Origin of the sequence: Parapedobacter brassicae, from assembly GCF_051400755.1 — a bacterium.
Lineage (GTDB): Bacteria > Bacteroidota > Bacteroidia > Sphingobacteriales > Sphingobacteriaceae > Parapedobacter.
Map to the genome: position 1 here is coordinate 1 of NZ_JBLFFL010000011.1, position 57,671 is coordinate 57,671.

General features: G+C 49.9%; 45 protein-coding genes (1 of these 45 running past the window's edge). 17 read left to right on the plus strand and 28 right to left on the minus strand.

The window, feature by feature from the left end; translation table 11 throughout:
- Positions 1-99 precede the first annotated feature (99 nt).
- The 22 genes from ACMGDE_RS18685 to ACMGDE_RS18790 form a co-directional block, all read right to left on the minus strand.
- Complete coding sequence (locus tag ACMGDE_RS18685; RefSeq protein WP_436834353.1) at positions 100-2,589, minus strand: glycoside hydrolase family 2 protein; 2,490 nt, start codon at positions 2,587-2,589, stop codon at positions 100-102.
- Positions 2,579-4,024: an alpha-L-fucosidase gene (locus ACMGDE_RS18690; protein ID WP_436834354.1), complete on the minus strand. Its 1,446-nt coding sequence runs from the start codon at positions 4,022-4,024 to the stop codon at positions 2,579-2,581. Before ACMGDE_RS18690 ends, ACMGDE_RS18685 begins: the two co-directional genes overlap by 11 nt.
- Before the next feature lie 15 nt (positions 4,025-4,039).
- Positions 4,040-6,625: a glycoside hydrolase family 95 protein gene (locus ACMGDE_RS18695; protein ID WP_436834355.1), complete on the minus strand. Its 2,586-nt coding sequence runs from the start codon at positions 6,623-6,625 to the stop codon at positions 4,040-4,042.
- Positions 6,626-6,637: 12 nt separating this feature from the next.
- Positions 6,638-9,550: a glycosyl hydrolase family 28-related protein gene (locus ACMGDE_RS18700; RefSeq protein ID WP_436834356.1), complete on the minus strand. Its 2,913-nt coding sequence runs from the start codon at positions 9,548-9,550 to the stop codon at positions 6,638-6,640.
- 68 nt (positions 9,551-9,618) lie between these two features.
- Positions 9,619-10,050 (minus strand): c-type cytochrome, encoded by a 432-nt coding sequence (locus ACMGDE_RS18705; RefSeq protein ID WP_436834357.1) that lies wholly within the window; start codon positions 10,048-10,050, stop codon positions 9,619-9,621.
- A gap of 29 nt (positions 10,051-10,079) precedes the next feature.
- Entirely contained in the window at positions 10,080-11,378 is a 1,299-nt protein-coding gene (locus tag ACMGDE_RS18710; protein ID WP_436834358.1) for a PQQ-dependent sugar dehydrogenase, read from the minus strand.
- A 179-nt stretch (positions 11,379-11,557) separates the two neighbouring features.
- The gene (locus tag ACMGDE_RS18715; RefSeq protein WP_436834359.1) at positions 11,558-12,052 is read right to left on the minus strand and encodes a hypothetical protein; all 495 of its coding nucleotides are present in this window, start codon (positions 12,050-12,052) and stop codon (positions 11,558-11,560) included.
- A gap of 8 nt (positions 12,053-12,060) precedes the next feature.
- Positions 12,061-13,644, minus strand: a complete 1,584-nt coding sequence (locus ACMGDE_RS18720; RefSeq protein ID WP_436834360.1) for a glycoside hydrolase family 28 protein — start codon at positions 13,642-13,644, stop codon at positions 12,061-12,063.
- A 6-nt stretch (positions 13,645-13,650) separates the two neighbouring features.
- Entirely contained in the window at positions 13,651-15,072 is a 1,422-nt protein-coding gene (locus ACMGDE_RS18725; protein WP_436834361.1) for a hypothetical protein, read from the minus strand.
- A 216-nt stretch (positions 15,073-15,288) separates the two neighbouring features.
- Positions 15,289-17,226, minus strand: coding sequence for a glycoside hydrolase family 97 protein (locus ACMGDE_RS18730; protein WP_436834362.1), 1,938 nt, complete (start codon positions 17,224-17,226; stop codon positions 15,289-15,291).
- A 17-nt stretch (positions 17,227-17,243) separates the two neighbouring features.
- A complete protein-coding gene (locus ACMGDE_RS18735; protein ID WP_436834363.1) occupies positions 17,244-18,749 on the minus strand; it encodes a RagB/SusD family nutrient uptake outer membrane protein in 1,506 nt (501 codons plus the stop codon).
- 12 nt (positions 18,750-18,761) lie between these two features.
- Positions 18,762-21,908 (minus strand): SusC/RagA family TonB-linked outer membrane protein, encoded by a 3,147-nt coding sequence (locus ACMGDE_RS18740; protein WP_436834364.1) that lies wholly within the window; start codon positions 21,906-21,908, stop codon positions 18,762-18,764.
- A 124-nt stretch (positions 21,909-22,032) separates the two neighbouring features.
- The gene (locus tag ACMGDE_RS18745; protein WP_436834365.1) at positions 22,033-22,830 is read right to left on the minus strand and encodes a heparin lyase I family protein; all 798 of its coding nucleotides are present in this window, start codon (positions 22,828-22,830) and stop codon (positions 22,033-22,035) included.
- A 47-nt stretch (positions 22,831-22,877) separates the two neighbouring features.
- Complete coding sequence (locus ACMGDE_RS18750) at positions 22,878-24,431, minus strand: DUF4998 domain-containing protein (RefSeq protein WP_436834366.1); 1,554 nt, start codon at positions 24,429-24,431, stop codon at positions 22,878-22,880.
- Between the two features lie 19 nt (positions 24,432-24,450).
- Entirely contained in the window at positions 24,451-25,707 is a 1,257-nt protein-coding gene (locus tag ACMGDE_RS18755) for a DUF5000 domain-containing lipoprotein (RefSeq protein WP_436834367.1), read from the minus strand.
- Positions 25,708-25,748: 41 nt separating this feature from the next.
- The gene (locus ACMGDE_RS18760) at positions 25,749-27,668 is read right to left on the minus strand and encodes a RagB/SusD family nutrient uptake outer membrane protein (RefSeq protein WP_436834368.1); all 1,920 of its coding nucleotides are present in this window, start codon (positions 27,666-27,668) and stop codon (positions 25,749-25,751) included.
- 11 nt (positions 27,669-27,679) lie between these two features.
- A complete protein-coding gene (locus tag ACMGDE_RS18765) occupies positions 27,680-30,901 on the minus strand; it encodes a SusC/RagA family TonB-linked outer membrane protein (RefSeq protein ID WP_436834369.1) in 3,222 nt (1,073 codons plus the stop codon).
- A gap of 222 nt (positions 30,902-31,123) precedes the next feature.
- Positions 31,124-32,314 (minus strand): glycoside hydrolase family 88 protein, encoded by a 1,191-nt coding sequence (locus ACMGDE_RS18770; protein WP_436834370.1) that lies wholly within the window; start codon positions 32,312-32,314, stop codon positions 31,124-31,126.
- Between the two features lie 44 nt (positions 32,315-32,358).
- Complete coding sequence (locus ACMGDE_RS18775; protein WP_436834371.1) at positions 32,359-33,489, minus strand: alginate lyase family protein; 1,131 nt, start codon at positions 33,487-33,489, stop codon at positions 32,359-32,361.
- 64 nt (positions 33,490-33,553) lie between these two features.
- On the minus strand, positions 33,554-35,695 hold the full coding sequence (locus ACMGDE_RS18780; RefSeq protein WP_436834372.1) for a glycoside hydrolase family 31 protein: 2,142 nt from the start codon (positions 35,693-35,695) through the stop codon (positions 33,554-33,556).
- A gap of 22 nt (positions 35,696-35,717) precedes the next feature.
- Complete coding sequence (locus ACMGDE_RS18785; RefSeq protein ID WP_436834373.1) at positions 35,718-36,590, minus strand: AraC family transcriptional regulator; 873 nt, start codon at positions 36,588-36,590, stop codon at positions 35,718-35,720.
- A 27-nt stretch (positions 36,591-36,617) separates the two neighbouring features.
- Positions 36,618-36,893 (minus strand): hypothetical protein, encoded by a 276-nt coding sequence (locus ACMGDE_RS18790; RefSeq protein WP_436834374.1) that lies wholly within the window; start codon positions 36,891-36,893, stop codon positions 36,618-36,620.
- Between the two features lie 58 nt (positions 36,894-36,951).
- Between ACMGDE_RS18790 and ACMGDE_RS18795 the strand changes: the two genes are divergently transcribed.
- From ACMGDE_RS18795 to ACMGDE_RS18835, 9 genes are all read left to right on the plus strand, one after another.
- Complete coding sequence (locus ACMGDE_RS18795; protein ID WP_436834375.1) at positions 36,952-41,112, plus strand: hybrid sensor histidine kinase/response regulator transcription factor; 4,161 nt, start codon at positions 36,952-36,954, stop codon at positions 41,110-41,112.
- Between the two features lie 140 nt (positions 41,113-41,252).
- Positions 41,253-41,507, plus strand: a complete 255-nt coding sequence (locus tag ACMGDE_RS18800; RefSeq protein WP_436834376.1) for a hypothetical protein — start codon at positions 41,253-41,255, stop codon at positions 41,505-41,507.
- A 430-nt stretch (positions 41,508-41,937) separates the two neighbouring features.
- Positions 41,938-42,339: a DUF4440 domain-containing protein gene (locus tag ACMGDE_RS18805; protein ID WP_436834377.1), complete on the plus strand. Its 402-nt coding sequence runs from the start codon at positions 41,938-41,940 to the stop codon at positions 42,337-42,339.
- An 86-nt stretch (positions 42,340-42,425) separates the two neighbouring features.
- Positions 42,426-43,148 carry a formylglycine-generating enzyme family protein gene (locus ACMGDE_RS18810; protein WP_436834378.1) on the plus strand — a complete coding sequence of 241 codons (723 nt, stop codon included), beginning with the start codon at positions 42,426-42,428 and terminating at the stop codon, positions 43,146-43,148.
- Positions 43,149-43,253: 105 nt separating this feature from the next.
- Entirely contained in the window at positions 43,254-43,625 is a 372-nt protein-coding gene (locus ACMGDE_RS18815) for a VOC family protein (RefSeq protein ID WP_436834379.1), read from the plus strand.
- Between the two features lie 23 nt (positions 43,626-43,648).
- Positions 43,649-44,815 (plus strand): acetyltransferase domain-containing protein, encoded by a 1,167-nt coding sequence (locus ACMGDE_RS18820; protein ID WP_436834380.1) that lies wholly within the window; start codon positions 43,649-43,651, stop codon positions 44,813-44,815.
- Positions 44,816-44,852: 37 nt separating this feature from the next.
- Positions 44,853-45,833 (plus strand): ankyrin repeat domain-containing protein, encoded by a 981-nt coding sequence (locus tag ACMGDE_RS18825; protein WP_436834381.1) that lies wholly within the window; start codon positions 44,853-44,855, stop codon positions 45,831-45,833.
- Positions 45,834-45,864: 31 nt separating this feature from the next.
- The gene (locus ACMGDE_RS18830) at positions 45,865-46,236 is read left to right on the plus strand and encodes a bleomycin resistance protein (RefSeq protein ID WP_436834382.1); all 372 of its coding nucleotides are present in this window, start codon (positions 45,865-45,867) and stop codon (positions 46,234-46,236) included.
- A 182-nt stretch (positions 46,237-46,418) separates the two neighbouring features.
- Positions 46,419-46,808, plus strand: a complete 390-nt coding sequence (locus tag ACMGDE_RS18835; RefSeq protein ID WP_436834383.1) for a VOC family protein — start codon at positions 46,419-46,421, stop codon at positions 46,806-46,808.
- A gap of 97 nt (positions 46,809-46,905) precedes the next feature.
- Here ACMGDE_RS18835 and ACMGDE_RS18840 read toward each other — a convergent pair whose 3' ends face one another.
- The 5 genes from ACMGDE_RS18840 to ACMGDE_RS18860 form a co-directional block, all read right to left on the minus strand.
- On the minus strand, positions 46,906-47,175 hold the full coding sequence (locus ACMGDE_RS18840; protein ID WP_436834384.1) for a hypothetical protein: 270 nt from the start codon (positions 47,173-47,175) through the stop codon (positions 46,906-46,908).
- A gap of 70 nt (positions 47,176-47,245) precedes the next feature.
- Positions 47,246-48,001 carry a type 1 glutamine amidotransferase domain-containing protein gene (locus ACMGDE_RS18845; protein WP_436834385.1) on the minus strand — a complete coding sequence of 252 codons (756 nt, stop codon included), beginning with the start codon at positions 47,999-48,001 and terminating at the stop codon, positions 47,246-47,248.
- Between the two features lie 284 nt (positions 48,002-48,285).
- Complete coding sequence (locus tag ACMGDE_RS18850) at positions 48,286-48,750, minus strand: VOC family protein (protein WP_436834386.1); 465 nt, start codon at positions 48,748-48,750, stop codon at positions 48,286-48,288.
- A gap of 40 nt (positions 48,751-48,790) precedes the next feature.
- A complete protein-coding gene (locus ACMGDE_RS18855) occupies positions 48,791-49,534 on the minus strand; it encodes an ankyrin repeat domain-containing protein (protein ID WP_436834387.1) in 744 nt (247 codons plus the stop codon).
- A 334-nt stretch (positions 49,535-49,868) separates the two neighbouring features.
- On the minus strand, positions 49,869-50,000 hold the full coding sequence (locus ACMGDE_RS18860) for a hypothetical protein (RefSeq protein WP_436834388.1): 132 nt from the start codon (positions 49,998-50,000) through the stop codon (positions 49,869-49,871).
- Positions 50,001-50,289: 289 nt separating this feature from the next.
- On the opposite strand from ACMGDE_RS18860, the gene ACMGDE_RS18865 reads away from it, so the two are divergent.
- The 3 genes from ACMGDE_RS18865 (at position 50,290) to ACMGDE_RS18875 (ending at position 51,544) form a co-directional block, all read left to right on the plus strand.
- Complete coding sequence (locus ACMGDE_RS18865; protein ID WP_436834389.1) at positions 50,290-50,526, plus strand: hypothetical protein; 237 nt, start codon at positions 50,290-50,292, stop codon at positions 50,524-50,526.
- A 101-nt stretch (positions 50,527-50,627) separates the two neighbouring features.
- Positions 50,628-50,795, plus strand: a complete 168-nt coding sequence (locus tag ACMGDE_RS18870; protein WP_436834390.1) for a hypothetical protein — start codon at positions 50,628-50,630, stop codon at positions 50,793-50,795.
- 131 nt (positions 50,796-50,926) lie between these two features.
- Positions 50,927-51,544 (plus strand): RNA polymerase sigma factor, encoded by a 618-nt coding sequence (locus ACMGDE_RS18875; RefSeq protein ID WP_436834391.1) that lies wholly within the window; start codon positions 50,927-50,929, stop codon positions 51,542-51,544.
- A gap of 19 nt (positions 51,545-51,563) precedes the next feature.
- On the opposite strand, the gene ACMGDE_RS18880 is transcribed toward ACMGDE_RS18875, so the two are convergent.
- Positions 51,564-52,037, minus strand: coding sequence for a hypothetical protein (locus ACMGDE_RS18880; protein WP_436834392.1), 474 nt, complete (start codon positions 52,035-52,037; stop codon positions 51,564-51,566).
- Between ACMGDE_RS18880 and ACMGDE_RS18885 the strand changes: the two genes are divergently transcribed.
- The 5 genes from ACMGDE_RS18885 to ACMGDE_RS18905 all read left to right on the plus strand — a co-directional run.
- A complete protein-coding gene (locus ACMGDE_RS18885; protein WP_436834393.1) occupies positions 51,990-52,562 on the plus strand; it encodes a FecR family protein in 573 nt (190 codons plus the stop codon). The genes ACMGDE_RS18880 and ACMGDE_RS18885 overlap by 48 nt on opposite strands.
- A gap of 219 nt (positions 52,563-52,781) precedes the next feature.
- Positions 52,782-55,988 (plus strand): TonB-dependent receptor, encoded by a 3,207-nt coding sequence (locus ACMGDE_RS18890; RefSeq protein ID WP_436834394.1) that lies wholly within the window; start codon positions 52,782-52,784, stop codon positions 55,986-55,988.
- Positions 55,989-56,000: 12 nt separating this feature from the next.
- Positions 56,001-56,807 carry a hypothetical protein gene (locus tag ACMGDE_RS18895; protein ID WP_436834395.1) on the plus strand — a complete coding sequence of 269 codons (807 nt, stop codon included), beginning with the start codon at positions 56,001-56,003 and terminating at the stop codon, positions 56,805-56,807.
- Positions 56,808-56,817: 10 nt separating this feature from the next.
- Positions 56,818-57,150, plus strand: coding sequence for a hypothetical protein (locus ACMGDE_RS18900; RefSeq protein ID WP_436834396.1), 333 nt, complete (start codon positions 56,818-56,820; stop codon positions 57,148-57,150).
- Between the two features lie 225 nt (positions 57,151-57,375).
- A protein-coding gene (locus ACMGDE_RS18905) for an SLBB domain-containing protein (protein WP_436834397.1) crosses the window boundary here: on the plus strand, positions 57,376-57,671 show its 5' portion. It continues 1,981 nt past the right edge of the window; 296 of the gene's 2,277 nt are visible here — the first part of the coding sequence; it begins with the start codon at positions 57,376-57,378; the stop codon falls past the right edge of the window.

Sequence of the window (57,671 nt, forward strand, 5' to 3'; positions counted from 1 at the left end):
TAACATGTCACTTGGATATTCGAATTTATTATTTTTTATCCGGTTATCCAGTGACACAGTTTAAGTTACACTCTCCACCGCTAGGGTTTTCCGACGAGCTTACCTATGCAGCGTTACAAAAGCCGGCTGGATGTTCTCTCCGGTTACTCCGACCACACTGTTCTGCGACCCTAACGCAATTTTGATGATCGCGCGGCCGTTATAAAGCTGTACTTTACTGGAGCCGTCCGAGGTGCCCAATCTATCCAATAAGTAGCCGTCTCCAGCCAACGAAAACCGTACGTATTCCCTGGCGTCCAAACAACGGACTCCTTTGCTGTCTACGGCTTCGGCCTCTACGGTGGTCACCCCATCTTCATTCGTAATTTCTTTGATCAATAGTTTAGCCGGCTCTCCCCAAGTTGCCGTCTGGTATTGCTGTACCAATGAATCTTTTACCATCACGCCTTCTTTCCATGCAACCACCGTTAACTCGTTGGTTCCTTCCTTGAAATTCACTTCCCAACGAAGTCCTGCTGCGGGAAAATCTTGACTGTTCCTTTTCTTTATGCCTTGGCTTACCCCATTTAGAAACAATTCCGCCTCATTGCAATTGGAGTAAATCTTGACTTGCTTTTTCTCGTCGACGGCCCCCCATCGTATCGGCCAGCTGTGGCCATAAATATGGACCATCGGCTTCTCGGCCCAATATGACTGGAACACGTAATATGCCTCTTTTTTCTCCAGATTGCGTTCGACCACCCCTTTTTGATTCACATAGGGTATCGGATTATCCGGACGTAATGGCGTGGAAAAGTCTTTGAATGGCCAGTAGGCTGTGCCGGTAAGCCAGGGCATGGTTTCCTGTTCTTTCAAATGCCAATCAATCAGGTTGCAAATATAGCTTTCACTCCAATCACCGTCTTTTGATGCCCGTGCCGCTCCACCGAACAATGAGGCGTCTCCAAGTCGTTCGTCCGCACTATTCCCGGAGGCGATGCGCTCCAAACCATTGTCCGGGTTCTCGGCGTGGCGCCGTGCATGGCTATCGCCTCCCCATTCGACATGCAGAAAATGCTTTACTCGCTTAAACTCGGCAAACGATGCTTCCTTGTAGTCAGTATATATTCCCCGATACCAACCCGCCCAGATCGACGGTGAATAGACATCAACAATGTCCTTGCAGAAATCACAACGTCTAATGGCCGTTTTGCGATATGGATCAAGCCGATGTGAGAAGTCATTCAGCTCCCGCATGAACGCGCGTATCGCCTCTTGGTCGAACTCGGGGAAATCACCGGGCCAGTCGTTTTCGTTACCTAATCCCCAGATAATGACAGCAGGATGATTGTAATGCTGCTCGATCATGTTCGTCAACATCCTCCTCGCTTGCTGCTTATACGTGTCCCCCCCTAAACCTCCCCGGCACCAGGGGATTTCTTCCCAAACCAGGATACCGAGGCTGTCACAGGCGTCTAAAACGACCCGTGACTGCTGGTAGTGCCCCAGTCGGATAAAATTGACCCCCATCTCCTTCATCATACTCATCTCTTTCAAAATCAATTCATCAGCCATCGCAGCACCTACTCCTGCGTGATCTTCATGACGATGTGTTCCCCTTAGCAAGAGACGCTTGCCATTCAGCATAAATGGGCCTTGATCGACAAACTGAAAATGCCTGAAGCCTATTTTCTGCCGGTATACATACCTGGTGTTTTCTGTCGTCACACATATGTTTAAGATGTATAATTGAGGATGATCGGGATGCCACAAAAGCGGATTTGATACCGAGAGCTCTCCGAGTTCTTGATCCTGTCCGCTAAGCTGAATAGTGGTCTGCAAGGATGCCGCTTCCCGCCCTGTTGGTTCCAACAACCGTACATCTACTACTGCCTGCCCCAGCTCACCGGGATTATAAAACCTTGTGCTAAGCCTTACTTTACCTTCGCGGCCATGTTCATCAACTGTAACATCCGCAAACGCTTTATCCACGGATAGCTGAGGCACGTAAAGCAGGTTAAGATGACGGTATATTCCACCATACAGGTTAAAATCGGACATATCGGAAGGGATGAGTTCCAAATCTCGGGAATTATCACAGCGAATGACTAATGGAATTTTTCCCTCAAATTGTTCCCTGCAAACTGCTGTCAGCCTGAAGGCATCGACTGCATCGGTTATATCCACTGTCCATTCATCGTATCCCCCGACATGTTCCCCCACTTTGGTTGTATGTATGTATACTTCCGTTTTCTGCCCTGCACCTTCGAAATGGAGTAAGGTTCTCCCGTTTTTATAAGGGTTGTGGAGCGACAGTTGTGTACGGTACCACGCCGGTCCTTGGTAATAGTTTACGTCGGGGTCAACCGCGTCAAGCGCATTGTAGCAATGCGGTAAGGCCACCTTATCCCAAATAGGAACTGATTCGGGGCTACCGGCTACAGCAGGCCTCACGGCCTCCCAGACACCCCCGAGATCATGCTTGACAAACTCCCAACCCCCGCTCAACCGATGTGTTTCTTGTGCAAAGCCCAGCAAAGCAGTCAAAAGAAGCAGTAAACTTATAACGGGCTTCCCAAATTTCGTGCTTATTGTCTTTCTATTCTGCATCCAATGCTCCTGTTTTCATTTTCTTACCCTCGGAGGTGTCGCGTTGGTTGGCTATTTCCCCACGCAATTTCAGTTTAATTACGGAGGCATCGGAATCGGGTGCCTGTTGTGGAACGAAAAGGCGTATACCTTCGTCAGTTTGTTCATAACGGATGGGCCGCCCGTCTGCCAAAAGGACAGCCCCCAGCACCCCATTACTTATCGCTGGCAGGGTCAGTTGCTGCCCGGCGGGCCATTCGAATACATGCAGGTATAGCATGGTATGATCACCCTCTTTTTTCACCGTGCATCGCCCCCAATCCAAGGACTTTATCGGACTCATCTGTGTCCCGTAAATGGCTTCTCCATTCACTTTCATCCATTCACTTATCTGATGAAGCCGCTCTATGCTTTCCTCTGGAAAAGTACCGTCTTCTTTCGGCCCTATGTTCAATAGGTAATTCCCTCCTTTGGAGGCAATGTCAATCAGATTCCGGATGAGGTTTTGGGTTGATTTCCAATTATTATCCCAGCTTTTATATCCCCATGAGCCATTCATGGTCATGCAAGTCTCCCAATCCCTTCCATCCAACTCATCCGCATCAGGTATTTTCTGTTCGGGCGTACCGGTGTCTCCTGGAAAGTTAGGACGTTTCAATCGGTCATTTGTAATGATATGGGGCTGTAGTTTAAGTAATTCCTGATATTCTGCGGCCTGTTCATCAGTAATACTCATTGGCGTATCCCACCAAAGTACCGCAATATCGCCATAGTTGGTTAAGAGTTCTTTCACCTGTGGCAATCCTACCTCATTTACGTATTGGTCAAATGGTTTGGTTTGCTGCAGCGAATCCCAATGCCCTTGATTTGCTTTTGTATATGCATCGATTTTTACGCTGTCAGGATTAGGCCATCCCTCAGCCATGACCTTGCGGGCAGCCGCTCCACCTGGATTATTCCAATCCTGCGACTGCGAATAATAAAACCCAAGTTTCATCCCATATTTCCTGCACGCCGCCGCCAATGGTGCCAGGAGGTCTTTTCCATATGCTGTAGCATCCACTACATTCCACGGACTGGCCTGGGTGTCAAACAAAGCAAATCCATCATGGTGCTTGGCCGTTATAATCAGGTATTTCATACCCGCCTCCTTGGCCAGTTTCACCCAATAATCTGGGTCGTACTTTGTCGGGTTAAAGCTTTTTGCGCGTTCCTGGTATTCAAGCACCGGTATTTTGGATCGGTTCATAATCCATTCGGCACCGCCACGCGCTTGCCTATGCCCGTGGTATACGCCGCCCCATTGGGAATACACGCCCCAATGGATAAACATACCGAAACGGGCTTCCCGCCACCATGCCATGCGCTCATCCTTTGTTAGTTCTTTGGTTTGAGCCCGTGCAGCGGTGCTTCCGAATGCGATTAAGAGTATTAGACCCCCAATTACGCTTTTCATCTTGGTCGCCATCTGTTAAAATCTAAGCGTTACCGTTTCGCCTGTTTTCAATTCAACATCGTATTCCCAAACCGCTGCAAGGGGGAGTTGGGGCAACAATGACTCATCCCGTATCACAACGTTTATCGGCTGGGCGCCGGCTAAAAAAGAATTGGATTGCTTGTTCTGAACCCCCTTGAATACCGCATCCATGCCATCCACCGGTTGTCTGGTACGGATGCGGCAAGTGGACCCAGCCTCACTGCGTATCTTAGCTTCAATCAGCTTCCCGCTTTCCCATGTCATATCGACCACAAAGCCCCCCCGCGCCTTCAGGCCACTCACACGCCCATCCGCCCACGCATCAGGTAAGGCGGGTAATAGGTAAATCGTGCCATCATGGCTTTGGAGCAGCATCTCGGCAATGCCTGCCGTGACACCAAAATTGCCATCGATTTGAAAGGGAGGATGAGCATCCAGTAAATTCAAATAGGATCCGCCCGATTGCTCATCCACGCTGATTCCAGTTTCCGTCGTTAAAAACAGCTGCTTATTCAACATTTCATAGGCATGATTACCGTCTTCCAGCCGCGCCCACCAATTCACTTTCCATGCCTTTGACCAGCCTGTACCGCCGTCGCCGCGCAACAATAGGCTCTTTTTCGCGGCGGCGGCCAGCTTCGGTTGTGTTCGTGTTGCGATAAAACTGGCTGGGTGCAATCCGTACAAGTGCGACAGATGGCGGTGCTTGTCTTCAGGATCATCCCAGTCTTTATACCATTCCTGCAATTGGCCATATTGCCCCACTTGCAACGGATAAAGGTCCTTGAGCACCAGCTGCAATGAATCTACGAATTCATCGTCTCTATCCAATATTTGGGCTGCTCGGATGGTGAAATCGAACAAATCCTGGATAATACTCAAATCCATCGTAGAGGCCACGCTGACAGAACCGACTCGTTTACCGTTGACACGAAACGAATTCTCGGGCGAAGTTGATGGATTGGTCACCCATTTCCCCTGACCGTCCTTTACCAACCAATCCAGCATGAACGTGGCTGCCCCCTTCATCAAGGGATATGCCTTTTCCCTTAAAAACGTGGAATCTCGTGTATACAAATAATGTTCCCAAAGATGGCGGCAGAACCATCCTCCCGCCATCGGCCACATGGCCCACCGGGGTTGGGCCGCGGGATCCCCCCAATCGGCACCGCCGGCCGGGGAACTAATCGCCCAGATATCGGTATTATGATGGGCGGTCCAACCCCCGGCACCATAGTTTACACGGGCTGTTTCTTCGCCATTTTTGGCCAACTTGCCGATAAAATCAAACAGCGGCTCAGCGCATTCTGATAAGTTGGTCACTTCTGCGGGCCAATAATTCATCTCGGTGTTGATATTGGTGGTGTAATTGGAACCCCATGGCGGTTGCATTTTGTCGTTCCAAATCCCCTGCAAGTTCATCGCTGGCCCACCGGGTCTTGATCCGGCGATAAGCAAGTACCTGCCATACTGAAACAACAACGTAGTCAGCTGGGGGTCGCGGTGCCCTCCCGCAGCCGTATACCGTACCAAGCGGGTGTCCGTGGGCAGTGACGTAGATGAATCTGTCCCCAACTCCAGTCGAACGCGGCTGAATAACGTGTTATAATCTTTGACATGTCCGTCGCGCAATTCGTGATACGATTTCCCGTTTACCGCTTGTATATGTTTTTGTGCTTCCTCGGCCGGATTTTTTCCATCCTTTCCCGGATGGCGAAAGGGGCCGTTGTAGCTCGTCCCAACCGATAACAACAAGGTCACCGCTGTGGCATCCTTCACGTCCATTCCTTCCGCGTTCGTTACGACAGTTCCTTCGTTTAATATTGCTTTTACATGCAGTTCATAGTTTATTCCTTGTCCATCCGCATCTTGCGCGTACTCGATTTGCCGTTTGTCAAAGCTTCGATGTGCGACATATTCAGGGCATTTCCCTTTCATGATGAGATAATCCTTGGCCAAAGGCACAACTTGATGAGGCATCGGATTATCAAACCGTGTATTAAATGAGATGGCGTTGGGAGTAGAGGATGTCAAACGGACAACAACCAATTGATCGGGATAGCTGCTAAACACCTCCCTCGTGAAAACGGTTTCTCCCACCTGGAATGATGTGCTGGCAACGGCTGTATTCAGATCGAGCTGGCGGTTATATTTTGCCACCGCCCCGACCTGGACATCGTGGTCGAACAACAAGCTCCCCAATGTCAGGTACCGCGCACAATAGGGACCCAGCATGCTTTTAGCCAGGGAATCGCCGCGCATATACTCGTCATTAAACAGCGCTTGACGAATCTCCGGCAATACTTTTGCAGCTCCGGGGTTGTTGGTTTCCCGAGGGCCGCCGGACCATAGGAACGCCTCATTAAGTTGTAATTCATCCAGTTGTGCACCTCCGTAAACCATGGCCCCAAGCCTTCCATTGCCTATTGGAATTGCTTCATTCCAGTTTCCGGCAGGTTGTTTATACCATAGCCGGAGCAATGAATCACTCCCCTCAACACGATAGGCGACGTTGCCCTCTGAAGAACACCCGCAAATGATAGCCAGAAACAAAGAAGTAATGATTAACCAGTATTTCATAACTATTTGACTTTACTTTTCCGTATTGGCTCTTGTTCCTGTCAATACCATGGGCTTGGGTGATTTTCCCCACAAATCCTTGTAATACCGGCTATCGGTGATCTCGATTGCACTGGATTCCTCTGCTGCGATTGTTTTATCGTTGGCGCCCATTACTACCGTTTCAATGCCGGTTAGCTTCGCGTGGTGCACATTTTCGAAGAATAAAGGATATCTACCATCTTGTTGCTCATAATTAAACGTGCAATCCACCAATTCCAATCCGTTTACATGCCGCGCCCAAAAGCCATAAGCGGGTTGTACCTTCAGGTTGGAGACATTGTATTGGCCCACACCCAATTCAGGCGGGCGTTGGGTCGTATCGGAGAGCGGATTTCCTCCCTTGGCCAGAATATGCACATCGTTAAATGTCACGTTGGTTACGAAACCGGTGTCATAACCATTAGGTAAACGAAATGGCGTTCCATCTACAATAGATTCGGGACGAGGTAAGCGGTAACCCGCTACGATCGGTGCCGCCCTGCGTTGCGAGCCGTCGAACGGTTTCCATCGGATATCGCTATCCCGATAGGAACTGCCGCCATAGATTTCGGTCACATCCACGCCGTTGATCACAATGTTGTCAACCACACCGATATCCACGTTCGTCACCAACAACTCATCCCGCAATGTACCGTTCTCCAAGAATTTCTGCCGGGTCACTTTGGCACCCAGTACGCGGCCCCGGTTGGAGATTGAAAGGAAGAAAGGGGTGGTCGTCCGGCGCATGATCGAACGTGAATGAATGCGGCCTGTCCGGCCACTATTCAGGAAGATATTCCGCACATTGCCACCATCGTTGGTGGAAATGGAGAAGCCGGCTTTATTCGCTCCCAGCACATAAATATTGTCTACATATACGTCCGTTATATCGTCAGCGGTTTCCGACCCGATCTGAAAAAGGTTGCAGTTTGTGTCGCCAATTATATTCCGTACCCAGTAGTTTTTTGCTTTGCGGGTGAAGCCCAGCGAGCAGTCCGAGCCCAGCTTTACGATGTCGTCCGAACTCACTTTGGAATAGATATTGGTAACGGTCACCTCACTGCATCCCATGAAATCATAAATATCGCGGGCATTCCCGGTGTGATGTTTCGCGAAATACGTATCATGTACATGGACGCTGTCTGTGCCGGTGGCCAATAAAACAAAGTGGCCGCCTCGGTCGATATGCAGCATATTGCTTAGGTCCGTCCGTTTAACGCCTTGCTTATTAAAGTAGTAAGGTTCGTCCCGGGCTTCGTCATACCAAAGGTCATCGTCTGTGTATAGGCCTCCGATTTCGATATTCGTACAAAGCTTGAAAGTAAATAGTTTGTCGGCCCGGTTATCCGGTGCATTATTCATGACCCGGTCGCTGGTTACCAGATTACCATCTCCGGTAATCCGTCCATTCCCGATGATCTTTACGTTATCGAGCCGCTCTCCGAAAAATAGCGTATTCCGGAAATAGGTGTGCCCGACGTCCTGCTTGGTTAACCAATTTTCGGGTTCTTCATAAGGTCCTGTGTCGGTGGGGGATAATCCCGAACGATAGGCCCGGTCGCTGAACCACGTTGTCTCCGGAGCATCCGTGCCTTTCAGTGCCTTGATCACCGCCTGGGCGCTTATATACAGGTACACGTTACTTTTCAGGTGTACGGTCCGGATGGGATAAACCCCTTTGCTGAAGAAAATCGTACCGCCGCCCAGCCTGCTTACCGAATCAATGGCGTTGTTTATGTGTTCGGTGTCATCCTTTACCCCATCGCCCGAAACGCCAAAGCGCTTGACGTCCATTTTTCCGGAAAAGAATCGGACATTATTGGAAGGTCCGGCATGCAGACCGCTAGCTACTACCAGCCTGAACGTGTATAAAGTGTCCGGTATCAATCCTGAAATCTTAGCAGAACCCTTGGTCGCATCGATTTTGGCATTGGCTTTCTCCCACGTCTTACCGTTATCCAAAGATTGCATCAGCTGCACGGGTGTGCCTGCCGTTGCTTTCCAGTTGAACCGGGTCGATGTATAGGTGTCGGAGGTTTCTCTATAGGTAGGTTCCCGATTAACGACACGTTCGAAGTTGGTGATGGTATTCGAGACCACCAGCTCTGCGATTTCGCTGCCGATGCCTGGGCTACCCAGGTTATCGGGTTCCGTGACAAAGTACCCGGCCTTAATTTGGTGTTTTCCCAGTTTAGATACGTTTACGTCCGCTATTTTGAGGATGATGTCTGCTCCATTTAAAGGGCGCAGATCGAGATCTCCTACTATAAGTAGCTTTCCCCCATTGGACTTTTTACGGATAAAGGCAATTCCCGGATAATTAGCCGCCTTGAACCGACCCATACCTTCCGGTCTCAAGGACAAATTTCCGATACGGGTCGCAAGTGGAGCCATTAGTTCAGCCAGCGGAACTTCCCCCCGCCCGATGATATTGACGGTCACGTTTTCCACAGTGATATCCAGTTCCGGCGGAAGATGGAAATAGACCGTTGCATTGGGACTGCGCTGGCCTGCCGTAAAGGAAAGTACTACGTCTGCTGCGGTGTTGATGGTAATTTCCGGCTTTGTCAAACTCAGTATACCTCCAACCGCCCTATTTACGGGTTGGATAATAAACGTTTTTTTTAACCGACCGGATGCATCCCATACTTCCAACCGGTCGCCCGCCAGTAATTGGCCGTGTTTTTTTTCCACATTGTCGTTAGCTACTACCCGGTATTGTTGGTGGGATCCATCAGCCGAAACCAGTTGGTAAGGCAATTGCTCTACGGGTAAATCGATGGAAATCAAGCCGTCGCCCGCTTGGGTGTCCACGGTGTACGCATAAGTTCTGCCCGATACGACGAAAATTGTATCGTTGCGGATTTCGGCAATGTGGGTCGCTTGTTTTGCTGGCGCAATCATTTTGTTTGTGTGTTCCGGGAAGTTGGAACTAACGAGAGCGACCATCAATATCAGAGTATTCATCATGGTTAAGGGTTTTTGGGGCTGTTGCTGGTTCTGACTTTCTTCACCTCGGCGGGGGTAACAGCACTGGCCGTATTTCCAAAGCTATTCCGGACGTATGTAAGTACGTCGGCGATTTCCTGATCGGTCAAGATATCCAATTGGGGCATTGGGTTGGCATAATATTCCCCATCAATTTCCACCTCTTCATCCAACCCGTTAACAATTATTTTAATCAGTCTCACTTTATCGTCCAAAACATAAGTAGTCTTTATAAGCGGTGGATTTAGGTTAGGTACGCCACCGCCGTCCGCTTGATGACAAGCCATGCAATATTTGACATAAATGGCTTTGCCCGCGACCATCGTCTGCGGTGCAACGTCCTTCACCACGGTATCAGTCTTTCGCTGCGGTTGTTGGGCGAAGGCGAACATCGCAGCTGCCAGCAATACTGCCATACAACATGTTGATCGTTTCATTGTTGGGATTATTGATAGTTGATGCGATATATCCGTCCCTTTACATCGTCGGTAACATACAGGGATCCATCGGGCCCCTGGGCAAGCCCACATGGCCGGTACTTGGCATCGCGTGGAGACACGACCGCGTCCGTCCCTGCAAAACCATCGGCAAAGACTTCCCACTCACCCGTGGATTTGCCGTCTTTGAAGGGTGCAAAAACCACATAAAATCCCTCCTGGTTGAATGGCGTACGATTCCACGAACCGTGAAATGCAACAAAAGCTCCGTTTCGGTAGCGCTCAGGAAACTGATTACCGGTATAAAACAACAACCCATTGGGCGCCAGATGTCCGGGAAACGCCAATACGGGGTCGATAAATTCCTTGCTGGCCTCCTTTTTCCCATCTCCACCGTATTCAGGTGCTTGGATATTTTTGCCTTGCAGTTGGTCATAGTAAGCAAACGGCCAACCTGCATTATCCCCCTGCCCAATCCTGTACATGCATTCGGCCGGCACGATGGAAGAAGTCTTTTCATCGTACAGATCCGGAAAAAGTCCATGCAGTTGATCCCTGCCGTGCTGCATCACAAACAGCGTGTTGGTTTCCTGATTCCAATCCAGCCCCACCACATTTCGCAAACCGGTCGCGTAGCGTATTCCCTCGGCATAACTTTGGTTCAATTTATCGGTCCTGAACTGCCATATTCCGCCAGCAGAATCCAGTAACGGGCAGCCTTCCCTGCCCATCGAACCAGGAGTACGGTCCTTTTCTTGACAGGAATTTGACGGCGCACCGATGTTGACGTATATATTGCCATCGTTATCCAACACGATGGATTTGGTATCGTGCTGACGTCCCCTCACCAGTCCTGTAACCAATGTAGCAGGTTTTTCAGGGTTTACCACCTCATTCTTTTCATTCAATTGGTAGCTGAACACCTCCTCATTGGATGATGCATATAACGTCTTTTCTTTCAAATATATCCCAGTGCCACCATAATTTCCAAAACCCAGTTGCTCATCCATCCGCCCATCCGCATTGCTGTCTTTCAAATATAAGATGCCCTTTTCATCGACCGGTCTAGCCAACTTTACATAGAGGCTTCCATCTTGGGTTACAACGATATGGCGCGCTTTTCCCAGATTGTCGGCAGCAATCAATGCACCGAAGCCATCCGGCAACTTCAGTCCGGCATTACCATCATCCGGTTCGGGCAAATCCATATGCTGTTCTCCCTCTCGGCTAGTCCCGTTTTTAAATGCATATAACATCAAGAAACTGAGCCCAATGAAGGCAGCGACTAACACCATTTTTCTATTCATAAGGTAACTTATCGATACGGATGAATTTATTCTCATTGGGAAGCTAAACTAGCTGAAATAACCATTGCGTTTATATCATTAATTAGCTCACCTATAAACGATATTGGCAAAACAAACTGTGCCTTTGAGCCTCAATGCGATATCCTCCAACAGCCCGGTAAGGACAACCAGACGATGAATTATTGTCTTTCAAGATATAAGGTAATCACGGTATTGTCCGATATCTTGATTTCACCGGTTTCGGTGTTTTCATACTGGATATTGGAATAATAGGCCTTCCATTCCATCGTCGTGTCTGTAAACGATATTATTTTCCAGACATGCGACTCAAAGATAATGGCATCCAGCAATTCCAAGTAAAGTTCTTCATAATGCCTAATCATGTTGTATTCCGTTTGCAAGGTCTCGCCATTGCGCAATACTAATCTTGACCTCAGCTTAGGCATGAAGCTGACCTCATCCATCAAGTCTTCGGCTTCGATGACATCCTCAAAGTCCTTGGCTTCGCCGTCGAAGTATTCGATTTTGTTGGAAACAAGCACCCACGTGCCTTGGATACGGTCATTAAGCTTTTCGATTTCAGAGGGTTCCTTTTTACAGGCCGTCGCCACAAACAGGATGGCAATCCAGCCCAAGGCCGTGCTTTTCATCGCTTTTCGGATGATCACTGTCATAGCAGGTTTCATAAATCATCTATTTCGTTGGCAATGCCCGGATGTCGATTATCTTGAAGCACGGCATCGCGCCCCGTGTTTCCCTCGGTTTTGACGAATAGCCCAGCACTACCTTTTACTTTATTGCGGGTGATCAATGCCCGCTGCACACCATCCAGGCGGATAACCGCTTCGGCTCCGGATGTTTTCGGAATTAACCAGCCCTGTACCGTCAGGCCCCTGCCGTCTTCGCAAATCAATGCGGGCCGCAGCTCATTTTGTTTTAAATGAAACCGGATGTTGATCAGTTTCAGATCCTCCACGTGCCGTGCCCAAATCCCATATGCAGGGATGGTCGGCCCAAATGTCTTGACCTCCGGATACTGGTCCACAGCTTCGGGAACGGAATGCCGGGCATGTGCGGTCTCTCCGCCACCGGCCAAGGTTATTTCAATATTTTCCAAGGTGAGGTCTTTGATGTAATGACCGGGTACGCCGGTAATGAGAATCCCAGTCGGTGGGGTCAATTGCGCTTGGTCAGCCGCTTTGGCTTTGACATTTCTGATAACTACGTGCTCGAACGTGCCGGTTTCCTGTTGAGTATCCTGGCCTTTTCTGAATACATTGAGCCGCGAACCCAACCGAAAAAGCATGGGCGTTCGTACCTCATCCATCGTAATGTCACTTATTTCGACATTCCTCAGGTGTGCCCCGTCTACGGTTAGCAACTTGATGCCCCCATTCCGTGTGTCATAAATATGGCAATCTGTTATCCGGATATCTTCGAATGGCGCCATGGATTCGGTACCCATTTTTATGCCGGCCTGGTTGCTCTTAAGCCGCATGCCATTGACGCTGATATTTTTACAGGCCATCTTGCTAGACGTCGTCTTGAATACCAGCGCGTCATCGCCGCTTACGATATCGCAATCCCGGATAACCACGTCTTGGCAGCCATCGATACCGATACCATCATTGTGTGCAACACCGACACTGTGGATGTTGACGTTTTCAATATGAAGCTGCTTAGTCTGGAAATAGTGGGAAGTCCACGCTCCTGCGTATTTTAGCGTAATGTCTTTTACATGCACTCCGGTGCAACGCACAATCCGGAGCAAAAAAGGACGCAGTCCCCAACGTTCTCCTTCTGGCCTCGTGTCTGTTTCAATATGCTTCGCTTTCAATGCAGCCCCTTGCCCGTCGATGACGCCTTCTCCTTCGATCCCGATGTTTTTCTGATCGACAGCAACCAGCAAAGCCCAACCGACTTCAATACCTAGGCCTTCTGTAAAGGGATCCACATTTTTATAATCGGACAGGTAAATACTCCCTAACAATGTGCCTCCTGCTGCCACGTGCAGGGTTACGTTGTCTTTTAATACCAACGTGCCGGATAGAAAGTTGCCGACGGGGACAAGCACCTTTCCGCCCCCGGCTTGGTGGCACGCATCAATCGCCCGTTGAATGGCACCGGTGTTCATCTGTTCCCCATCGCCAACGGCTCCGTATTCAGTGATGTCAATTATCGTTTCGCTTCGATAGGGCAATGCACCAAACGCCTCAATGTGCCCCAAGCAGACCAGCCATATTGAAAGACAGATTATGCTCTTCATATTCATTTAATACCCAATATTAACCAACGCTTCCTCCCCCAATCGATCCTTCAATTGTGCCAAATACAGACTTTGAGGCGCAACGTGCGTACCGTGCGCATCGAATATGCCTTCGGGCAACAAGGGTGATTTGCCAAATGGCCGGGCCAGTGGTGTACGCTCACCCTTGCACCCAATCGCCCAGTTCCGCGTGCCGGGGGGCTGCTGCACCACGTAGGTTTTCGCGATGCAATTCCATGCCACCGACCAGCCGGTGCCCCATCCATGTCCCGACCCCATGGATCCCCTGTTCTTGAAATCGATACCGCCATCGGGCAGGTGACAGTTGTCCAATAAAATTCCCGTGGTCCACCGTTGGTGCCCTTCAATATGCCCGTTCCCGTTAAACATGCAGTTCAGCAGGACAATCGGTCCGGAAATCCCTGCCCCGGTAGCGGCAAACCAAACGTTATCCGCATCCACGGAACACCGGTCCAACAACACTTGCCCCGCGTTGGGTGCAAATTCAGCTGGCTTCGAGGACCCCTCGTGGAGCGCCTTGCGCACTATCGAAACCTCACGGAGGGTAATCCGTTGCCCGCCTACACTCACGCTGTTCATGGTTTCCGCTATATGTACCTGTCGCATCCAGCAGTCCTCTCCATTCAATCGTACCGCTGCGTAAAGCTGTTGCGTGTGGTTGACCGCTTGCGCCGGAGACAGGATGTGCAGTTTTTCGATGGCCGACTGGCGAAGGGTTTGTGTGCGGCTAATCTTAACGACCTCGGTACCCGGTGGATTTAAGTACTGGCCGTTATAGGAATCCGTCAGCGGCACGTCCACGGTTATGCGGTTGTTTTCGATGGCTGTAATCCGCCTTTCCGTTACGGTTTGGTTACCCTCACGAATCCATGTTTGCGGCTTCCCGTCCCGCACCAGATCATCCATCTGCATGAATTTGATCCAGGCTTGCGTCACGGGCCGCCTGAGTTGGATGGTGTCGCCAACGGCAAAACCCCGGACATTGTCAACAGTAAATGCACGACCGCCGGAAGGCACATAAGCATCTGCCAATATGGTACGTTCAAGAACTGTCGTGCCCACCCGACTCCGCTCCCTCAGCAAGCCTACGACGATTGCCGTATGCTTGTCCCCTGTCATGAAGATGGTGGTCTTCGGTGCGTTTTTATCCAACCCACTTCCGCTGCCTCGCAATACCACGCCGCTCGCCGTAATCGTCAAGGGTTCGGAACAGATAAAGATACCCGGTGCCAGTAGTACAGCTCCCCGAAATCCCTCGCCATCGGGTTCCATGGCCGAAACCTTGTCAATGGCATCCTGAACCAACCGGGTATCATCCCGTCCGCCGGAAGGTTTCACTGCTATCTTCACCTGGATGTCAGGTATCGCTACGCCACCCCCCTTGTACCCAGCGTGTGAAAAATCCATGATTTTATCGCCCTGAGGCAAGGATTTGTACACTAGCTTGCTTTGTGCGTTGTAGCCAACCCATTCACTACTTGCTGTCGCGGTTTCAGCAGCAGGTTGTGCTACGGCCACCGGGAGGCACAAGTTTAACCAACAGGCGATGGTTGTATAACATATAAAATCGTACATATTACGTCCTTAAGGGTTTTCGCGGGCCAATTGGCGAGTTAACCCGTCTTATTCAATGATGGCGACAAACCCGCCGCCTGGGATCAATTCGACAAACAGCGATTCATTTGCTGCCACGGTAGCCTTATCGATATCCACTCCTTGCTGACCACCGAAAGTCTGGCGCTTGCGTACCAATGATACCGTTGCCGAACCGGGCTTTTCATCACGCAGCAATACAGCTTGATGCTCACCACGACCAAGAAAGGAAAGGTCTATCTTTAGAAAACGGGCTCGTTCTCCATTCATCACCGAGATAAACCACTTGTCACCGCTTCTTCTGGCAAATGCAGATACCTCACCGATTTCGCTGCCCGGCAACACGAGGGTTTCATCCCATACCGATGGAATCTGTTTGATGAGGGCAGCTGCCGGGTGATCGATAAGTTGTTGCGGGTGTGCCGCATAAATCAATAATGGCGCCTGCAAAACGATCGCGCTGGCAACCTGATGCGCTTCGGAAGTCTCTGCACGGCGATCTCCAAAGTGAAGTGGCGTATAGTCGGCATGGCCGGCAAGCATCCGTGTAAACGGAAGAGTGGTGTTGTGTACCGACCAAGGGCCACGCATTTCAAAGCCCAAAACGGCTTCGCGTGCCATTTCATTTGGCCATGTCTTCGATTCGCCCGCAGGCTTGTATGCTCCGTGAAAATCAAGAATGAGTTTATAGGCGGCAGCCTCTTTCAGACAAGCGGCGTACAGGTCAATGATTTCCTTGGCCTCGTGATCAAAAAAATCAATCTTGGCTCCGGCCACGCCTAGTTCGTGAAGGTGCTTGAAAAATTCGTGTCGAGCTTCCGCATCCCTGAGATCCTTAGAATGTTTCCAGAACAGTAGTTTCACTCCGAGTTGATTGGAATAATCGACCAGTTCTTTCCGCTCCGCAACCGTCCACCGCTGCCAATGGCCCTCCACTACATGGTATTCGAAACCAAGCTCACCGGCCAGTCTTGACAATTCTTTCATGCCGGCCAGGGTTCTGGGTTCGTCCGTCAGGTAGCCCCAAACCGCGCGGCCCGGCTTCATCCAGGTTTCGGAAAAACCGTTCGGAAAAACCGCTGGGTCAGGTTCGGGTGCTACATGCTGCACAATATCGTTGTTAAAAAGCACGTTCAGGCCCTGTCCGATCATGATGATCCGCCAGGGTGTTTCAATTGTATCGTGCAACACCGGCGGCGCCGTTAACCGTTGATGGTCGGCCTCTCCATAACGCAGGACGTACGGATAGTTCGCCGGATGCTCATGGCCCAAACTCGCCCTGAACACCCGCCCCCCTGCCGCCTTCAGGGCCATTCCGGGGAAGTTCTCTCCCGACGCCCTGATGATGCCCGACTCGGTAATGGCGGCATAACCCCGACCATCCGGCAACTGTATCGTCATTGGCGGGGCCACCCAGGTTCCCCTCACAACGCCCGAAACATCGCCTTTCCGGTGTTTCTCTTCGTAATGCATATCCGTGATACCATGATGCCACACGGTACTGCCTTCCGGTATGGAAAAGGAAGTTGATTCAGCGGTAAGGTGCCGTTCACCTGCCCCCGGCAGGATGTACCGGAAAGCTACCCCGTCATTGAATACCCGTACATCAAGGAGGTAAGCGGATGCATAAGCGGATTGCCCGCTGACAGCTATGCGCGCTCCGTGATGACTGTCTTTTGCCACCGCGTGTTTACCGCGCATCGGATACGTCCTTTCGCCCGTGTATCGCGTTACGTCTCCTAGACGGACATCCTGTCCCAAATCCGCTCCGTCAACGATCATACCCATCGTTGACGGTTCGATCACTGGCAGCCCTTTATAGTTGACGGCATACGTAAGCTGTCCATTACGGTTCATCACCTGTAGCACCACGGCCGTATCCGGGCTACTGACCGTGACAGGCTGCGCCCTCGCCAGCGTAACGACGGTTGTGGCGATAAGAACGGATATCAATTTTAAATTGCTCATCGGTTTCATTTGGACCATTAGTAGCCATCATTCTGCTCCCACACTCCCTCCATAATATCCATTTGGGATTGAGGGATAGGCCATAGGTAGCCATCGAACACCCGTTTGACATCGGCACCGTTGCCTGGAATGGCAGGAATAATTTCCTCTGCAATTTTCCAGCGTTTCAAATCATTGAAACGCAACCCTTCAAAGGCCAGTTCCACACGCCGCTCATTGCGGATATTGTCCCGCGTCAACACGGCAACCGGAGGCATTTCCACACCGGAACGTGCGCGTATGTCGTTCAGCGCTTTCAATGCCCGGGGATCGGTTCCCTGCCCGCTTTCAAACATGGCTTCGGCATAAGAAAGCAACAGTTCCGCGTAACGCATTTTCACGATGTCATTGTCACTGTCATTGTCACGGGCCTCTATTAGCGCCGGGTTCACCCATTTTTTGAATGCCATATTGGTAAAATTGACATTGCCTTCCGATGTCCGACCGGCGTCTTCACCGAAAGCCGGAAACTTACCCGACGGATGCATAATCCACGGGTCGCCCACTTGGAAAATAGTCATTTTCAGCCGGGGGTCTTTCTCGCCAGTCAATGGATTGGTCTCATAAGCATCGCGCAGCTGTGTTGTCGGGAAAAAAGACATCCGGCTGCCGATATACTGATCCAATTGGTGGGCATCCGACGGTGCCTGGTACTGCACGGAAAACATGATCTCGGGATTATCGTCTTGCTCTCCAAAGAAAATACCGGAATAATTAGGGTGGAGACTGAACGGATTGGCCGGATCGCCGATTAAGCTCCACGCCGCATCGGCAGCTTCCTGCCAGCGCTCGTTATTCATCAGTATCCGTACTTTTAGCATGACCGCACTACCTTTGACCGCGTGGCCATCAGTAAAGGCGATGTTAGGCAAAAGGTCGATGGCCGCATCTATATCTTGTACCAAACGATCAGCAACCTGGCTCTTCGATACCCGGGGCATGTTCTTAAAAACATTGACACTGTCGATTGTCTGCGCACTCAGCAACAGCGGGACATCTCCATACAGCTGGATGAGTTCATTGTAATAATAACAGCGGTTAAATAAAACTTCGCCTTTATACTTGTTATAATTCTCTTCGCTCAGAAAATCTTTGGCCAGATCGATATTGTCAAGAAAATAATTGCAGTTGGCTATTCCCTCGAAGCACAATTCCCAAAAATCGGCGACAGCCCCACCGGTGCCCGCATGAATTCCCCCATGCATGATGCCCTGGATCCCGAAATAACCGGATTCGGAGATCGCATTGTCCGAAAGACATTCGATGACAAACGACACCCCGTTAGACCCCGGAACAGACCCTGCGACGTTAGTCCGGTACGTGGCATAAGTCGCTGCAAGTGCCGCCTGCACATCGCTTTCAGTTTTCCAAAACGTAGCCGTACTCAACTGTGCCAAGGGCTGCCTGTCCAAAAAATCCTCACATCCAACAAACAAAAAACAAACCCCCAAAAATAGGCTGATCAATTTGCTATACTTTTTCATCGCTAAATAAAGTTAAAAGATTGCCCTGACACCGAATGAATACAACGTCGCCTGCGGATAAATAGCCGCCCGGGCGGACCCAGAGGCCGTGCGTTCCGGATCCAGTCCCTGAAAAAACTTCGTGTGCGTATATAAATTGTCGGCCGACGCGTAAACACGGAAATGCTGGAGCTTGACTTGGCTGGTCCATCGCGTCGGAAGCGTATAGCCCAATTGCAGATTCTTGATACGGAGGTAGGATGAATTGCCCAGCCAAAAGGTGGAAACGGGATTGTTGGGTGCCCACCCATCGATAAAGATATGAGGTATCGTATTCGATGTCCCCTCGCCATCCCACGCGTCCCTCCACCAAACCGGCGGAGCGGCAGCCTGTTGAAAAGGAGCCACGCCCCATCCGGTGACATAGGTTTTGCTGCCCCCGACACCTTGGATAAACACCGTCAAATCAAACGACTTATAATCGGCGGTCAAGTTGAAGCCGTAATTGAATTTAGGGAAAACCCCATCCATGGGTACCCGGTCATATTGCAAATCGACCTGACCATCGGGCACGCCGTCAGGCCCACTGATATCACGGAAACGTAGCGAGCCCGGCTTGGGCTCCAGGCTGCCCGCATAGGCAGGAATGGGACCGTTATCAATTTCAGCCTGATTTTGGTAGACCCCGTCATTGATCAGCAAATAATATTGGTTATAGGGCAGGCCTTCCTCCCGCAGGTTCACACCACTGATTTCCCGTGCGCCAAATTTAACGAGCTCATTCCGGTAGGTTTCCAGGTTTGCGCTGATACCATAACCAAAATCACCCACGCGGTCCCGGAAGCCTAAGGTAAACTCCCATCCCATGTTATCCAATATACCATCATTGATGGTAGGAGCCCCAATACCAATATGCTGTGGTACTTGCAGGTCCCTTAAGATATCTTTGGTTCTCTTTTTATACCAGTCTACCGAACCGTTCAGTCTGTTATTCAACAACGAAAAGTCCAGCCCGATATCGGTAACCGTTGTGGTTTCCCAACGGATATTGGAATTGACCAGATCGCGCAACGTGATTCCTTGGACCAGCGTGCCTCCAAAATTATAGCTTGTATTGGATAAGCTGCTTTGGTAAGGATAGTTACCAATATTCTGATTACCGAGCTGCCCCCAGGACCCGCGGAGTTTTAACTCATTGATCCAAGCCGCCTCATCGAGAAATGATTCTTCTGATAGCCGCCATCCTACAGACACGGACGGAAAAAATGCCCATTGGCTGCCTTGAGGAAAGCGTGACGATGCATCATCGCGAAAACTGGCCTCAATGAGATATTTTCCCTTATAATCGTAATTTAACCTTCCGAATACCGAAATTAACGCCCATTCGTATGCGGTGCCCCCATTGTTTTGAACAGCCGGCGGACCGGCGTCAATTTCCCATAACTCCTTTGATAGCAGATTGGTACGGTAGGCATCCAACTGATCATTGCGGTAACTCTCCTGTTGGTAACCCAATAACGCGCTGAAATTATGCGAATCGGCAAATGTTTTCGTGTAGTTCAGCGTACCATACAACGTATACTGATTTTCACGCGTATTGCGCTGAAACAGCGAATTCGAGGGAGCTGTGGTGCCACTCAGGTTATGAGGGGCAAAAAATTCATACGTCTCGGCCACCGCGACAAAAGCCTTACCCATTTCTTCGTCAAAACGAATTGCTCCTTTTATCTCAGCAGATAATTCATCGAGAATCTTGATGTTTAAATAAGGGCTGAACAATAGATACGAACTGACCAGTTCCTTACCGCCGCCGCCGTTGGCGATGGCAATGGGATTTTTGTTGCCGCCTTTATTGTCCAGTACCAGCCCCGTGAAGCGTCCGCTTCCATCGGGCAGTACAGGCGTACTAAGCGGCGGCGCCGCGTAAGCAGCCAACATTTGGTCTTCCGATCCATTTGAGGTAAGCAGCGCCGATGGCGTACTTCCTGTCTGGAAAGCCGTATCGTGCCGTTTATCCCGTGCTACGGAAAGGTTGCTACCAAAGGTGACTCTCCCTCCCAGGTTGGTCTTAAAATTAAACTGGGCATCGTAGCGGGAATAATCTGTACCCAATAGGATACCTGTTTCGTCCAGTATACCCAGACCTGCGTTAAACGTAGTACCGTCTTTCCCCCCGTTTATCGTCAAAAAATGCTTTTGGAGGGGTGCCTCCCGTATGAGCCACTCGGTCCAATCGGCTGTTGGAATGTCGCCCGTACGATAAAGATCCATTTCTTCTTCCGTATAACGCCACTGCGGTTGGAGCCCTGAGTAGTCAATGGCTTTATTGACTAATTGCATGTATTCCAACGGATCGGTAATCCGCTCCGTTTTCACGGAGGGATTCTGCGTGGAAAAGCTATAGTTATATTCAACGGACATACGCCCTTCTTTTCCTTTTTTGGTGGTCACCAGAATAACACCGTTGGCAGCCCTGGATCCGTAGATAGCGGCAGAAGAGGCGTCTTTCAACACCGAAATCTCTTCGATTACATTGGGGTTTAGCATATCGAGACTCCCCTCGATGCCATCGATCAGGATCAGCGGGTTGCTGCCTGCCGAACTAAACGTACCCTGTCCCCTGATCCGTATCTGGTTGCTTTCCGAACCAGGTAAAGCCGAGTTTTGTTTGATTTGAAGCCCCGGTGTGCGGCCCTGAAGCAGCGAAACCGTACTGGGCGCTTGACGGGAGATTACATCAGCTGACGCAATGGTCCCCACCGCTCCGGTCATGGTTGTTTTCTTTTGCGTACCATAACCGACCACCACCACTTCATCCAAAGCCGTCTCGTCCGGCTCCATACTCACCCGCATTGCCGACGTAACCGGTACACGCTTCGTCTTATAACCCACGAAGGTAAAAACCAACACAGCCTTAGCTGGCGCCTTCAATTTAAAGTTGCCGTCCCCATCGGTTACCGTGCCGCCGCCTCGTCCCTCAACCGCCACGCTGACTCCAGCTAAGGGCACCCCCTCATCGGCGGACACCGTCCCCGACACCGCTATTTCATCCTGTGTCAGGCCATTGGTACCCGCCGCCGGATAGGCAGGTATAGCAAATAGCTTAGCGCAGAGCAGTAACCCTGCTAAAAGAACCCCATACTTTCGCCTGAACAAAAAAATCCCATTCCCTTTCTTCATAATTTCGCAGTTTAACTAATGCATGTCAATAACGCCATTTTTTGGATTGATGTAGTTTCTAAAATTGGCCAACTAATAAGCGTTTTGAGCACATGTGCATTTTTTTGTCGCCATGGCATTGGTTTTATTTCTTGCCGATTACAAAATCGGCAAATAGTACCTTTTCATCCCTCAGTCTTTCCCTATTGTTCAGGCTGCGGTAAATCCCCCATTTGGGCCGGATAAAAGTAGCGCCCGAACGCCAGAGATCGATGTCATTGTTTTCATACGACAGCAGCACGGTACCATCACTCACTTTCCTCAGCTCCAGCGCATACCTGCCATGGGTGCCGAATTTCACCTTTTCCACCGCTTCTACCCAAATCCCTTTAAATGCTTCGAGGTTAACCATTCGGGCTTTGTTTAACGAAGTTGCCCTCGTATTACCGGTATGGATGATTTCCAATTTATCCGGATTACCATATCGAGGGGTAATCGTGATTAACGGCGAACCATTATTGGTGCCGTCGCCCGCTTTGATCTGATGAATGTGGGTAAAAGCAGCAGACGGCTGGAAACCGTCCGCGAGCTTAAATTTCCATTTAAAAATCATTTCGTCGCCGTCAAATGCCTTTACATCGTCGGGAGAAGGGCTATACGTCTTTATTTCCGTACGCTGGCGATCGGTGGCACCACACCTGTCGTCGTCGAATACCACATGGGCAAAAAATGCGAAGACGTGCTTATTCAGCTCATCGTTGAACTCTTCGGTGATGTGCCTGCCAAAATCACCGTGACCGCAGTCCGGCGTTTCCACCGGTGATCCCCCCAATACACTTCCTAACAGTTCATAGGTGTTACCCGGCCCATCGGCGTCCAAATGTACCACCGTTGCATAGTCGTCCAGATCCCAAACGGGTGGAAAGTAATTTTCTGGAGACATGCTTATCAGGGCGATTATAACTAATACGTATATCATTTGTGGCCCGCTTAATCTACCAGCCTCAGCTGTATGGATTCCAAGACAATTTGATGAGCGCTTCCGTTTGCTAAAATGGAAAAGAAGAATTGGTTATCTCCTTGCGTTAGATTGATCATATCTATCGTATTAATAGCGAACTTATGACCTGCTGTGGGATCATCGTCAACGATCAGATTCGCTAAATACGGCGGATTGCTCGCAGCGCCCGTAATCAAGGTCTCTCCAATTTTATTTGAAGGGGCAATCGAACCCAAATATATATCCGCATTACCCCTTGTCCCTGTTTTCGAGACGACGTCAACTTTGTAATTGCCCGCTACTGGAACATTTGATGTGATGGCTACCCATTCTCCCGCCGCGGATGCATTATTAGCCGTTTGAAGGTATGCAAATTGGGGTGAACCAGTATAGGCGACATCATTAGACACGGAAGCACCCGAGCTTGCCGAAAAACTCACATTTGCATTAAGCGAGTTGACTCCGGCCTCGCTTCGAGATGCGAATTTAAATGCTGAGTACACCGATGCAGTTACCTCAACCTTATTCTCCTCATCATCGGGATAATAAAATACAATAATATCTCCGTCACGGATTAACGCATCGTCACTACGCGGAACCGCCAAGTCATCCGGCTGATAAACGCTTGAAGCAAATGTATATGCATTACCGCTAACTACCTCATGCTGCAAATCAGCTACGCGGATACCCGGCTCCATAATAAGATGCTCGCGGTTGACCCCATCGACAAGATACAGCTCCTTCGTTTTGATCAGGAGACTTCCCTCCTTAATCACAACGGCAGGAGGAGGTAGCGGAGGAATCGTAATGTCATCGGCAGATATAACCGTATAGTCGGTATAAAACGTGTCAATAGCCGTAACTTCGGGTACATATCCTGTTCGATATTTAAAGGATGTCCCCTCTTTGTAATTCGCTATCGTATCAGAGCCCGCCCAGATCGGCGGTCTGCTCGGATTAATCGGGTTAGGTACCTGGTAAATGATTGTTTCTATTTCTTCACCGTCAACATCCGTACTGATGATTTCCACCACTGCAACCTGTGTATTCGCACCAAACCAGGCAATACCTAGGTTCCCCGTTTCGGGAGTGTATGTTGCGGAATCGAGGGGTCGGTTGAGCAGCGTCTCCGCAAACGTAGGTCCATATACATTACCAATCACTTCGGCTCGTATCGAGGTATTGCCCCGGTCATCATACGAAAAAACTTCAAATGTGTAGGTGCCTTCCGAGAGCCCGTCAATAACGGCCTCAAATTGCTTTCTTCCGTTCAGATCCGCTATTGGCACCTCAACGGAATCCGCTCGATTATTCCAGAATACCCTGCATTTTGTGATTTTAGGGTCCGAAACCAAGTCCCATGATACCTTGATTCGTCCGTTACCAGCGAAGGTCTGAAGCGAGTCCGGTCTACCCGAATAAATTTTTTCTCCATCTTCCAAAAAATCAGCATAAGAAGAATTCTGCTTCTCACAGGAAACCAGCATTCCAGCCAGGCATGCAATTGCCAAGCCGCAACCGATATGTTTTTTCACATTCATCATTTTCAAGACTTTATAGTGTTTATTCCTGTATCTGGCCCCAGATTTTCATTTCAGCCATGTGGAGAAAACCTGTTGCCCCTTCGATGGATGCCCAGCTGTCGATATGCTTCCAAGCAATGTACCTGACAGGCGGTGCATCAATTGAAAACTCATATTCATGGCCGGCTTCGGCAATGGCGAGGTCATCGTTGGACAATTGGCCCAAGGGCAATCCTGATGGCTTTTCCATCACCCGGTGATCCAATCGCTCCCAGCTGTCCACGTCTTCCGGTGTATTGGTTCCCCAGATTTCCCATTCATGCGGATTGCCGTGTGAATAAAGGTAACCCCCATTGCTATTGCGCTGCCAAATCCTATATCGGCTTAATTTTACTTTAACCCGCATATCAATCGGTATCCAAATGGGCACATCCATCCGCTCTGTCGTGTGGAAGCCTGTATTGCCCAGTTCGCCATCCCAAAGCCTTGCCCACGGCCATGAACCCAAATTGCCAGGATGCTTAATCGGCTCGCCGGAAGCCGGCAGCGGTGGAATTTGCGGAATGGGGTATTGCGGGCTACCCGAACGCATATCCCGAAAGGTGGTTCCAATTAATTCTTCTTCATAAATAGGCGTGAGCTCCGTCGAGATGGTATCCGATTGGTTGTCCCATACATCTTTCACATAGAAACCGAACGTCCCTTTTACTGCGTCGAGGCCCCTTACCGAAAAATCCCCTTGCGCCAATCCGGTATAGTGCGCATCAATGTCTTCCCATTCTTTCAATTCATCATTCCAACGAACTACGCCAATGACAATGTTACTAGGAGTTTCCGGTGTGGACGCCTTATTCTCAAATGTCACGCGCATGCCACCAAACGACTCGACGATGTCAAGAGACTCCAATACATCTTCAATCGTCGGCGTGAGGGGTGTAATTCGAATCATCACGGGTGTCGATTCCACTTCCGAACGGCTTACCGCATACAGGGTCACTTCTCTTTCCTGCGTGTCGCCTAAACCTTCTACAAGCACTTGATCGTTGTACAATGACGATTTTGACACCACTTCCTTGCCGCCGCGTTCGTATACCGCCTTCACATACAGCAGGTTTTCATCCGCAGGCAAACCATATCGAATAATGGCGCCTCCGGGAATGGCTTCGGCCACTGGGTCACTGATTGGGCCGGGTGCGGCACTATCATCGTGAAGGATTTCATTCGTCTCTTCCTTGCAGGATTGGATCACGCTTACTACCAACAAGGCAGCCGTGAATATTTTCAATATTATCTTCATCCTTTATAACTATTTCATAATCAGATAAAACATCGTTTCTATTACCATCCAGGATTTTGCACCAGATTTTTGTTGATCTGCATTTCGGAAAGTGGGATGGGCGACAAATATTCGCGCATTGTGAATTTTTGGTTAAACAACAGCACTTCCCGGTAGTAGGATACCGCATCCTTTTGGGTGATATCCCACCCTTTTATCGGGCGATTAAGTTCTATATGTGCCGTTTTCCAGCGTTTTAAATCCCAATACCGATGTCCTTCAAAAGCAAGTTCAATGGCTCGTTCTTGTTGGATAATTTCCCTAAGGCCCTCTTTATTCTGGAATTTGGCTGGGTTAATGGAAAAATTCGTCCATGAATATTCAACCGATGGCAGTCCGGCCCGCGTACGTACCAAATTAATCCAATGCGTGGCTTCCTCGCTGTATCCGCTGATTTCATTCAACGCTTCTGCATAGAGTAGATATAAATCGGCGAGCCGAAATTCAGGCCAGGGGTATGGTGATTGGTTTCCTCCCGTTACGTTGCCATCCGCCGCCGCTACGGTCTCAATATTGACCAATTTCTTAATGCCGTAGCCGGTGATGGAAAAGTTGCTGATTCCTTGCCTTGCGGCGATTTCTCCAGCCCGGATCTGCACAGCGAACAGACTGTTTACATTGTAGTTGTTTACCCAGTTGCCAAACCATATTCCGCGGTCAAACGACACGCTTGCGTAAAACCGGGGTTCGCGGCTAAAATGCAGTTTCACGGTTTGCTCGCCCTCTTTTACGTAAAACCGCTCGTCAGCTGTAGCTGCCCGAAGCCCGTTTTTGTCGCTGTAATCCCAGGTCTTATCTTCCGTGATGGGTACACCGTTTGCAGAATAGTAACGTTCCACAGCCTTCAACGTGGGCGCGAGAATTCCTTTTGGCCCTGATCCGCTAATGCCCGCAGCAATCAGCGGCATCGCCCACCGCTGCATATCCGTGGCACGGCTATTCGTATTGGCCCAGATCACTTCCGTGCTGTTTTCCTTGGTAGTCAGCGCCGTACGGTAATCCAGCTCGACCTGGATCGTGTCGTTAATTACGTACCCCGGGTTGCCGAAGAAGGTATGTAAAGCAAAATTATTGGCGTGGCAAAAATCAATCGCTTCTTTGCATGCTTGTGCCGCCCGCTCCCATTTGCTGGGATCGGGATTGGGATTGAATAATTCGATACCGTCCTTGTTGCGAAAACTAGCATATTCCGAATTGCCATTATAAAGCGGGCTGGCCGCTGTGACCAGTACTTTAGCTTTCAAGGCAAATACCATCGCGCGTGTCACCCTGCCCAATTCTGAATTTTCCGTGCCCAATACCCTATCGGGCAAGTTGACATTCGCGGCCGCCTCATCCAGTAATTCGACAATGTAATCAACGACCTCATCCACGGGCTGCCGTTTTACCTGCACTTCATCCGGTCCCGCAGAAATCGGCAGATTCGCCTTTATCAATGGTATGGGACCATATTCCCTGAATAAAATAAAATGATAATATGCCTTGAGAAATTGTACCTCCGCAATCCAGCGTTGTCGTTCAAACTCCTGCAGTTCTTCTACTTTATGGATGTTGTCGAGAAAGATGTTGCAATCGCGGATAGCGGTGAACATTGGCCTGCCACTTCTTACCCCTGTCCAATAATCGCCGAATGGCGAAGCCTCGTTTTGCAATCCCAAAGCAATACTGTAAAAATCTTGGCTGATATCAATCGATGGATTGGGGTTCCATACCTCATCTGCCGTAAAAAAGCCGGGATTGGTATTGAAATGCCCATTGTCCGGCATATAGGAATAACACGTAAACAAAAACCGCTCGGCGGATGAACGTAAGTTGAATGCGTAGTCGATGGTGGCGATATTATCCGGAACTACGTCAAGATAGCTGTTACAGGAACTTAATATGGCAAAACCAATAAAGAATGCTATTTTAATCTTTTTCATCGTCATTTGCTTTAGAGACCTATCTGTACACCGAAATTAAACACCCGCTGTACCGGGTAACCCAACCCTTCTCCACCCATCTCGATGTCCCACAACTTAAACTTACTCCAGGTATACGCATTGTTTACCGTACCGTAAATACGGAGATTTGACACCCGGATATGCTCCATCAGATGTTGAGGAAATGTGTATCCTAATTCAACCTGTTTTAGGCGGACGAAAGCGCCGTCACGCATGAACCATGTGTTGTTCTGTGCGCTGTTTTCGTTGAGCACCGGACTCAGCCGTGGCCATAGTGCATACAAGTCCCTATTTTCTTCCGACCAATGATTGTCTGCATAAGCTTTTAACAGTTGATTCTGTAGGATGGTGCCCGCTGGAAACGATTCACCGCTGTACGTGTAGGGTACGAATGGCGAGGTCTGCGCTACGTCAATAAAGAATGATGATTGCGCGGACCCCTGGATGAATGCGGAGATGTCCACGCCCTTATAGGTAGCGGTCAACTGTGTGCCCCAAATAAGTTCAGGCCGTGTGGGGTGGCCTATCGGCACCATATCCAATGGCGATATCTGCCCGTCACCATTGACGTCCCTGAATTTGATATCCCCTCCCATGGTGCGGAAGCTTCCGAACGATTGCGTGGGTGAGCTTCTCACCTCTTCGTCATCCACGAACAGGCGTTCAGCAATGTAGCCCCACTCCTGCGCTGTTGGGTGGCCGACCCGGTATAGCCAAGGCTCTTCATACAGTGGTTCTTCATAGGCGTTATAGAAATTCCGAGCATACGTCAGGTTGGCCCTCGCCCCAAGGTATAATCCATTCATGAAGGAATGGCTGTAGTCCATTTGAAGTTCAAATGATTTTGACCGGGCCTTACCTACATTGGCCTTGGGTATATCGCCCTGTAATCCCATGGTTCTCGGAATAGACGCCCTATCCATCAAAATGTTATAGCGATTATCCGTAAAATATTCGGCGATGACATTCAGCTTATTCCACAGGCTAAATTCCAATCCGAACGTACTATTCAGCGAAGTTTCCCACGTAATGCCTAAGTTTTCGTAACGGCTTACCGAAATTCCCGAACGGCTGTATCCTCCGTCGGTTCCAAAGGAGGCTCCATTTTCTTCTTCAAACATGTTTACATTGGATAAATAAAAGAACCGGTCATCCTTATCACCAATCGCGTCTTGGCCCACCAAACCGATGTTGCCCCTGATTTTCAAGTTGGTAATGGTACTTGCCAGCGGTTTGAAGAAAGGTTCATTAGAAATTTGCCAAGCCAGACCTGCCGACGGGAAAAAACCATATCGTTCGGTCCGATAAAAGCGTTCGGAACCATTGTAGCCGAAGTTGGCTTCAAAGAAGTACCGACTGTCATATCCATAAGTGAATCTACCGGATACTCCCAGATTGCGTGATGGCAAGGCGGCTTGTAAATTATCCGCATTCCCGTCCAACCTGGAATTCATAATCAATACCGTCATCGCTCCCACGGTATGTTTTTCGCCGAAAGTCCGATTATAGTTGAGCGCCGACTGAAAATGAAAGACCGATGCGACTTCCTTGTCACCTGGTATGTAATTCAAGAAATCCGTACCCGTATCCGGGTTGATCGGGCTGATCGTCACTGCATCGGCAAGTTTGTCATAGAACCCGATTTGGTAATAAAATGGCACATATGATCGACGAAGGTCAAAGAAGGCCGTGCGGTTGATGTTGGTCATTGCATTCAGTGAAAGGCCGGAAGTCAAAAAAGCCAGGTCCTGTTTCAGTTCAAGCTGCGCAACCATCAGTGACCGTGCAGACTCTTTAAAACCTTGCACCATATCGGCATAAGGGTTGAGGTACCGCCCTTGATCAGCATTACCAAACATGATATGCTTGGAAGTGCCATACTCGGCAGGATAGTATGGCAGGAACATAGCAGGATTAGAACGCATGATTTTACGATACATTCCCTGTCCCTCATCGAGTGGTCCGTTATAATCGTCAAAGTTTCCGTTGAGGAAGACGGTTACCTTGCTCGACTTAGATACATTGAGCTCTACATTTGACCGCAAGTTGTAGCTAATCAGTTTGATGTTGTTATCAAAGTGATTTCGCGAATCTTGCTTCAAAATGCCATTGTCTTGGTTCATGGTTGCCGCTACGTAATAAGTGGCTACCTGCCCACCGCCGCTCAGGTTGAAATTCAGTCTCTGATTGATTGTCGACTTCCTCAACAATTCATCCTGCCAGTTGACGGTTGGAAACGCAACAGGGTTAGTACCCGCTATCGTGTTGTCGATCTTGCTCCTCGAATAAGGGATCGGTGTAAGCGGTTCCCTTGTTACATATGCTTCATTGTGCAGCTGCATGTACGTAATGGGATCCGCAAACTCCAAGTTTTGAGTGGGTGAGGAAATGGAATTTTCGTAACGCACGTTTATTCTTGGCTTACCCGCGACGCCCTTTTTCGTAGTCACCAAGATTACGCCATTTGCCCCTTTTGCGCCGTATAGTGCACTGGAGGCCGCGTCTTTCATGATGGAAAAACTTTCGATGTCGTCCGGCTGTAACCTTGCCAGATCAGTTGTCGTATATTCCATGTTATCGATCAGGATAAGTGGTGATGCTTTGTATCCAAATGTTGTGGCCCCGCGGATGAAAAATTCGGCATTGTCACGGCCCGGTTCGCCACTGCGTTGATAGGCGATGATGCCGGCCAAGCGTCCCGCCAATGCCGTAGTCAGGTTGCTGGAAGGTACCTTGAGTTCTTTGGGATTAATGGTAGTAATCGAACCGATTACCGATTCTTTCTTTTGTGTACCAAAAGCGACAACTACCGCTTCATCCAACTGATTATCAGATACTTTAAGTTCAACGTCGATAATGTCCGTACCCTTTATTGGGATTTCTTGGGTTTCGAAACCGACCATTGAAAACACAAGGATTGCATCTTCGTTCGGTGCCTCCAAAAAGAATTTGCCATTTAAATCGGTTGTGGTTCCGATATTCGGACTGTTCTTCACCGTTACAGAAACGCCGGGCATTGGTCCATCTGCGTCTGTAACTGTGCCCCTGATCTCTTGCTGTAACGGCGGATTGTTGGCCCCAAATCTTACGGTCTGGGCTGGCCTATCGTCGAATCTCTTTGTGCTATCGTGCAGCGAAAAAGAACTATGTCCGCAAAAAACAAGCATACACAGGCCCACACCCATTTTACAATGAAGTGAAAGAATTTTCATAGCAATACCTTAAATTTTTAGATTAAGTTTAATAATTGGTTAAATATAATTGATTCAGGATCTTTCGATCAGGCTAAGTAAATTCATCATTCATAAGCATTCGTTAAGGTTTATTGATCATTATTCCAAATTTCCATTTCACTAAAGTACACGTAATAAACCCCATATTTATATCGCATATTAGCTTGATAGTAAGCTTCCTTGGCAAAATCGCCGACCCTCTCACTCCTTCTCCATTGCTGCGCGGATAATAGCTTCCAAATAATAATAGTCGGCATAGATGATCGGTACATCCACCTCGCTACCGGATGGTTTGGAACCCGTACTATGCCCTAAAATAAAGCCGCTGTTGCTGCCGGGCTTAGAAGCATAGGTAAGCGCAATGTTCATCATGATGGTATCCGCCTTTGCACAGTATTCGTTGCTATTGTCACTGAACGTGCTTAATTCATATAGCGCTGATGCAATGATTGCAGCAGCTGATGCGTCCCTTGGCTCGGCAGGAATGCCGGGCGCATCGAAATCCCAGTAGGGTATCAGGTCGTCGGGCATGTTGGGATGATTGAGCATATATGCCGCTATCTTTTCTGCATGATGCAAGTAGCGCGGATCGCTGGTTTCGCGGTAGCACATGGTAAAACCATATAATGCCCATGCCTGGCCCCTTGTCCACGACGAGTTGTGGGCATATCCCTGATGGGTGTGTCGATGTACAACCGCTCCGGTAGCCGGGTCATAATCGATGACATGCCAACTGCTGAAATCTTCGCGGAAATGGTTTCTCATCGTCGTATTAGCATGTGTTACGGCTATTCTGTAGAATGAGGAGTCGCCCGTAAGTTTCGATGCTTCGAACAGCAACTCCAGATTCATGAGGTTGTCGATAATGACGGGGAAACTCCATTTATCCTGATTGTGATCCCAGGAACGGATGGCGCCCACTTTTGCATTGAAGCGAGTGGACAATGTTTGAGCGGCCTTGATGATGATATCCCGATATTGCGAATTGCCGGTAAGCCGATAAGCATTTCCAAAACTACTATTGATTTTGAAGCCCATATCATGCGTACCTGCGTTGAATTTTTCCTTTTCAATCTCGCTGGTATAAGCTATGGCGTGCTCCCGCCAGGCTTCCTTGTTGGTCAGTTCATATAAATACCAAAGGCAGCCCGCGAAAAAACCACTTGTCCAGTCCCGGGAAGGGACAAGTTTCAATTGACCGTCTTCCATTGTGCGTGGTGCCACTAAATTCGTCTGCGCTTGCTCTTTTTTCATGGCGCTGATCGTTTCCAGCATCAGATTGGTTTGGGACTCCGCTTTGCTGATACGCTCATCCACGGGGAAGTGGGCCGCACAACCGGCAAGGAAATGAAGGACAACAACAGCGGCAAAGGGCAGTTTCGAGTATTTCATAAAACAACGAAGAGAAAATCAGTAATCTATGTATGGTTCTGTATTTAATTTATCCAAATCAACGGGTGCTTAATCGGGAGGTTCCGGATGACTTCATCAACCTCGGGCTGATGTTCAAGCTTCCTCCAGGTCCTGAACCACCTGTCGTTTCCGAAAGCACAAGCTCCAAACAGCAAAAATGGCTGAGCGACTGGCCAATTATCCCAGTACATTACATCCGATGGAAACGGCCACTCCGCTTTATCCCTGATAAAAGGGAACAGGTAAGCAATCCCTTTACCGATGGATTTACCATCTGGCGTTACGTATTTCCATAGATTGTCTTCCGGCGATGCCAATATCTGGCAAATCGCAGCCATTGCATCAAGGTTGAATATGGAATATCCGTAAGGCTTGGTTCGGTTAATTTCCCGTGGGAAACTGCCATCTACTGCCATTTGGTTTGGCAGCAACACGGACTTGAACCGGTCCTTGCAAAAGGACAATAGCTCAGCGTTTCCGGTCAATGTGGCAAAGGAAGCAACCTGCAGAACGAAACATGTGCCGTGATTGTTTTCTGCATTCATCTCTGCTTGGCCATAAGGGTGGGTCATTAGCCAGTCCAAGTAGGCTTCAAACCACTGTTTAATGGAAGCGGATAACGTAGTACCCATAGCAGCTTCCATCACTAAAATCCCCTGTGCCACCTCTATAAGGTGTACGGTGTCGATGATACCGATACCGCGTCCCGTAAACCGCCCTTTGATCGCCTGTGCATACAATAACGAGGGGTTCATGCGGGTATCAGAATCGATAAACCAAGCCATCAAATGCGGAATCGCAGCACGCACATATTTTTCATCTCCTGTCAGTTTATAAGCAGATGCCAATGCTCCGATTATCCCGCTGAGGCGGATCAACGCTAAGCGATGTTCCACAAAATTATCTGGGTTGGTCAGACCATCCCGTTGAATATAGGGCCCTTCGGGATCTTCGGGATTGGGCCACCAATAATCGCCTTCGGAGTAAAAATCATGCTTTCCGCCCGCACTTCTGGAGGAACGGCATGCCGTTATGGTGACAGGTGGTTCCTGAGCGGCTCGCTCGGCCTCGAGCAACACTTGCCTTTTCAGGCGCGCTGCTGCTTTTTCGTAGATATCGGTAGCGTCGCCACCGTCCAAACTACCACGTGCCATACCGCTAGGGAGTATAGCAAGAAGTAACCAGATGATATAAATTTCCGCCTTCATGGATCTCAGCTTATTTCGTCATTGCGATGAATTTGACAGACGCAATCGTGTTGGGTTTGCCTTGCTCGGGTGGTGAAATACTGGCTTTCAATGTGCCATTGTTCTGTTTGGCTATCCGTATTTCACGGAACGTGTACCTTCCTCTTTCGTAGTCATAGGTTTCTCCGTCGTCATCATACAGCCTATAGTTTCCCGGTTTATCTCCATAATACCTGACTTCCAAATCGATTTTTTCGTTCGGCTTGGGTGCGTGCATCAGTGCAGGGCCGAACGGGACGATACCCCCGTCTTTTACATAAACAGGTATCCGGTCTAAGCCTGGGGTCACGGAAATCACTTCGCCATTGCCAACGTATTCACCGGTATAGAAATCAAACCACCGGCCTTTCGGCAAAATCACTGTCCGAGTCGGTTTGCCCGCAAACATGGGTGCTACCAAAAGGTATTGTCCCGCCATGTATTGATCTTTAACTTCTTTGCTCACTGCCTCAGCATAGGGATTTTCCTCCAGATCGGCAGATTTCCGCTCTTCAGCGACCTCCGAATGGAAACCTGGTTCCAGGTTCATGGCCCTGAAAGGAGGTATTCCCTCAAAATGGTATTTCGCAAATTCGCTGTACCAATACGGCATCATGCGCATGCGCAGCAGCGCCATTTCCTTGACCCCGCTTTCCACTTCAGGGTAAGACCAGGGTTTGGTGCTACTTGACCAGGCATTAATCATAGCCATGGGCGAAAACACAACAGACTGCATGCGTCTTAGCCATTCCTCAGCAGATTTTGAAGCGCGCACTTCGGGTGTCCATAGCACTCCTGAGAATCCACTATTGATCAACGCCGTTATAAAATCTTCGTGGTTATAATAGTCGTTATAAATCACATACGGGTAAGACACTCCTCCGGCATTGGATGCCCGGACAAGGCCGAATGTCCGTTGATTGCGTTCCCGGAAGAGCGCTGTGCTATACCGTTGTATCAACAAGCCATAGGTTTGGCGCATTTGTTCAGCACTTTTCCCGGAAGGGAACGCAGCCACATCAGGCCACAGGTAATGGTCATAGCCGTCAACCTCGTCAAACTTGTAGCCACTCACACCGATGGCTATTTGACTTTTCCTCAATTGGTCAAAGAACAGGGTTCTTGCCCCCGCAACGGTAAAATCCGGAACAGCTCCCAGCCATACCGTATGTGACCCGGTAAACGGCAGTATTGACTTATATATGGGCGATTGGGGGGACACGTAGGGATTGGTCCAGAGATTAATCCTGATGCCTCTGTTAAGCATATCGTTAACAAATCGCTCCGGATTAGGGAAACGCCCGGTATCCCATTCGAACGTACATGGATACGCTTTGCTTTGCCAACCCGGTTCAAGTCCTACGAAATCGAGGGGAAATCCCTTGTCAGCAAAGGTCTGTACTTCTTCGGCCACGTCTTCCGCCGTATACAGTGTTCGGACCCGTTGTGTGAAACCCAGGCCCCACCGTGGCGGCAAACAGCCACCACCATTGAATAAATTGAAGCGGCTTACGGCCTCAAGCGGCGAAGGACCCGCGAAAACATAAAATTCTACCCCCGCAGCAGGCACCAGCAATTCCACCGCATCGGAATAGGGCCGCGAAGACCAGCTTTTATCCGTATTTCGATCTTTTACCTCCGGAAAATCATCACTATCCAGCCGAACCGCAGTGCCTGCATACACGGTTATGTAACGTGCTGCGTTGATGAACACCCCATATCCCTTTGATGACACGTAGAATGGAACCGGTGCATGCGTACGGCCATTGTCCTTGCCGCCATAATGATCTACATGCAAGTGCAGTACCTTTCCGCGCTGATGGACACTTTGGAAGTTCAATCCGAAACCATACAGTTGCTCGCCTTTCTCAAGCGGAAGGCGCAGGTAGGTTCTGCCATCCACCACAACTGCGGTTATCTTTTCCCTCGTAATCGGAAACGGGGCATCACCCATCGCATTGATGGCCGCCTCACGCGGCTGTGCATCCGTCGCTGTCTGGAAATTATATGCATCGGGGACCCCAATGCTTCCTTTCCAAATACCGGGCATTACCTCTTCCCAGGTAACCTGAGCGGTTGTTGCCAGGAAGGCTAGTACAAAATATACAAGTAGACTGATTTTTCTAAGCTTCATGAGTTGACAAGTCTTAGGCAGGTTATAACGTGTTCACGTATTGTTTTTGGTAGCTAAGCGGACTCCGGCCAGTGATGTCCTTAAAGCTCTTGTAAAAACTCGTAAAATTATTGAACCCACTGCTGAAACAGACCTGCTTAACATTTAGTCGGTTTTCGATCAGAAGCTTGCAGGCCTGCCCCACTTTAATTTCGGTTAAAAACTGCGAGTAGGTTTTACGTGTACGGGATTTAAAGAACCGGCAGAAGGAATTAGGGCTCACGTTGGCAACCTCGGCGATTTCATCCAAATGGATCTTTTTCCGGAAATTGCGATACGAATATTCATATACGTCCCTTAACCGCTCCTCTTCCGCCCGCTCCACCGTTGACTGGAATCCGACAGACGAAAGCAGCTCAATCTCGCTTTTTCCCGCAATTTCCACCAAGATCTGCGTTAAGATAATCAGCCGTTCTGCCCCATCTGCATTCAGCATTTCCGCCAACAATGACGCTATCGCCGCTTTATTGTTTCCATTGACTTTAATGCCTCTTTTCGATTTTTCCAGCATATCTTTCAGCGACCTGTTTTCCGGAAGGTTTAAAAAACAATTTCCCCATAGGTCTTCCCTGAAGTGAGCTACCCGGACATCCACATGGGCATTGCTGAGTTCCTCAAAATACAGGTCATCAAACCGCCAATGATGCGGAAGGTACGGCCCAACAAGCAAGATGTCACCACGGTCGAACCGCCTCATGCTATCCCCAATGAACTGCATGCCTTCACCTTGGTTGAAATGGATCAGTTCCAACTCCTGATGGTAATGCCACCTATTATTAATAGATGGTTCTGAATCCTGCCTAACACTGAATGATTGTGCGGGTCCAAATGATACTTTCAGTAATTGTGGTTTCATCGTTACCTTATTTAGTTCTAGAATTGGTTATACACGTCGCCAGAAGCCAGTGGCACTTGTACAAAGATGACTGCTGACGATAATGGTTATACTTGGCCGGGCGGAAAAACCGCCCTCTTTCAGGGGGTAAAATTGAAAAAGTTGAACGAGTTGCGAGTGCATTTTTTGACAAAAAAAGGGGTAAAAAATGGCTTTTCTATTTAAAACGCCCGATTGGCGTCGCAGGTAATAAAATAAAACTGTATTTTTATCCTGATTTGTAAACCAATTATATCCACAGCCCATGCTGTTCAGGAACTTCATTTTATGTTGTTTGGTATTATGCGTTTTGGCGTCCGAAACATCGGCCCAGCATCCCCACATGAAGTTTACTCATCTTGATGTGGTCGATGGGTTATCGCAGGGTACCGTATACGCCATTAATCAGGATTACTTAGGGCTGATTTGGGTCGGAACACGGGATGGACTGAACAAATATGACGCAGGGAATTTCACCGTATACCGGAATGCACCTGATGACACCACTTCGCTGAGCGATAATTTTATCCAGGCGATTTTCGAAGACCAATACCAACGGCTGTGGATAGGTACCAGCAATGGCCTAAATCTGTATAATCGTACATACGATAACTTTACCCACATCCCATTGCCCGGATCGCCAGCAGCGACAGACCAGGATGAGCCTTCAGTATACGCCATTATAGGAGACAGGCATGGGCATATCTGGATAGCCAGCAACGGCGGACTTTTCAAAATCGATGAAGGAGCAGTTCCCAGGGCCAAGCTGATTTTAAGCGCTTTCGAGGTAACCATTGGTACTACCAAACATATATTTTCCATTGTAAGAAGCTTATTCGAAGATTCAGAAGGCGTGCTTTGGCTTGGCACCGAAAATGGTCTGCTGAGCGCTATATGCGACGAAGAACTCCCCAATAAATTGATTGTAAAGGAATACTTTGTTAAAGGCGAAACAAATGTTTCGTTGAATGACAATTGGATCAATACCATATCCGAGGTCGAAAAAGGCAAATTATGGATCGGAACCAAAAATGGCGGCATCAATATCCTTGATAAAACAACAAGAACATTCACTTACTACAAACACCTAGCGGGAGATAAACACACGCTTCCTGACAATGATATACGATCCATCCTAGAAGATCGGAGAGGAAATATTTGGTTAGGGACATTCAATGGCCTCAGTCTTTACCAGGATGGCAAGTTTTTTACATACACCGACCAGCATTCCAATGGGCTTAGCAATAATTCCGTCAGACCCATCTTTCAGGATAGCCGGGGATCCATATGGATCGGCACTTACTTTGGCGGGGTCAATATTTTGGATCCGGATATACCTAATTTCCATAATTTCGATCATCGTCCAAACATCAACAGCTTGAGCTATAACGTGGTGAGTTCTTTTGTACATGATGAAGGCGGCAATTTGTGGATCGGTACGGAAGGCGGAGGATTAAATCATTATGATAGAGCAACGGGGAAATTCACCAGTTTCCAGCATCATCCTAAAGACAAAAAGGGACTTAGCCATAATCATGTAAAGACGCTTTTCAAAGATGATGAAGGGACATTGTGGATCGGCACATTTCAAGGCGGTCTTAATGCCCTTGAAAAGGGAAAACAGTCATTCAAACACTATAGGCATGATCCGCGTAATCCGAATTCCCTTTCCGACAATCGCATTTACGCTATCGCCCAAGATAGGCAGGGCGACCTGTATATCGGCACCTATGGCGGTGGTTTGAACATCAAACGCAAAAGCCACGCCAACAGCTTTGAAGCAGTTCGATACCCGCACATCAGTTCAGACCATATCCGGACGATTTTCGAAGATTCAGCGGGAAACCTTTGGGTAGGTACCCGAAATGGACTTAACCTAAAGCGTTTTGGTACTGACCAGTTTAAGGTGTTTAAGTCAGACCCCGCAGACAAAAAAACTATCAGCGGCAATCTCATCATCAGCATTTTTGAAGACAGCAGAAAAAACCTTTGGGTGGGAACTTACAACGATGGGTTGAATCGATATAATCCGCACGATGGTACATTTACCCGATATCATACAGACAATGGTCTACCCGGCAATAACATATTTGGAATATTGGAGGACAACTTAGGCAATCTCTGGTTAAGCACCAATGCAGGCCTATGTCGATTCAATCCCATGTCGGGATTAATCAGAAACTACAACTCAACCGATGGCCTGAACAGCAATGAATTTAATTTTGGTGCTTTTTGTAAATTGGAAAATGGCCACATGGCTTTTGGCAACGCGCGTGGTTTCACCGTATTCGCTCCGGACAGTATGAAAGTCAACGCCTTTATGCCTCCAATTATATTTTCAGATTTTAAGCTTTTCAATAAGTCAGTGGTTCCCGGTATCACCGATGTACTGCGCCAACATATATCCGTAACCAAATCCATTACATTGACCCATGATCAAGATGTCTTTTCAATAGCATTCGCTGTTTTGAATTACATCATGCCTAAAAAGAACAAATATGCTTATAAACTTGAGGGCTTTGACAATGAATGGAATTATGTAGACGCTCCAATAGCGAGCTATACCAATCTGAACGCAGGTGATTACACACTCTTAGTCAAAGGCGCAAACAATGATGGGGTTTGGAACGATGTTCCAGCGAGGATGCATATCAGCATACTCCCACCTCCTTGGCGAACTTGGTGGGCACATCTGATTTACGTACTGTTGGCAACAGCAGCTGTCTACGCATGCTTGAAATTCATCAGCGTACGCAACAAGCTAAAGCATGAGCTATTGGTTGAACATATGGCCCTCGAAAAACAACGGGAAATCCACGAAGAGAAGCTGAACTTCTTTGCCAACATTTCCCATGAATTCCGCACGCCGCTTTCCCTGATTATCGGGCCCATTGAACGATTATTGGATGAATCGGCCATGCCCGACACCTTTAAGGCTCTATTAGGCACGGCACAGCGCAATGGGCAGCGATTGCTGAGGCTTGTCGATCAGATACTGGATTTCAGAAAGCAAGAGAGCGGGCTTATGCGGCTCCGTGTCAACCGGATCGAAGTTGTGGGTTTTCTTGCCCAAATCACCGAAACCTTTGCGTACCATGCCGATGAAAAGCATATCCGCCTCTACTTCGATAATGAATGGGGCAAACCGCTAACCTTATGGGCAGATCCTGAACAGCTCGAAAAAGTGGTATTCAACCTCCTTTCCAATGCATTCAAATTTACACCAGAAGGGGGAAATATCCATGTGAAGTTAAGGAAAACTGCACCTTTGGAAGCATATCCCGATGGGTTGGTCCAAATCATCGTAGAAGACAGTGGTATCGGAATACCCGACGACAAATTGGATGCTGTTTTCGGCAAGTTTTACCAAGCGCATGATTCTATAAAGAATTCAAAGGGGCCAGCGGCCGGCTCAGGCATCGGCCTTGCTTTGTCAGAAGGTCTCGTCAAATTACACGGCGGTACCATTACGGTAGAAAGCAATCTTTGCAAAAAGACAACAGATGTACCTGAAATTAATACCCGCTTTACTGTTTCGCTCCCCGCGGGCAACCGCCATTTTGACCAACAGATCCTTATCGTTACCGAAAGTAACGATAAGCCGGCCATATCCTTGCCGGACGCGGCAAATTTCTCCACTGCTGAACATCTTGCTAAAAAAGATTCCCTTATCAAGGAATCTCCTGGCAAGGTACTTAACGGAGAAAAACCCCTTATTCTCGTCGTTGATGATAACGGAGAATTAAGGGCATTCATCGCCGATGGATTGCGCAGCAAGTATGCGGTCATTGAGGCATGCAACGGTTCAGAAGCGTGGGAATTGATCAAAAAAACGCAGCCCGATATCGTTGTCAGCGATGTCATGATGCCCGTTAGCAATGGAATGGAATTACTGCAGAAAATAAAATCAGAGGCTGAAACCAACCATATCGCAGTGGTCTTATTGACGGCTAGAACCGCCCCCGAACACGTTATCGCTGCATTGGAAACGGGCAGCGATGATTATATCACCAAACCTTTCAGCTTCGAGGCATTGATATTGAAAATCTCAAATATTCTGCAAACCAGGGAACGTATACGCAAGAAATTCATTCGGGAATATCTTCTCGAACCCCATGCAACTGCTCCCACGATAAAAGTCCATGATTTGCTATCGAAAATCATAACAATCATAGAAAATAACCTGGCCCAAAGCGAGTTTAACGTCAATGCATTGGCTACCAAAGTAGGCATAAGCCGCACCGCGCTGTATCAAAAGATAAAACAACTTACCGATTTGAATATCATCGAATTCATCAATTCAATCCGACTCCGAAAGGCTGCCCAGCTATTGGAAAACCAGCCCCATTCAACTATTAGCGAAGTTGCTTATCAGGTGGGCTTCAATGACCCTAAGTACTTCAGCCGGTCGTTCAAATCATTTTTCGGGATGACACCACGGGAATACGCGCAATCGTTCGACACCGGCGAGCGCATATTGGTAGAAAACGGCCCGAATCGATAAATTACTGTTAGCGGTTCGCATGCACTACCAATAACCCGACAAAATCATTGAATAATAAGCCAATAGCATAAAGTAATATGTGCTAACGTAATGTTACGTAGTGACTAATTTTATCTATTTGGGTACTTAGCCTGCACGACGTGACCGTACGTCCGGGTTTCAACAGTTCGCACGCGCCCCAAAGCCACCATGACACCTATCAGCCAAACCACAAGCTGCTTCTGGTGGACTATACCAATCCAGCCATCCCCTTAAGCCTGCATAATGCCTGTGGCGTTAATGTGGCCGCTGTGAAAGGCGGGAATCCCGTAACCGAAAATATGAACGGCTATCGGCTGGAGCGTCGGCCGCTGCCGCCAATTATATTAGCTTTATTCAGGCAAACTATCCAGTAGCGGTAATACAGCAATTGGAAAGTTTGGGTCTCCGTCCATAAATAAACATGTGAAGATTTTTCATGGTTTGATCCAATGGTCTTCAAATTGGGTCAGCGTTCTTTTTAGTTTCTGTTTTCTTTGCATTTTCCGGTGCTTTATCCACAAACTGTTGGGGAATTGTGGGTAACTTATATTGCATTCCATTGGTTATCAGCTTTATATTACTTATCTTAGTGCATAGCAAGAGGCAAGGCAACAACCGTGTATTCAAAAGCAACATGCGGGCATTATAGAAATCCACTATTTACGCCCGTTGATTCAGGGTGGTATGGTAAAAGGGCTGGAGAAAATGTTTCATGGTATCGCGGAATTTTCCATATAGGGCATCAACGGGTATATCCTCACTTTTGCGGAAGACGAGTAGACAATGTGAATTAAATCTAAAACCATGAGCCATACGACACATACATCATCACAAATCCTTTGGGAACTGATGCAAAAAATCAATCGCTGCTGGTATGAAAAGCGGTTCGAAGAACTTGACGATTATTTCCATGAAACAATCGTGTTCAACAGCCCCGATCTGAAGCATCAAGCGACCGGCAGGACCATGTGCATCCAATCCTATGTGGATTTTATGGAAAACTCTACCGTACTGCTTTACTGGGAAGGTAACCCCCATGTTCACATTTTTGAAAACACAGCCATCATAAACTATGATTTTGAGATGCGGTACGAACAACAAGGCAAAGTATTCCATGATACCGGCACAGATATCCTTGTATTCAACAGGCACGGGGATACTTGGAAAGCCGTATGGCGAACGATGACCAACTTAAAAAATGCGTAGCCAAACCGGTCATGATATAAAATACATTCCAATCACCCATGACAAATTTTGAAATAAACTTTCCCGAAATCAATTACACATTCCCAATGATATTTGTAAAGGGTACGGGAGATGCAGCCTATTCATTTGGTGAACGAGAAAAGATAAACATAAGCATTGCTGATTTCTGCATCTCGAAATATCCAGTCACCCAGCGGTTATGGGAATACATCGCGGGCAGCAACCCATCACGTTTTAACGGACAAAACAGGCCTGTGGAGTGTGTTTCATTCAACGACATTACATCCGACAAGGGGTTTTTGGATAAGCTGAATGCTTCCAATGGATCTAAATTCAACTTGCGTAATGACATATCCTTTCGCTTGCCTTCCGAAACCGAATGGGAGTATGCAGCAAGAGGCGGAACACATTGGCGTGATGGATTCCCGTTTAGCGGCAGCAACAATCTGAGCGAGGCTGGATGGTATGAGCAAAACAGCGGAAAGATCACTGACCCGGCTCTCCTGCACCGATTAAAAAACACGGAAAAGGGCACGGAAACCCATGATGTCGGACTGAAAGCTCCCAATCAATTGGGTATATACGACATGAGCGGCAATGTATGGGAATGGTGTCAGGATGATGCTCAAGACGATATATTTAAAATACCCAAAGACGGAACCCCACATTTAAGCGGGGCCAATGAACGGATTTTACGTGGAGGCTGTCACCATAATTGGGACATCCATTGCACGGTATCAAAACGGTATTCGATCGCCCTGGACGCTAAGGATGAGTGTATCGGTTTCAGAATTGCGGCATCAACTTAAAGTTAACCAAAACTTCATTAACAATGAATAACGAAGTAAAAAACCATTCGAATGTCAGGCAGGCCGTTCCGTTTTTTGTGTAACCCATTAATCAAAACGACCAACATGAAAATGATTCCTATTTTCCGATGCAGCGATATGAAAACTGCCATCCGGTTTTATACCGAAGTGCTGGATTTTCAACTTAGCGAGCCCGGAGCCTCGTCAGACGACTGGGTAGTTGCTTTGAAAAACGGAGATGCGGCGCTTATTCTGACAAGTTTGGAAGGAGACCAGAAAATAGGAATTGCAGCAAATGTGCTGGTTGATGACATTGACAACTTATTTAAAAAATATACCATGAGGGGATTGGATCAATCCCACAGAAAAGAATCCCCTGTACACTTAGGTCCCTATAATCAAAGTTGGGGCAACCGTGAATTTTATGTAACGGATGCCGATGGCAACACCTTGAGATTTATACAACCGATTGAATAGTGAACCTTAATCATCACAATACTATGAGCACTGATACGTTCCCGAAAATTTCGTTGACATCCACCCGTAGGATACAATCCGTTGACCTTCTCCGCGGATTGGTTATTGTACTGATGGCCATTGACCATGTGCGTGTCTATTCAGCCGTTCCGGCTGGCGGGCCCGAAGCCGGTGTATTCTTCACGCGATGGATCACCCATTTCTGCGCGCCTGCTTTTGCTTTTTTTGCTGGCACCAGCGCGTTTCTTTATGGGGTTAAAATCGGTGGCAAATCAAAGCTTGCCAGTTACCTTGTTATACGAGGACTGATGCTGGTGGTGCTCGAAGTTACACTCATCCGTTTCCTGTGGGCATTTCATATTAACTATGCTGAATTTTTCTTGGCCGGTATTATCTGGATGCTGGGCTGGTGTATGGTGTTGCTGGCAGCGCTCATCTGGTTTAGTCCACGGGTAGTGGGTGTGGTTGGCTTGATGATCATTTTAATTCAATCCGTCTTCAGTAACGTGCCTTACCTCCTGCCGACAGGCAGTCAGTCTGCGTTCGCAAAGTTCTGGGAGTTTATCTATCCTTCCGGTTTTGAATCATACGAGGGTGTAGCCGTACTTTACTCGATCATTCCATGGATTGGCGTGATGGCTGCCGGCTATGGTTTTGGAACGATTTGCACGATGAGCGAAGAGAAGATGCGCAAAGCATGTCTTGCAATCGGATTGACAGCCATCCTGCTTTTTATCGTGATCGGCAGTATCGTCATTGCGCAGCAGCCTTCCGAAGGTGTTCCTTTTATCTTCCGGCTACTCAATCAGTCCAAGTATCCAGCCTCCCCGTTGTTCCTGGCCATGACACTCGGGCCAATTATTGCATTGGTGCCCTGGGCAGAAAAAGCAACCGGTTGGTTTGCCGATGCAATGAAAACATTCGGGCGCGTGCCTTTCTTTTATTACCTGCTCCACATCTTAGTGATTCACCTCAGCGCCCTGCTGGTTCAATGGATTAAGATCGGATACACGCCGCACGAATGGTATAAAACAGCGCCTTATACCTATGTTGAGGAATCTTTTCGCTGGAGCTTGCCCCTCCTCTACCTCGTGTTTGCCGCTGATATTGTTGTGCTCTACTTCCTTTGCCGGTGGTATGGCCGCTACAAGTCTGGTCATCCCGAAAAGAAATGGCTTCGATACATCTGATGCTTTTAAGATGGGAGATAAATAAAATGCAATGATCATGATACAACCCAATGAGCTGAAACTGGAATTGCCGATGAGTCTTTCCAATGGGGGCATCTCCACCACTACCGGGGTATGGGACATGCTCATCGCAAGCAAAGCGGGAGACATCAACAAAATAAAAGAACTGGTTGACCAATGTCAGGAATTGATTTACGCACAATACAATTATACCCCACCTATCCATTTTGCTGTCCGGGAAGGGCATACCGTTTTAGTCAGGTATTTGTTGGACAATGGAGCGCATGACCCGAGCTATAAAACATATCCCTTTTTGGACACGCTGCAAACAGTTGCACAAGACAGGGGCTACGATGAAATTTCGACTTTATTGAACGAGTATGCCACCGACAGCTCCCGGCATAAGTTCAAAGGGGATAATGGGAAAATTCATTTCAGCAGAACCGGATTGCAAAAAGAGTTTGAAAAAGCAGTTTATGATGAGGATTTAGGAAAAACCGAAAAAATACTAAAAAACCACCCTGAGTCCGCAAAAGACGAAACCTGTTTCTGGGGCGAAGGGATTTTGCTTTTTGCGGCCAAGGGAAACAACCGTACAATGATTGATCTTTTGATGCGCTTTGGGGCCAAAGTTCCGTCGATTCTCAAGTGGACCCAATTTTACTATTTCGAACGGTTAGACGGTGCCACTTATATGATGGAGAAAGGAATGAACCCGAATACGATGAGTTGGCATCATGTGACCATTCTTCATGACATGGCGCAGAAGGGCGATATACCCAAAGCAGAGCTACTGATAAAATACGGGGCTAATTTAAACCCTGTTGACGAAGAATACCAATCCACCCCGTTAGGGATGGCAGCAAGATGGGGACAGGCAGAAATGGTGAATTACCTACTTAAACAGGGCGCAGACCCCAACATGGCGGGAACACCGTGGGCCACACCTTTGGCGTGGGCAAATAAAAAGGGATATGTTGAAATTGAGGAGCTTCTGGTAAATGCCGGGGCAATTTGATTGATAGGAAGCATTATAACACGATAAAAATATGAAACCGAAAATCACAGACTGCAGGTATGTTTTGGCCGTAAACGATTTAAAGAGATCCGCCGGGTTTTACATTGACAAATTGGGCTTCCACACGTTATGGGAAGAAAGCGGATGGCATTTTTTAATTCGAGACAGCATTAATATGATGCTTGGTGAATGTCCTGACGACCAACCCGCTTATGAAATTGGCTGCCATTCATACGTGGCTTATTTAGAAGTGTCGAATATTGACGCGTTGTATGAAGAATTTCAGTTAAAGCAAGTCGAGGTGCTTAGTGAAATCGAAAACAAACCCTGGGGACAACGGGAGTTTTCAATCCGGACCATTGATGGACACCGGATTACGCTTGGAGAAGAAATATCGTCCTAACCCTTCGAGAACGCTGTGGAATCACAACCACGGCACACAATGAAACCTGCATGAGCTGCCGTTCAAAAAAGAGCATGAATAAATCCAGCTCGTGCAAGCTTCATCACCATTAAAAACGTAGCGTAGCGATCTCATTGATGCCGCGAAAGAACAGATTATAAGTCAATAAACAATTTATACTGATGAAAAATCTCACTTACATCATGCCCTGTTTTATTATTGCAGACTTGAAAATTTCGGTTTCATTCTATGTTGATAAACTTGGGTTTGAAATCCGATATATGGGTCCGGACGAAAACCCTTACTGGGCTATTGTTGGTCGCGACCATATTTCGATTATGCTTAAGGCAGTTGCTCCTGATATAAAACCCATTCCTAATCGTACGCGACACGAATGGGCACCCTTGGATGCTTATATTTCCGCTGCTGAACCAGACACGTTGTTTGAGGAATATCGTTCAAATGGTGTGACATTTAGCAAGCCTGTTCATGACAATGGCGATAATTTAAGAGGTTTTGAAATAGAAGATGCCGATGGATATGTGCTGTTTTTCGGGAGGCCCAAGTCATGACATTCATTATACCTGTTATATCATTGGAAGTAACCCAAGAATGGATAATATGGAACGGGAAAACGTAACCCAAAAGCCTGCCAAATGACACCAAAACCTACACCCGGTACCGCAGGCAAAGCACCCGCCAGATTTCCGGTGCCAGATTGTCATCCGCCCCCTCCGGCAATTCCGCAAAATGCCAACGCCCGCCTTTGCGTTCCAGCACCTGCACCCGGCCATCCAACAGGATTTCCAGGCGCTGGCAATCCGCGGTGATTTTCCGGGGTTCGGCCAATCGGACGGAATAGTCCCGCTTTTTATACGTTACCCGCAAGGGCAGACTTTGTGCAGCGTATGACGGTGACGAAAAGGGAGAGGATTCCATAATGGACACAAAGGCAACAATCAGGCCAATGCGGAAAGAAGGGAGCTATACCTGTCGCACAAACACCCCCCTACCCAAACAGCAGTTCCCCTTCAGCTTCCTTGGCCAGCACCTGAGCAGCGGTCGCAGCCGACTGCGGGTTTTGCCCGGTGACCAGCAAACCATCCACTTCCACGTGCGGGGTGAACGGGATAATGCCCTTGCGGCAGTCCGCACCCAGCGTTTTCAGGCGGGTCTTCAGTTCATAGGGGATATGATGGTGCCTTTTCAATAACGCCTCTTCCGTATTGCTGAACGCAGTAATCCGCCTGCCCTGCAAAAAGCCATCCCGGATGCCGTTGGCGGCGATCAGTGCCGCCGTGCCGTGGCCAACCAGCGCCACCGGTTTGCCCGCATCCTGGAAATCCAGCACAAGCTGTCCGGCGCGTCTGTCTTCAACAAAGTCCCACATCGATCCATGGCCATCCGTAAAATAGGCAGCATCGAAATCCCCGGCATGCACTTCGTCCAGCTTCCAGGTATTCCCGAAGGCCAGCTGCGCATCCACATCCGCTAGAAAACGTCCGTTCAGCGGGGTATCCTGCTCCTGTCGTTCGCTCATCGGATCAACCGGCGGCTTCCCGCCCTTCGGGCTGGCCAATGTGACTTCAAATCCCTCGTCAACAAAGGCATAATAGGCTTCCGTAAACCCCGCCAGCCAAACACCGGTTTTGCCGTCCGTGTTTTCCATATCCGGGTGCGAGGTAAGGATCATCAGCATCTTTTTCATATCCAGCAAACCATCAAAAAAGGTGCAATGTTTGGCCCAGACACGAAACGTTATCATAATTTAACAATTGGACTACCGACAACAACCACAACCGTTATTTCATCAACCAGATACTGCCAAAATTTCAGTTTCCATGTCGCCGACGATCGGTTACTGCCCCGAAGACCTATGGCTGATCAAACGCTGCACATACTGCTTCCGGGCCTCCCCTTCCCCATCCTGCAAATAATCCAGGAATGGTAGGATCCCCTACAATTCATCCAGGTCCATGCTATCCGATCCGCTGACAGGTACGATGAGTATGGGTGTTATTGCGAAAGGGATAATCCGGGAGGGGCTTTTCAACGGTTGGCTATTTTAGACCAGCGATTTTCCCTTTCGGACGCTGTGGTTTCTTCTATCCGGCTCGAAATCGTCCATACGTGCCCTTCGGGATCCAAGATTCTTCCGGTTCTATCACCCCAGAACCGGTCCTCCGCAGGACGCAATATTTTCGCGCCGGCAGCCACCGCTTTCTCGATGGCCGAATCTGCATCTTCCACATAGGCATAAATGATCACCGGGGAGCTTCCATCCGCTTGCGGTGGACGGCTTGACAGCGTTGGCCATTCACATTCAATCAAAACCATCGCCCCGTTGATCGCCAATGCGGCATGGGCGGCTTTGCCATCCGGTCCCGGTCTGCGCAGCACTTCCAACGCATTGAAAGTGGTTTTACAAAAATCTATTTCAGCGGAAACATCCCGGCATACCAACATAGGCAGCACTGCTGAAACTCCGTCGGGTATACTTTTTTCTTTGGCCATAATCTGAATAATTTACACGAATTCGTTCATACGCCTTTTCTTATTTTTTCAGGTAAGCACATGGCACATTTTTGGGGATATATTCCATTCCATAGGCATGTCCCAGCAACGTTGTGACGACTTTCGAAATGGTTACTTCATCCCGGTGCATTTGGGGAAGCAGGCCCATCATGGCATAGCTGATCGGGTTGACGGCAGGGATCAGTGTCTCCCATCCGTATCCCTTGCCCCATATGATTCCGGGAATGGTTACCTTCAAATCCACCCCTTTGGAAAGCAGGTAATTCAGCACATCCATGCTTTGATTGTGATTTTGATTAACGGTATGAAAAACGGGTGTTTGGCCACCGAATCCGTCCTCGTCGGTTCCTGCGCGCGCATTGACATCGGCACCGTGGCCTATAAGAACCTCAGCGCAGGACACGTGGTTGAATTCGGCACAGATATGCAATAGGGTCGCCTCATACAGGGGTGTATAGGCGCATCGAAGCGTGTACCGGTTGGAAGTGGTTTCCGGGTGATTGCCGATATAACCGTCAAGCAGGGCCGCATCGTCAAGCAAGACGGCCAACAGGGCTTCGTCTTCAAATTCCAACCCATGATCCACAAATGCCCTCACGCAATCCTTGAACCTTGGTGAACGGGTGTATTCGCTTGTCAATTCATAGATGAGCGGGACACCATTGAAATGGTCGTTCGGATTAACGCCCTGTGCGAAGCATCTGCGGATGCCCTCCACGGCGTGGAGCTCGATTTCTCCGATAATGCTGGTTAGAAGATCCATAATTTCATCCAAGTTAGCGATATTTAGTCGGAGTTTACTGTCTTTTTTGAAGATGCTATAACAGGTTCTGCCACACATAAGTCCAGGGAATGACCAAAAGGTCGGTCACGACGCCAATGGCATCTGCCTCTGCAAGACCTTTTGAAGCCGCGCCGTCCAACTGGTTTGCAGACCAAGTTGGTATAGGCCATCAGGCATTGATCAATGAGCGAGGGAGTGGATAGTTTTGAATTACCGTCTGATTAACAGAAGGTTCAAACTAAGCCAACATACGGATAACACCTTCGAGGCATCAAAAGTAAATTTTTGACTCATGCTGACCCTCGATTACCGATCACTCCTCACGCGGCGGCTCCACCCGATTGGATAATGCCACCTTGATCGCCTGCCAGCTCATCGTAAACAGGGCAACCGCCATTGCTGCCAGACCTGTCACGGCAAAATTCTCCAGCCAGCTGTTCATCATCCACCACGCGATGGGGGAGGCGATGAGTATGGCGAAAGAAATGCGATTCGGTAACGATCAAGTAAATCAATAGCGTAACCAAAGCCTTCGTGGAGAAAAAACTGACCACTGTGACCTATTGATATATAGTTTGAGGTTTTTCATGCCTGGCGAAGCACTGTCCGGAACTGTACACCTAATGTCCCGAAATGGACGCCCTACCAGACAGGGATCTTCCCTTTTTCTCCAATGTCGTACGTTTTCCGCGGTTGGCCGGTTTGTTGCAGCCGCAACGGGATAATGTAAAACCATGGAAGAGCAGGTCTGGCATCTGGTTGAAAAGGCACTCGACGGCGCGGCTTCCGCGGCAGACATCGCCACTTTGCGCAAGCTGCTTGCCAGTGACGGGATGCTGCGCCCGCAGGTCATGGAAGTTCTTGCAAGCTACCAAGATCCCGACCCGCAGATCCCGGCTGGGGATAAACGCCGGTTGCTCGCTCAACTGGTGGCCGGCAACCCATTTTGCTGGACTGCAAAGATTTGGTAAAGACCAGCGCTAGCGGATAATATAATATAAGTAGTAACACAGGCATCGATGCATGTTTCCTATGGTCATAGGCGTATGTGCTTGCCGGCATCTGTAAATCCGTGAAACGTTCCGGGCCTCCCAGCGACGGGGTTTCCTTCCGGGCCAGTGCATGCCCCGGGCTGGGCATCGGAATCATCCGCCTACCGGCAACGCGGCTGGACGATTCCGTCGACGGCGCGCAGCGGAGGGAGATCCGGGAGCATGTCCTTGGGTGTTTAAGGGATTGAACAGGCCAGCAGTTGGGTGAATTGGTGTGAGGAACCATGGCTGCTCGACCCACCCAACGCTTAATACTAATTTAAAACGGAAATCCATACCTTTGCCGGATATCGTTAAACTAAATCGTTCGCATTAGGGCATGACAGACCGCTCGGACCAGCAATTGATACAGGATATACGCAATTCGGATACATTCGCGTTCGAGGAACTGCACAGGCGCTACTGGCAGGTGCTCCATGCGCTTGCCTACCAACGGATTGGCGATTCCGAAGAAACCAAGGACCTGCTTCAGGAGCTGTTTCTCGAAGTCTGGGAAATCAGGGCTTCGCTGAATTTCGGCAATGCCCCGGAGCGCTGGCTGCGCAACCGGCTTTGGTTCAAGATCGGCCGTTATTTCCGTGAGAAGGGGGCCACCGAAAAGCACCGCCGGCATTTCCTGGCCTTTCTGGCCGACCAGTCCGACCAGGCCGCTGCCCCCAGCGAATCCGAGTTGCGGGATGAAGAGCGTTACTACCAGGAGATCTTCGACGCCCTTGACCGCACCATCCAGGCCATGCCCGGCCGTATGCGGGAGGTTTTTCTCATGAGTCGGTCCGAGAACCTGTCTGTCAAGGAAATCGCCGAGCGGCTGGACATCTCCCCCCAAACTGTCAAAACGCAGCTTGAACGCGCCATGCAGCGCCTGCGCAAGGCGGCCGAACCGTTCCATCCCACGGCCCTCGAGCTGCTGTACGTGCTATGGTTGCTGAATGGTTAAAGATTAATTAACATAAACTTCATCTGAAACCTGTGGGCCATCCGGCACTTCGCTGGCTATAACGTATAGTATGCAGCCCATGGAAGATCCCATCAAAAATCTGTTCCGCCGTATCCATGCAGGGACGGCCACCTTCGAGGAGAAAAAGGCGGCAGCCCGCTGGCTGGCGCGGTTGGACCTCCGGCCTCAGGCGCTTCCCGCTGGGGAGGTGGAGCGCCAGCGCCGTGAAATGCACAGCGCGTTCCTGGTACGCCACACGCACGCATCCCGCACATTCCCCCGCTGGGGGTGGGTATCGGCCATTGCCGCGGTGGTCCTGCTGGCGATCAGCCTGCTGTGGTTCTCGCGTTCCCCCGAGCGGATGGGGGAGCCTCCTGGCTACAGTGAGGTCGCTACTACGCGCGGCCAGCAGAAGCGGGTCAGGCTGCCCGACGGTTCGGTAATCATGCTGAACCACGCCAGCCGGATCAGGGTGCCGGATAGATACGGCCATCCGCGTCGCGAGGTATTATTGGAGGGTGAGGCGTTTTTCGATGTGGTTCGGAACGAGGCCAAGCCGTTCACGGTGCACGCCGGCGGGCTGGAGGTCAATGTACTTGGTACGTCCTTCAATGTATCCGGCTATGGCGACGATCCGACAGCCGAGGTGGCGGTGGTTTCAGGCAAAGTGAGAGTAAGGGCGGGATCTGCCGGAACGGATTGGACGCTGACCGATGGGGAGCAGTTGGTTTACGACAAAGCAACCGACCGCATCGAAAAGCGCTCCCTGGGTGCGGAAGGCCGCTCCGCCTGGCGGTTGGGGCAACTCCGGTTCAAGGAAGAGCGGCTGGAGGACATCTGCCGCGTGCTGGAACGCCGGTATGGTGTGGAAATACGGATCCGGGAAGCGGCCATCGGCGATATCCGGCTTTCGCTGGAACCCCGGGGCGAACGCATTGCGCGGGTGATGGAAATGCTGGCCATGGCCGGCGGCTTCCGCTACGAGATCCGGCAGGACACCATTACGGTCCACCGCTAAGCCAGTGTTATTCTGATTGATAAGAACGATAAGCAAGAAAGGAGAACCATGTAACATATAGACAAAACGCCTAATTAAAGCCAACGAAAAGGAACGGGGGTCTGCTACACCCCCGTCCGGATCAGCCTTCACAATTCCATTAGTAATAGAGTATGAAATATTCATGAAGAACTTATGTGCAAGTTTAATAAAAGATATATAAACAAACGATTAAGATTTATGTCAAGGCTTACGTTCCTGGTCGCCGTCATAACGATGAGTTTCGCGGGAATTTCATTGGCATCCGATGCAAAATCCCAGGGCATTGAATCGGTGAAGGTCACCATTGACCGGGACGACGCGGTGTTAAAGGACATATTGACGGAACTGACCGAGGCTTCGGGATTCACCTTTGTGTACAAAGAGGAGATCGGCGATAAGGAGGGTGTCACCGTCCGGGCTGCCAACCGGTCCCTACGCGAAGTGCTGGAGCGCATCGGCAGGGAAAACGGTCTCGAGTTCATTCCGTCCGGCTACCTGGTCGCTGTCAGGTTGGCCCCCGAACCCCAACCGCCGGGCTGGGTTTCCGGCAGGGTGATGGACAACCGGGGACAGCCCATGCCGGGCGCTTCCGTGCGGATTGCCGAAACGGGCAGGGGCGTGCAGTCCGAGGCCGACGGCAGTTTCAGCGTTCCCCTCCCGATGGGGACGTATACTGTCGAGGCCTCGTTTCTCGGGTATCAGCCCAGGCGCATCACCGATGTGACGGTGAAGGCCGGACAGACCACCCCGCTGGACATCGTGCTCACGGCGGCCACCGAGGAGCTGGCCGCCGTGACGGTAACCGCCGATTACCGGCGGGCGTCCATCGAGGGATTATACGCCCGACAGAAGAACGCTTCAGCGGTGACCGATGGCATCAGTGCCGATCAGATCGCCGTGACGCCGGACAATAATGCCGCGCAGGTGCTCAAAAGGGTGAACGGCCTGACAATACAGGAAGATAAGTTCGTCACCGTCCGCGGGCTGAGCGACCGGTATAACAACGTGATGCTCAACGGGGCGGGCATGACCAGCACCGAACCCAATCGTCGCAATTTCGCGTTTGACATCATTCCCAGCGGCCTAATCGACAACATCGTGGTGAACAAGACCGCCACACCCGACATGCCTTCGGAGTTTGCCGGGGGGCTGGTGCAGATCAATACACGTGATGTACCGGACCGTGATCACCTGAGCCTGACCGTGGGGTCGGGGGTGAACAACCGGAGTTGGGGCGGGACATTACTCAGTACCCCAAGGGGCGATCGGGACTACCTGGGCTACGACGATGGCAACCGGCAATGGTGGCGCAACACCTGGGACCGCTTCGAATATGCGGGCGCCATGGCAGCCGGTGATGCGGAGCATATGGCAGAGATGAACAGGCGCATCCCGAACAACTGGGGATTGCATGAATATACTTACAGACCAGCGCAGAACTATCAGCTGCTGGGTGGCAAGCGCATCGGTCTCCGCCAGGCCGGTACGATCGGCATCACGCTGGGGGCGACCTATCGGCACGATGAGCGCATAGACACGGAGATGCGCCGTACGTATGCCGATGAAAACTACGATTTCAACGGCAATGCGTTCCATTTCCGGTCCATCCTGGGCGGCACGCTCAATGTGGCTTGGCAGCAGGGGTCCAACAAGATCGTGTTGCGGAACGTGTATACGCACGTGTTCGACAACGAATCGAACAGCTTTGCCGGCCCGCTCACTGGATATGGCTCGGGTGATGCCGCCGGTTATATCAGCGTGACGCTGATCAATGATATCTGGCAGCGCCGCCTGGAGGGCGAGCACCGGCTCGGCAGCCGTGGTATCCGCATCGACTGGAGCGGTGACTGGGTCAGCACGGTGCGCGACCAGCCGGATACCCGCAGCTCCCTGGGCTTCCGTCAGCCGAACGATCCGGAGGGGTATGCCCAGTATGTGGTGTTCGACAACACGGGCTTCCTGGGCAACGGACTGTCAATCTTCAACTCCCGCTTGGAGGAGACCAAATTTAACTGGGCCGGTAATGCCACCTACCCCTTCATGGTCGCCGGCCGGCAGCAGCAGTTCAAGGTGGGGTACGCAGGCAGCCGGCGCCAGGCCGATTTCGGCAGCATCGGGCTGCTGGCCGTTGCGGGCGGCAACCAGGTGGCGTTCGACGAGGCGGCCTTCGGCCTCGCGGATTACGAGCTGCTGACATCCGACTTCATTTACCCGGGCGGCATCTATTACACCCCTTCGGGTGCCGCGCTGACCAGCGCCGCAGGTGACGACTATACGGGCACGCAGTACCTGCATGCGGGTTACCTGATGCTTGATGCCCTGCTCTCCCGCAACCTCCGGCTCACCGGCGGGATGCGCCTGGAGAACAACCGGCAGGATATCAGCAACGTCACCTATCAGCGCGCCACCGGACTTGCCGTGGATTCGGTGGTCCACTACGACCGGACGGACTGGCTGCCTTCAGTCAACCTGATCTATAGCCTCACGCGCGGGAGCAACTTCCGCTTGGCCTATTCAAAAACCCTCTCCCGGGCGGATTTCCGCGAACGGAGCCCGTTCATGTATTACGATTTCCGCGACCGGACGGTATTGAAAGGGGCCACGAGTGTTAAGGATGCGTCCATCAATAACTTCGATGTCCGCTACGAGCTGTACCCTGCACCCGGGGAGGTGTTCTCGGTATCGGTGTTCTACAAGCGGTTCGAGTCGCCCGTGGAGCTGGTGGCCAGCCAGAGTTCCTCGGGTCTGATCTATTATTACTTCAACCTCAGCAGCTCGATCAGCCGGGGGGTGGAGATGGATTTCCGCAAGTCGCTGGGGTTCATCCACCCGGCCTCCGGGTGGCTGTCCGACCTGTACATCAGCGGCAATGCGTCCCTGATGGCCTCTGATGTCCGGTACAACACCTCGGCTCTGCTGGATGCAGCGGGCGGGGTCAGCAATCCGGACAGCGATGCCCTGCCGCCGGATTCACGCAACCGGCCACTGCAGGGGCTGTCGCCCTATACGGTCAATGCCGGCATCGGGTATTTCGGCCGGGTATTCGGCATCAACGCCAATTATAACCGGTACGGCCGGCGCATCGTCGTAGGTGGTCTGTACCCCTTCCAGGACCAGTATGAGACTCCCCGGGACGTGATCGACCTCCAGGTGAGCGGCAAGCTGATGAAACAGCGGATGGAGATCCGCTTCAACATTGCCGACCTGTTGCAGCAGCCCTACCGGGTCTATGACAATGTGTCGACCAACGATGCGGGGAACATCTTGGTTGACAACGAAACAAGGAAGCTGGAGAATCCTAATGACGATCCCAAGGGCAAGCATTATAATCCCGACCTGGATTTCCTCCGCTACGAGGCGTTCCGGGGGATGAACTTTTCACTGAATATTACTTACCGTTTTTAACAACAAGTTGCCATGCATAACCTGATTCAATTTATTCGTTCCCGATACCTGCTGCTGGCAGCAGCTGCCTCACTTCTTTCTGCGGTCTCCTGCGATAAGGAGGGCATCCTCCGGGAAAACCAGTCCGTAGCCAAGATGTCCCTTATGATGGGGCTCCACGGCGAGCCCGGTCTGGTTGTGGATGTGCTCGTGGACGGCCACTTGGTGCAGGATAGCGTCGGGCCCACCGCCACGGTGACCGCTGTGGTTGCCAAGCGGGACACCTTGCAGCGCCTGGTGATCCGCCAATCCGGTACCGACCGTACGTTTGTCGACACGCTGCTGGATATTCCACAGCCCTATGCGAGCTTTTTTGTCCTGCAGTTGCAACCTGACCGCGCCCCCACGGTAATCGCCGGCGTAGCTGATGCGGGTGTTTCTCCCGATAGCTGCCGGATCGCCTTGTACACCGACGACCCGTATATTCGCGAAGGTGTTGATGTGCATGTGTATTTGTTTAACCGGCCAACTTATGAGATTTCCGAGGAGCCGGTAGCCATTTTCCACGACCTCCGCCAGCAGACCTTTACGGATTATCATACCCTGCTCCGCTTCACGGATAGCGGTCTGCAACTGGAATATCTGTTTGAACTTCGTGATCCCCAAACGGGTGAATTGGTGGAGGGCTTCGGCAACAACAGCGTGACCGCCTACAATCCCTATGACGCCCCCGGAATGCAACCGCCCGATGATTTCCGCACCTACATTATTCGGCTTCGGACCGATTCGGTGCGCGGGCAGACCTGGCTGAATGGACGGAGTACCCTGGTGTATTATTGAATTGGCAGACGTGAACGCAATCGACAAAAGGAAGCACCGGGTCCTGGTGGAGGCGCTGGACCGTCTGCACCAGCTGCTGGTGAACGAAGCGGGGGATACCGGCTGCATCATCCCCGTGCTGGCGGCGAGCAGCGGCAAGGATAAGATTGAAGTACTGTACGGGCGGTATGCAGCGCTGCTGGACGAGCTGGAGAGAGCGATCACGGAGTACGAGCAAGTGTACCGTCATCTGCGGGTGAGTGTGATCGGCACAGGCCTGCGCGGCCTGCGCAGAGTGGTGCCACCCGGGTCGGACACCCAACACCTTCTGCGCGCCGCCATAGACACCGCCAAGGCGGTTTAGTGCACAATTGGATCACATATGTTTGGAAAATCGATAGTACTGGGCCTGTTAGTATTTTTAGCGTTGACTGCCCAGGCGCAGGAGCGAACGGGAGCCGTGGCGGACCCGCGGACCGGGGTAGCCGCGGACGGGTTGTCCGATGCTGGGGTCCGACAACTGGTCACCGAGATGGCGCGCCGCGGGATTTCTCCCGATCGCGTCGAGGCATACGCCACCGCAAATGGGATGCCCCCGTCCGAGGCGGCCGGGCTGCTCCGGCGCATCCGGGAGCTGGGGCTCGACCGTCAGCTGCGCGCAGCCACGGTGCGGGATACCGCGGGCGGACCCTATCCGTTGGCCCAAGGCGACCGATCCGACAGTGCCGCGTACTGGCAGCGGCAATGGATGGAACTGAAAAGCCGCGGGGCGTACGAGCGGGCGCTGCGCCGCAGCCGGATCTTCGGTGCCGAACTTTTCGGCGACCGAAACCTGACTTTCGAGCCCGATCTGCGCATGCTGCCCCCGGCAGACTACCGGATCGG

Coding starts and splice junctions, on each gene's coding strand:
- ACMGDE_RS18860 (WP_436834388.1), bottom strand. CDS start 50,000: ATGATGAACAGCTGGCTGGAGAATTTTGCCGTGACAGGTCTGGCAGCA.
- ACMGDE_RS18895 (WP_436834395.1), top strand. CDS start 56,001: ATGCATAACCTGATTCAATTTATTCGTTCCCGATACCTGCTGCTGGCA.
- ACMGDE_RS18785 (WP_436834373.1), bottom strand. CDS start 36,590: ATGAAACCACAATTACTGAAAGTATCATTTGGACCCGCACAATCATTC.
- ACMGDE_RS18710 (WP_436834358.1), bottom strand. CDS start 11,378: ATGAATAGAAAAATGGTGTTAGTCGCTGCCTTCATTGGGCTCAGTTTC.
- ACMGDE_RS18790 (WP_436834374.1), bottom strand. CDS start 36,893: ATGAAGTTCCTGAACAGCATGGGCTGTGGATATAATTGGTTTACAAAT.
- ACMGDE_RS18855 (WP_436834387.1), bottom strand. CDS start 49,534: ATGGATCTTCTAACCAGCATTATCGGAGAAATCGAGCTCCACGCCGTG.
- ACMGDE_RS18685 (WP_436834353.1), bottom strand. CDS start 2,589: ATGCAGAATAGAAAGACAATAAGCACGAAATTTGGGAAGCCCGTTATA.
- ACMGDE_RS18725 (WP_436834361.1), bottom strand. CDS start 15,072: ATGGATTTTTCACACGCTGGGTACAAGGGGGGTGGCGTAGCGATACCT.
- ACMGDE_RS18695 (WP_436834355.1), bottom strand. CDS start 6,625: ATGAAATACTGGTTAATCATTACTTCTTTGTTTCTGGCTATCATTTGC.
- ACMGDE_RS18805 (WP_436834377.1), top strand. CDS start 41,938: ATGAGCCATACGACACATACATCATCACAAATCCTTTGGGAACTGATG.
- ACMGDE_RS18885 (WP_436834393.1), top strand. CDS start 51,990: ATGCTGAACCACGCCAGCCGGATCAGGGTGCCGGATAGATACGGCCAT.
- ACMGDE_RS18775 (WP_436834371.1), bottom strand. CDS start 33,489: ATGGCACGTGGTAGTTTGGACGGTGGCGACGCTACCGATATCTACGAA.
- ACMGDE_RS18700 (WP_436834356.1), bottom strand. CDS start 9,550: ATGATTGCGCCAGCAAAACAAGCGACCCACATTGCCGAAATCCGCAAC.
- ACMGDE_RS18840 (WP_436834384.1), bottom strand. CDS start 47,175: ATGGAATCCTCTCCCTTTTCGTCACCGTCATACGCTGCACAAAGTCTG.
- ACMGDE_RS18740 (WP_436834364.1), bottom strand. CDS start 21,908: ATGAAGAAAGGGAATGGGATTTTTTTGTTCAGGCGAAAGTATGGGGTT.
- ACMGDE_RS18705 (WP_436834357.1), bottom strand. CDS start 10,050: ATGGCAGTATTGCTGGCAGCTGCGATGTTCGCCTTCGCCCAACAACCG.
- ACMGDE_RS18735 (WP_436834363.1), bottom strand. CDS start 18,749: ATGAAAAAGTATAGCAAATTGATCAGCCTATTTTTGGGGGTTTGTTTT.
- ACMGDE_RS18770 (WP_436834370.1), bottom strand. CDS start 32,314: ATGAAATACTCGAAACTGCCCTTTGCCGCTGTTGTTGTCCTTCATTTC.
- ACMGDE_RS18890 (WP_436834394.1), top strand. CDS start 52,782: ATGTCAAGGCTTACGTTCCTGGTCGCCGTCATAACGATGAGTTTCGCG.
- ACMGDE_RS18715 (WP_436834359.1), bottom strand. CDS start 12,052: ATGACAGTGATCATCCGAAAAGCGATGAAAAGCACGGCCTTGGGCTGG.
- ACMGDE_RS18835 (WP_436834383.1), top strand. CDS start 46,419: ATGAAAAATCTCACTTACATCATGCCCTGTTTTATTATTGCAGACTTG.
- ACMGDE_RS18750 (WP_436834366.1), bottom strand. CDS start 24,431: ATGATGAATGTGAAAAAACATATCGGTTGCGGCTTGGCAATTGCATGC.
- ACMGDE_RS18795 (WP_436834375.1), top strand. CDS start 36,952: ATGAAGTTTACTCATCTTGATGTGGTCGATGGGTTATCGCAGGGTACC.
- ACMGDE_RS18810 (WP_436834378.1), top strand. CDS start 42,426: ATGATATTTGTAAAGGGTACGGGAGATGCAGCCTATTCATTTGGTGAA.
- ACMGDE_RS18745 (WP_436834365.1), bottom strand. CDS start 22,830: ATGTCTCCAGAAAATTACTTTCCACCCGTTTGGGATCTGGACGACTAT.
- ACMGDE_RS18820 (WP_436834380.1), top strand. CDS start 43,649: ATGAGCACTGATACGTTCCCGAAAATTTCGTTGACATCCACCCGTAGG.
- ACMGDE_RS18720 (WP_436834360.1), bottom strand. CDS start 13,644: ATGAAGAGCATAATCTGTCTTTCAATATGGCTGGTCTGCTTGGGGCAC.
- ACMGDE_RS18730 (WP_436834362.1), bottom strand. CDS start 17,226: ATGAGCAATTTAAAATTGATATCCGTTCTTATCGCCACAACCGTCGTT.
- ACMGDE_RS18760 (WP_436834368.1), bottom strand. CDS start 27,668: ATGAAAAAGATTAAAATAGCATTCTTTATTGGTTTTGCCATATTAAGT.
- ACMGDE_RS18765 (WP_436834369.1), bottom strand. CDS start 30,901: ATGAAAATTCTTTCACTTCATTGTAAAATGGGTGTGGGCCTGTGTATG.
- ACMGDE_RS18865 (WP_436834389.1), top strand. CDS start 50,290: ATGGAAGAGCAGGTCTGGCATCTGGTTGAAAAGGCACTCGACGGCGCG.
- ACMGDE_RS18830 (WP_436834382.1), top strand. CDS start 45,865: ATGAAACCGAAAATCACAGACTGCAGGTATGTTTTGGCCGTAAACGAT.
- ACMGDE_RS18875 (WP_436834391.1), top strand. CDS start 50,927: ATGACAGACCGCTCGGACCAGCAATTGATACAGGATATACGCAATTCG.
- ACMGDE_RS18845 (WP_436834385.1), bottom strand. CDS start 48,001: ATGATAACGTTTCGTGTCTGGGCCAAACATTGCACCTTTTTTGATGGT.
- ACMGDE_RS18780 (WP_436834372.1), bottom strand. CDS start 35,695: ATGAAGCTTAGAAAAATCAGTCTACTTGTATATTTTGTACTAGCCTTC.
- ACMGDE_RS18850 (WP_436834386.1), bottom strand. CDS start 48,750: ATGGCCAAAGAAAAAAGTATACCCGACGGAGTTTCAGCAGTGCTGCCT.
- ACMGDE_RS18690 (WP_436834354.1), bottom strand. CDS start 4,024: ATGAAAAGCGTAATTGGGGGTCTAATACTCTTAATCGCATTCGGAAGC.
- ACMGDE_RS18825 (WP_436834381.1), top strand. CDS start 44,853: ATGATACAACCCAATGAGCTGAAACTGGAATTGCCGATGAGTCTTTCC.
- ACMGDE_RS18755 (WP_436834367.1), bottom strand. CDS start 25,707: ATGAAGATAATATTGAAAATATTCACGGCTGCCTTGTTGGTAGTAAGC.
- ACMGDE_RS18880 (WP_436834392.1), bottom strand. CDS start 52,037: ATGGCCGTATCTATCCGGCACCCTGATCCGGCTGGCGTGGTTCAGCAT.
- ACMGDE_RS18815 (WP_436834379.1), top strand. CDS start 43,254: ATGAAAATGATTCCTATTTTCCGATGCAGCGATATGAAAACTGCCATC.